The following is a 46266-nucleotide window of genomic DNA, read 5'->3' on the forward strand; positions in this document are numbered from 1 at the left end:
GCGTAGGCTACGATGTTGTATATTTAATTGAGAAGATACGTCAAATTTTGAAGGTTGATCAGACGATAAAGGTTGCGTTGGTTGGAGCGGGCAATCTAGGTCATGCCTTATGCAATTACAATAAATATTCCAAGGATAATATGCAGATTACGGCCGTGTTCGATGTACATCCGAGCAAAATCGGAACGAGCATTAATAATTTGATTGTAATGCCGATGAGTGAGCTTGCTGCAACGGTTGCAGAGCAAAATATTCGAATCGGCATCATTACCGTTCCAGCATTTGAAGCACAAAATGTAGCTAATCAATTTGTCGAAGCAGGCATAGAAGGAATATTGAATTTTGCCCCTGCTATTCTACGAGTACCGGATGAAATGCGAATACATAATGCTGATTTCACAAGGGAATTGCTTAGCTTAGCTTATTATTTAGCCAAAGAGGGAGAGACGCAGGATGAGTCAGATTTGGATTGAAAATGGTTTGTTTATAACGATGGATGACGAAAATCCATCATTTAGAGGACATATGGTTGTATCCGATGATCGGATTAGTTATATAGGTACGGCTGTTCCTGAGCAGCTTTCTGACACGATGCAAAAAATAGACGGCAGCAAGCTGGCTTTTATGCCAGGACTTATTAATACTCACGGACATGCAGCGATGAGCTTGCTTCGCGGATATTCAGATGATCAAAATTTGCAGGTTTGGCTGGAACAGAAAATGTGGCCAATGGAAGGCAAATATGTTGATCAAGATACACGTGCAGGAAGTGCTCTAGCGATCGTTGAAATGCTGAAATCAGGTACAACAGCTTTTGTTGATATGTATGATCGTATGGATCAAGTTGCTCAAATGGTTGAGCAAAGCGGTATCCGAGGTGTTTTGACCAGAGGAGTTATCGGACTATGCCCTCCCGATGTACAAGAAGCAAAGCTTGCTGAAGCAATTGCTTTTGCTCGTGATTGGAACGGGAAAGCCGATGGACGCATAACTACAATGATTTCTCCACACGCGCCTTATACATGTCCACCAGCGTATATTGAACGTTTTGTACAAGCAGCTCATGATTTTGATTTGCCTTTGCACACGCATATGTCGGAAACGATAGCTGAAGTTGAGCAAAACGTGCGTGATTATGGACTTCGTCCGGTCGAACATTTGGATCGTTTAGGCTTCTTCTCACGTCCTGCTCTTGTAGCGCATGCCGTACATCTGAATGATGCTGAGATCGAGCTGCTTGCTGCTAAAGGAGTTGCGGTTTCACATAATCCTGTAAGTAATCTTAAGCTTGCTAGCGGCATTGCACGCGTTCCTGATTTGATTCGCGCAGGTGTTACGGTATCGCTTGGAACAGATAGTGTGGCAAGCAACAACAATCTTGATTTATTTGAGGAAATTCGATTTGCAGCTTTGCTTCATAAAGGTGTTTCTGGAGATCCTACTGCTATCCCTGCTTTGGAAGCATTGAAGCTTGGTACAGTGAATGGGGCAAAATCTATTTGGCAAGAGAAGAGCCTTGGTAGTCTAAAAGCAGGCATGAAGGCAGATTTCATCGCAATTGATATTGAACAGCCGCATTTCTACCCTCAGACGGATATCGTATCACATCTGGTCTACTCAGGTTCAGGCCGCGATGTGCGGCATGTATGGATTGATGGAAGACAAGTATTGAAAAACGGCGAATGCACTTGGCTCGATGAGGAGAAAATTCGTTACGAGGCACAAGCGAGCTTTGATCGCTTGCTGCAAGCTTAATGCGAGCAACAGCAAGGAAACGAAAGCCGTTTATGACACTTAAGCGATGGTTGTTGTTAATTACAGCATTCCTCTTGCTGCTTCTAACCGTTTCTTTTATCTATTTCCGTGAAGTTCAGTCGCCTGAGTGGACAGCAATTAATGCGGCGAAGGAACAAGCGACTAAAGCAGCTGATCTTATGGAGATAGAAAAGGTACATCATCATATATGGCAAAAAAACAGTTGGGTCGTTGAAGGCATTAATCAACAAGATGAACATGTATACGTATGGCTGACTGAGGAGCAACAACCAGTTATCATGAAAGCGACGGAAGGCATTTCTGAGAAGTCACTCAAAGATAATTTCATCAGCAAGAGGCCATTGGCAGAAATAAAGAGAATTCAGCCGGGTCTGCTTGATGACAAAACGGTGTGGGAGATCTATTATAATGACGGTGAAAAGCCTGATCATTACCGATATGATTTCTACCGTTTTGATGACGGTGCATTCATTGATTCCCAATCGTGATTACTGCTGCAATTTCCGCTTCCGTTTTGTTCGGAGGCTGGGCTGTATATAATCAAGTGGCTGTAGCAGCTCCATTAGAGAAAGTTACAAAAGGAATTCAAGGTATTGTTTCTTCAGAAAAACCAGTTATGGATCGCAATAAAGTAGCTATTTCTCTTGAATTAACGCCGGATGCGAATCTCCGGGACATCTATGAAACTATTGCAGCTAACGGAAAAGATGTAGTTGGCGACCGTAAGCTTGAGCTTAATATAGAAGAAAAATCGAATAAGCAGCTTGAAGATCTGTGGTATGCTTCCATGTTTGAAGTTGCAGAGGCGATGGAGCGCAAAACCTATTCTCATATTCCAGATGCGATGAATGAAGCTGCAAAATCCATGAAAGATGTCACCGTGACGACTGAAATGGATGATACGAATGTGTATATTACGATTAAAAATAATGAAGCGGTGAAATATATCGTCCTGCCACGCACGCCAAACCAATTGGAGGCATGGTAATATGATGAAATATGGCAAAGAAATTGCGATAGGCTTACTTCCTGTACTTGTTGCTTTTTTTATATATATTGGACAAAATGTTGTTCCCATCGTATTGCTGGGCGTATTAGGCTTTGCCGTAGTTTATGCAGCACGAGGCAGAGGCAAGCTGACCGCGTTGTCTAGCCAGAAGCGGCGATCTGAAGAGAAAATGACACCACTTACCTTTGAGGAAATTGGAGGTCAGGAGCGTGCCAAGCAGGAGCTTGTAGAGGCGCTTGATTTTCTCGTTCATCAAGAACAGATTGCTAAGCTTGGCATTCGGCCATTAAAAGGCATCTTGCTGTCAGGCCCTCCAGGAACAGGAAAGACGCTGCTTGCTAAAGCAGCTGCTCAGTATACAGATTCGATTTATTTGGCTGCATCCGGCAGTGAGTTTGTTGAAATGTATGTCGGTGTAGGCGCAGGGCGTATTCGCGACCTGTTTAAAGAGGCGCGTACAAAAGCGAATAAAGCGAAAAAAAGCAGCGCTGTTATTTTTATTGATGAGATTGAAGTCATTGGCGGCAAACGAGATGGCGGTCAGCAGCGCGAATACGATCAAACCTTGAATCAGCTATTAACCGAGATGGACGGTATTTATGCAAATGAATCACCGCGCATTTTGTTAATTGCGGCTACTAACCGTAAGGAAATGCTCGATAGCGCATTGCTCCGTCCAGGCCGTTTTGACAGGCACATCGGTGTTGAACTTCCTGATAAAAAGGGCAGATTGCATATTTTGAACATCCATGCGAAAAATAAGCCTATCCGCTCAGGCGTGAACTTAGAACGCATTGCGAGTGAATCCTTTGGTTTCTCCGGTGCACAGCTAGAGAGCGTCATGAATGAAGCGGCGATTTATGCGATGCGTGAGAGCAGTGAAACCATCGCTGAACAGCATTTATCGATGGCTATTGATAAAGTTATGATGGGTGAAAAAACGGATCGTGAGGCATCAAAAGAAGAGCGTGAACGGATTGCGCTTCATGAGCTCGGACATGCAATTATGGCAGAACTAATGCGTCCAGGCAGCGTGTCACAGGTTGCTTTGTCTCCGCGCGGTCAAGCGTTAGGCTATGTTCGTCACAATCCGCAGCAGGATCAATATTTGTACACAAAACAGTTCCTTAACGGTCAAATTATGATTGCGTTAGGCGGAGCAGCTGCTGAGGAAATGTTCTATGGTGATCGGAGCACTGGATCAAGAGGTGACTTCGAACAATCGATGAATATCGTCAAAACGTTAGTGGAATCGGGATTGACTGATCTTGGCATTATTGATTCTTCGATGATGACAAAAGATGGATGGGCAAGCATCAATCGAACCATTTTGGATGAGCTGATGCTGCAAACAAAAGGTCTGCTTGAGTCGAATAGAGAAGTGTTTATCAAGTCTCTTCAGACGCTTCTGCGTGAGGAAACTTTGAGCGGAGACGAGTTTAGAAAGCTCTTTTCTTCCAATACAGCAGCATGAAGCGTTTACAATATTACAATTTGAAGGCGGAGTTGTCGTCCGCCTTCTTTTTTTGATGAAATTCGTTATAATAAGATTGAACTATCTTTGCAGAGAAAACTTCTATTATGTTTTAAGAAGAATTCTCCCCACACTAAAGGAGCTAATACATTGCATATCAAAACAGTTGGAGTTGTAGGAGTAGGCACGATGGGTCAAGGGATCGCGGAAATGCTGGCCTCCAAAGGATTGGATGTTATCATTATCGAGCGTTCGGATGATCGCCTAGATTATGGTAAACAAATGATTGAAGTAAGCTTGGATAAACAAATCGAGAAGTGGGCGCTCACGAATTCCGAGAAGAAGCTGATTATGAATAGAATAGAGGCGACAACAAGCTACGAGAAGTTAGCGGATTGTGAGCTTGTTATTGAAACGATAACTGAAGATTTGGAATTGAAAAAAGCTGTATTTGAAAAGATTGATCAAATTTGCGGTCCAAATGTTATTTTAGCGAGCAATACATCTACTCTAAGCTTAACTGAGCTAGCCAGCTTTACGAAGCAGCCGAGCCGCGTAATCGGCATGCACTTTATTTATCCAGTATTCAAAATTGATCTGGTGGAAATTGTTCGAGGCCTTAAGACATCAGAGGAAACATTTCTGCGTACGAAACATTTTGTGGAAGAGGTTATTCACAAAAAAGGAGTTATGGTATTTGAATCTCCTGGTTTTGTAACTACACGACTCATTTGCTTATTTATAAACGAAGCCTTACATGTACTCGAGGAAGGGGTCGCGTCGGCTGAGGATATTGACAGCGCAATGCGTATCGGCTATTCCTTCCAGCATGGACCTTTCGAGATGTGTGATCGTTTCGGTCTTGATTCCGTGTTGGCAGCCCTTGAGAGAATGTTCCGCGAGTATGGCGAGCTGAAATACCGTCCTTCGATCGTACTGAAAAAAATGGTGCGCGCTGGACATCTCGGAGCCAAATCAGGAATCGGCTTCTTCAAATATGATACGGATGGGGATCGGATTTAAATGAAAGTACTCGTAATTAATGCAGGAAGCTCCTCTTTAAAATATCAGCTATACAACATGCGTGACGAATCAGTTCTGGCAAGTGGACGCGTGGAACGGATCGGAATGGATTCTTCGATTGTTACTCATGAACCAGTTGACAAGCCCGAGGTTCGTAAAGTTAGTGAAATATTGGATCATGTTGCTGCTGTTAAGCAGGTTATCAATATGCTTACCAACCCGGAGTTCGGAGCGATCGCTAATCTGAACGAAATCGAAGCTGTTGGCCATCGTATCGTTCATGGCGGCGAGGCATTTAGCAGCTCAGTGCTTGTAACACAAGAGGTTAAGCTCGAGATTCGTCGATTGTTTGATTTGGCGCCGCTTCATAACCCAGCTCATATGATGGGTATTTTGGCGGTAGAAACAAATTTGCCTGATGTACCTCAAGCGGTAGTATTCGATACGGCATTCCATCAAAGCATGCCGAATACATCGTATTTATATCCAATTCCTACTGTGCTTTACCGTCGTCACAAGGTTCGCAGATATGGTTTTCATGGAACGTCTCATTCCTATGTGAGCGCACATGCAGCCGAGTATTTGCAAAAACCATTGGAGTCAATCAAAATGATTACTTGCCACATCGGAAACGGTGCAAGCTGTACAGCCATTTTGAACGGCAAGTCCTTTGATACAAGTATGGGAATGACTCCACTTGAAGGTCTTATGATGGGTACCCGGAGCGGAGATATTGATCCAGCGATCGTGCCATTTGTTATGAACAAAGAGGAATTGACTTTAAATGAAGTAAATTCTATGCTGAACAAACATAGCGGTATGCTGGCTATTTCCGGTATTAGCAGCGATATGCGCGAGGTAACAGAGGCGATGCTGGAAGGCGACAAAAACGCAAAGCTTGCTTTTGACATGTATGCTTACCGAGTTAGAAAATATATTGGCGCATATGCCGCGGCGATGAACGGTGTAGATACGATTGTGTTTACTGCTGGAGTAGGAGAAAATTCTGTCGCTCTACGCAAAGCGATATGCGAAGGCATTTCATTCTTGGGTATTGAGCTAGATGAAGAGCGCAACTCAGAGCGTCGCAAAGATATTCGTGAGATTACGACGGACAGCTCACGCATTAAAGTTTTAGTTGTTCCTACGAATGAGGAGCTTCTCATCGCAAGAGACACGTATAACTTAGTTAAGCAAAAGGATACGTCTGCACAGGCGTAGTCGTATAGGAGGCAGCTGGCAGTGAACAACGAGATATGGAAAGCTTACTCGCATGGTATGGCTGCTGCGTTGCAGGAAGGCGGCGTTTACGTATCGGCGATGCTGCTGCGAACATACCGCCAGCTGGAATTGTCGGATACAGAAGCGATGCTGCTTCTGCAAATCATGGTCTATATGGAAGCGGACATGAATGATTTCCCAACGCCAGAGCAATTGGCTGAGCGGATGGGCCTGAGTGTTAGAGAAGTTGGACAATCCCTTGGCCGGCTGATGAAAGAAGATTTTCTTACGATTGACGAGTACGTTGACAGTTCTACGGGGATGCAGTCAGAGCGTTATAACTGGACAGGCTGGCTGCTTAAGGCAGCTGCGTTAACCGCGGAGCAGAAGCGTGAATCGCGGAAGGCAGAGCGTCAGCCAGTCAAGCAGCAAGCGGCGCCATCATCAGACTTATTCAGTGTATTCGAGCAAGAGTTTGGACGCTTATTATCTCCGATAGAATGCGAGACGATTACAGGCTGGCTTGATCATGATCGATATACAGACGAAATTATTCGTTTTGCACTAAAAGAAGCCGTCTTTGCGGGCAAGCTTAGCTTGCGTTATATTGATCGGATACTTATCGAGTGGAGCCGCAATCGTGTAACGAATGCAGACGAGGCTCGCGCACATGCGCAAAAATTTCGTGGAGGAAGAGGCTAAGCCATGCGGCTTAGCTCTTTTTTTATGTAAAAGGGTCACATTATTGTACATAGCTAAGGTTTGATCGCGTAGAGTAATCCAACATATGGGGTAAGCTGGTTGATGACAGTGGAATATCCACGTTTGTTGAACCAGTTCAGATGTTCGGATACAGAGGAAAAATGCCAGTTAGGCGGTATGGAAAGCTTTGTTTCTATCTCTTCAGAATGTATTTTATCATCGGCAACCACGTCCTCATCCATTAACCCCGTAATCACAAGCCGTCCCCCATTTATTAAAACGCGGTCCATTTCTTCTAGTGCCAGAAGCTGTTGTGACCGATTCAAGTGATGCATTGCAAAGCTGCAGCCTATAAAAGAATAACTGTATGGCGCGAGAGGCAGTGCGAGCAAATTGCCTTGTTTTGCATCAATGGCAGCGAGCCTTTCTCTTATGATCGAGAGCATTTCAGTCGATTGCTCAACAACGGTAAGCTTCGTACCGGCCGCAGCTAGCATGCTGGAGAGATTGCCGCTGCCTGCACCTATTTCTAAGCCAAGCTCATCAAACCGCGGATCAAGCCATTCAACGGTTCTCAGCAGTGCCATATTGTATTGCTCCTCCGAAAGAATACCGCTAAGTGTAATGATAGGTGCTTTATTTCCGTGCTGAATCGCTATCCCATCGTAATTCCATTGATCGCTCCAAGAGGCTCGCGATAGCCGATTTTGTTTAATTTCTTCAGCGGCCAGCTCTGCTTGTGTCAGTTCAGCTGCTCCTTTTCTGTGCCATGCCGAAATCGTTTCATCAAGCGCTTGCAGCGCTTTTGTTGCTGTGATCCATTGCTCATACAGCAATGCACGAGCGCCATCCACACTTCGAATAAAAGCGTCCGGCTCATTGATCACATTAAGAGCATCTTGTATTGCAGATACGGATAAGCCCAATTCTCTTAGCGATATAATCCAGCGGAGCCGAATGAAGTCCTCAATGGAATAGTCGCGATATTTATTCTCTATTGCTTTATATGGATGAATTAGACCTTTTTCTTCATAAAAACGCAGTGTACGCGGCGTGACACCGAGTTGTTTTGCTGCTTCATGCACCTTCAATAGAGCCACCTCCTCTTACCATTATGAACGTTCACGTTACGTTAAAGTCAATATAGTTGATTCCGTTTTTTATGTTAAATGAGGAATTTAACATGATGGTTATAGACAACAAATTGTTCCGAGTTTACTCATATAAGCAGATAAATATGGTAAAACATTTAAAAAATAGTTTATAGTTAGGTTACGATAAAAGTGATTCGACTAAATCTCGCTAAAGAATTAACTACAAGGAGGATATTTATGTCAGATAAACATTTATTTTTGTTTGGCGGTGGAGCGCCATTCAATGAAAGCTTAGCAAAAAAATTTGGAGCTCTGGCATCAAAAGGGTTAAGCAAAGTTGTTATCTTATTTATTGAGCAAGAGGGTTGGCAAGAATACATGACGAAATATACCGATCAAATAGGATTTCATGATGTTGATCAGTTTGTGTATTTCGCCTTGGATGCATCACCATCAAGCGATTTATTGGAACAGCTTCAATCAGCTACAGGAGTGATTATAAGCGGCGGCGATACCGAGCGTTATCGAGATTATATCGTGGAAACAAAGCTCGGCACAACAATAAAAGCATTATACACAGAAGGCGTGCCAGTTGCAGGTTTTTCGGCTGGCGCCTTAATCAGTCCTAATGTATGTGTAATTCCGCCCATCGACAACAGTGCGAATGAGCACCTTTTCCTCAAAGGTCTAGGATTAATAAATCATTGCGTCATTAGTGCGCATTTCTCAAAATGGGATGAAGAAAAGAACTTATTGGCTGCACTTTCCAAAACCAACTTGTCAACGGGTTATGGGATAGATGATGCTTCTGGCATTTATTTTAAAAATGAACGGATATCAGAGACGGCGGGGCAAGTTTATTTTTATTATGGAAAAGAGTGAGTGTGTTTACAACGAAGGAGGAAGATTGTTATTTCAAACGGTAAATCAATGATAGCAGCAAGCTTTATTCTCGGAGTATCTTTTATACTGGGCTGTATGTTTTTGGAGAAATACGAAGTGCCTAATAAAGAGCAGTCCGACATTACGATAAGCGCTGAAAAACCTTTGCTAACGATAGAAGAAGCAGCAGATTATATGCAATTATCGGTAAACGAAATTAAGCAAATTATACATTCAGAGCAAATTCAGCTGACTACTGCAGGATCCTTTTCTGGCGTTATGTTCCCCTACATAAAAATTAGTGAAAAATTTTATATTAGCAAAAATGAGTTAATGGTTTGGATTAATGAAACGTCGAGAGAAAGACGGGAGTATGCTGCTGGAACAGTTATCCAATAACAGTTATCCAATAACAGTTAATTGGTAAGGGAAGAGCGAGGAATGCCTATCGTTCAGGAGGAGTTATCATTTTGAAATCATGTTTTTAGGGGGGAATAAGTTAGCTGGAAAACCTCCCGCTAATCAGCGCTTTGAAACATAAAAAGTGCTGATTAACGGGAGAAAGTCCTTCTAAACAATGTAACGATCAAGCTGGAAAATGCTTAAGCTTTACCACGCTGCAGCATTTCCAAACGATATACGTATTCAAAAATAAATTCAAATGCTTCAAGATGGCGTTTTGCCTCAAATGCGTTTGCTCCCCAAGCATAAATGCCATGCTTCCGCAGCACGATGCCAGGTATGTTTTTCACGATACGCTCCGTTATTTCTGGTACGATAGAAGGGATATGTGCAAAGTTGGAAACGATTGGAATATCGATGTGTGCTTCCTCGTCCCAAATGTTAAAGCCCTTGATCAGCTCAACGCCATCTACCGGCACAGACTTGCGATCCCAGAAATACTCTGAGATTACGCTGTTAAATACGGTATGCACGTGGAAAATAGCGCCAGCCCCAGTTAATTTGTAAATTTCACAATGGATCAGTGTTTCAGCGGATGGTTTTAAGCGTGTTGTTTCACATGGCTTCCCATCTTGATCAACAAACAAATAATCCTCTGGTGTATGAATCGTTTTGTCCTTACCGCTTGCCGTAATAGCGAATTGAAATTCATCGGGGTTATAATCGCCTACACGGATCGATAAATTGCCGCTGGTGCCAGGGAACCAGCCGCGTGAAGCGAACAGCTCCTTAACGTCGCGAAGTTCAGATAAAGCGCGCTGTTTGTCTTCTAAAGCAATTTGCTCAAAACTCATTTTGTTGACTTCCTTTCAGCATTCATAGTGTTGATAATATCGTGGAATGTTTCGTATTCGTGATGCGGCAGTCCGAGCTCCTTGCATTTCACCGTTAGGTGGGAGCGGGAATAGACAATATCAGCCAGCTTAGCACCTTCAAAGTCGGTTACGCTGTCGCCAATAATGATGCGCTCGAATTGCTCTTCAGGGAAACGACGCATAATGGTTGTTTTACACATGCCGCAGTTGTTGGTGCAATGAGCATCACACGGATTTGGCCACAAAATCTCAATTTGCTCTCCGCTGAAATCACTGCCATTGCAATAAATATGATCTTTTGGTATGTCGAAAGCTTCAAGAATAGGATAAACAAAAAAATCAATGCCGCCGCTAGTTACGTAAAAATCAAGCTGCTGCTCTTTGCAATAGTTTAGAAATTCAGCGAAGCCTTCGCGAATGCGTACATTGGAAATACTGAAATCGATAACTTCTTTCTGCATAGAAGCAGGAAGGAGGCGGAACATTTGTCCAACGCCATCCATAATTGAAATCTCTTGCGCAATCGTTCGCTCTGCAATGTTTTCCCAGCCTGCTGGGTTAAAATGTTTAATAATTGCGATAATGTTGTCATTAACGGTAATCGTTCCATCAAAATCACAAAACACGATGCGTTTCTTAGTTGTATTCATTTCAGTCATTATTCTTTGATCCCCCATGCTTCAATTGCTGCCAACAGCGCTTCATTGCCCGGTTGCTCAGCGGCATTGCGAAGAGGTACTCCATTTAATGTTGCTGTAATCGCTTGACGGAATGCTTGTCCGCCAGCTGCAGTTCCCATGGCATGACCATGAATACCCCCGCCAGCATTTACAACCACGTCGGTACCGAAATCTTTTAGAATGAGAGGCACCAGTCCAGGATGAATGCCAGCCGATGGTACAGGGAAGCTCGTTTTCAGCCCGTGAAGCGGCGCTAGCAAAGCTTCCTTAACCGCTAAATTCTCTTCCTTTGGCATAACAACCGAGCCGTAAGGTGAAGGGAAGAGCACAAGATCGGCACCTGCAAGACGCATTAACTTCCCAAGAAGAAGAGAAGCGCTAATGCCATAATGAGGCGATGGGTACATCGCTCCAGCCATTGCAGGGTGAGCTGCTATAGGGATATTAATGGATTTGTCACTGCTAAGCTCATGAAGCACATCATAGCCGTAAGCTAGAACGTTAAATAAAAGCGCGTTGGCGCCGGCGTCAATCGCTTTTCGAGCATTCGCAGCAAGAGCTGAGGTAGGCCCTGTCAAGTTAACGGCGTAAAGCAGCTTTTGGCCGGTCTCTGCTTCAGCGCGACGCGCTGCATCCATACAAGCTTCGACACGTTTCTCAAGAGGGGTAAGCGGGTTTTCAAATAGGATTTCATCATCCTTGATTAAGTCCACACCGCCAAGCGCTTGCTTATAGAACTGATCTTGAAGATTGGCTAGATCGTATCCGACAACGGATTTGAAAATACTCATTAGCAGCGGGCGATCATGTACGCCAAGCAAATCGCGAACACCGTTTAGTCCAAACTTAGGTCCTGGGAAAGCAGATGCAAAATCTTCAGAAACGTCGAGATCCATAAGCTTGATTTTGCCGTCCATGGACAGCTTGCCGAATACAGTTACTAGCAAAGCAGGGAGGTCTCGGCTAAAGTTGATGTCTGGGTAAGCAATTCGAATGTCGGCATAGCGCTCACCGGGAACTGCATTTTCTGGCTCATGGACAGTAACGGACAATACTTTTCCAAGATGCTTTTCCATATTCGCCTTTTGCGCTTCAGGAAGCTCAGTCCAGCTGCCGACGGTTAAGCCAACAGCGATCGAAAGCGCCTTTTTATTGAAATCCGCTCGATCATCATAAGAACGATACGTTGCGATACAAACTCCAGTCATTCGTTAATGCTCCTCTCGATAGCTTCTCCAAGCTCGCCTGCACGTTCTGCTGAGCGGTGGATAGCTTTCTTGATTGTTTCTGAAAAATGATTTTCGGCCATCAGCTCAAGAGCTGCCTGCGTTGTCCCATTTGGTGATGTGACCTTGCGCCGCAGCTCTGCTGGCTCTTCGCCGGTATGACGAACCATTTCCGCTGCGCCAAGAACCGTCTGAACGACAAGCTCCTTTGCTGATGTCTCGGAAAAGCCTAGTTTGATTGCAGTATCGATCATCGACTCCATAAAGTAATAGACATAAGCTGGGCCGCTGCCAGATACGCCTGTGACGGCCTGCTGAAGTGATTCGTCTACAATTGCATTTATTCCAACAGAGCTGAAAATCGCTTCTGTAAGAGCTTTTTGCGAAGTGGTCACAATATCTGAATAACTAATTCCAGTTGCTCCAAGCCCAATTGTGCTAGATGTGTTCGGCATCGCGCGTACGACAGACGCTTGCCCACCAAGCAGCTGCTCGATTGCTTTGATCGATAACCCGGCAATGACCGATATAATAAGCTGTTTAGAAGAAATGAACGGCTTAATGGATGCGATCGCTTCAGCAGCATCCTTAGGTTTCATGGCTAGAAAAATAATGTCTGCCTCTTTTAAATAAGCTTCATTAGAGGAGCCTTGCACGATGGTTTGTATACCGTATAGCTCATTTAGCTCAGAGAGCCGATCTTTATTTTGTCGATTGAGCATTGAAATTTGATTAGGTGCAATGAGGTTTTTATTAATTAGACCTCGTGCAATGGCTTCCGCCATCGAACCGGCACCATAGAAGCAAATTTGCTGACTGGCAATTGCAGTTTGTGTAAGCTGTGTCATGAAGTATTCCTCCGTTGTTCCATTGATATTGGACTGAATTCGTCCTGCTAGCCTAGCCCCGTATTTGTCCAGTTCCATAAACTAGATATTTAGTAGAAGTCAATGCAGGCAAACCCATTGGACCGCGTGCGTGAAGCTTTTGTGTACTAATGCCGATTTCAGCTCCGAACCCGAATTCAAATCCGTCGGTAAAGCGAGTAGAGGCGTTATGATAAACGGCAGCCGCATCAACATCTTGAATAAATCGCTCAGCGTTTTCGGAGTTTTCGGTCACAATACATTCGGAATGTTTTGTACTGAAACGGCGAATATGTGCAAGCGCGGCGTCAAGATCTGAAACGACGCGGATATTCATAATGTAATCATTGTATTCTGTACTATAGTCCTCATCCGTTGCTGGATTGATGCCTGTGAGAAGGGAAGCCGTTCTTTCGCAGCCGCGGAGCTCAACACCTGCTTGAACAAAACGATCAGCAAGCGCGGATAAATGCTGATCTGCAAAAGCTTCGTGAACGAGCAATGTTTCCATGGAATTGCAAACCGATGGCCGTTGTACTTTGGCGTTAAAGGCAATCTCGACTGCCATCGTATAGTCAGCGCTAGCATCTATGAAGGTATGGCAAATACCAGCTCCTGTTTCGATGACCGGTACAGTGGCATTATCAACGACATTTCGAATAAGCGATGCGCCTCCACGAGGAATGACAACATCAAGCAAGCCATTAAGCTTCAGCATTTCGTTAACCGAGGCACGATCTGAATCCTCTATTAACTGAATGGCATCAGCTGGCATTGCCGTATTTGAAAGAGCATTTTTTAATACCTCTACGATTTTACGATTTGACTCGATAGCAGCTGATCCGCCGCGAAGCACGACGCAGTTGCCCGTTTTTAAACATAAGCCAGCCGCATCGACTGTAACATTCGGACGAGCTTCATAGATCATGCCAATGACGCCGATTGGAACTCTGATCTTATTTACTTTTAGTCCGTTTGGACGATCGAAATGCTCAAGCAGCTCACCAATAGGGTCCGGAAGCTCAACAATTTGTCTAAGTCCCTCAGCAATGGATGCTACACGATCTTTATTTAAAGCAAGTCGATCGAGCATGGAAGGGCTTGTGCCTTGCTCGCGGCCTCGTTGCAGGTCAAGCTCATTTGCAGTAATAATTGCGTTAGTCTCGGCGATTAATGCATCAGCCATACGAGTAAGAGCTGTATTTTTTTGTTCTGTAGACAAACGATTCATAATGGCAGTTGCATCTTGAGCTAAAGTTGCTTTTGTTCTCACTTCACTGATCATAGCGGAATCCCCCTTATTATTTTAATGTAATCCATTCGTCTCGATGAATAAATTCGATACGGGATACATCGACTCTACGTTTAACTTCTTCAGTAGTAAGGCCGGCCACAGCTTGAATTTGCTCTGCTGCATAATTGACAACGCCTCTGCCAATGGTTTGGCCTTGTGGATTAATGACTTCGACGACATCTCCGGAATGGAAATCGCCTTGAATTTCTTTTACGCCGGCAGGGAGGAGGCTTTTGCCGCCTTCAAGCAAGGCTTGAACAGCGCCTTCATCTACAAAAACCTTGCCTAGCGGCATAGAGTGAAAGCCAAGCCATTGCTTCTTCATCGGAAGGCTGTTCAGCTTCGTATCGAAATATGTACCGCGGCCATTGCCTTCCACAGCTAGCTTCAGATCGCCTTCTTGCTGCACCTTACCGATAAAAGCATGTACGCCGCCACGCATGGCGATGCGTGCTGCTTCGATTTTGGAACGCATGCCGCCTGTTCCGACGGAAGAGCCAGCTCCGCCTGCGAGCTTCATAATATCTTCGGATATTTGATCGACGCGCTCGATCTTGACCGCTTGCGGATTTTTACGAGGGTCCTCTGTGTATAAGCCATCCATATCGGTAATGATGATCAGCTGTGAAGCTTTCGTCATCGCTGCGACAAGCGCTGATAAGCTGTCGTTATCTCCGAATTTAGGAACAAGCTCGTCGGTTGCCACCGTATCGTTTTCGTTAATAATCGGTATGATGCCAAGCCGCAGAAGCTCTTCGATTGTCATAAGTGCATTTTGAATGCGGCGGCGATTGGAGAAATCCGCACGCGTAAGCAAAATTTGTGCAGCTACTATGCCATAACCGTTGAAGGCTTCTTGATAGGCTTGCATAAGCAGCGCTTGCCCTACAGCAGCGGCTGCTTGTTTTTCATGAACGATTTTTGGCTTTGCGGCATAACCGATTTGACGAAAGCCAGCTGCAACAGCACCTGAAGTTACGAGCATCACGCCATTTCCTTTTTTATGCAAGGAAGCGAGCTCTGATGCGAAATATTGAATACGCTCGCGGTTTAGACCGCCTTCTTCCGAGGTAAGCGAGCTGCTGCCAATCTTTACGACAATACGTTCCGTCATCATTAATCCCATCCTATGCTTGTTTGGTGACAACAAAAAAGACTTTCGTCCATAAAGGACGAAAGTCTTTGCTTCCGCGGTACCACCTTTGTTGATAATCCTTAGATAGAATTATCCAGCTTAAGCCTATAACAGAAGGCGCTGTCCGGTTCATAGCCGGCCGCTCGGAGGTAGGTTCAGCAAGCGGCCTTCGGTAAATTCTTGCAGCCCATGGAATTTACTCTCTGATCGCGACCCATCTTGCTTAATTGTCCCGTCATCACGTTTCATGTTCAATTCCTACAAGCATATCACGATCCCATGCTGCTGTAAAGCAAGGCATATGGCGGATATATTCTAAAATAAATTTAGTTTTCCAATCCGTTCAACCGCTTCTTGCAGGCGTTCTTCACTTGTAAGAAGACCAAGCCGAACAAAGCCTTCACCATGGGTACCAAACCCTACGCCGGGAGCGACAACAACATCAGCCTCAAAAAGCAGAAGGTCCGCAAACGATTCTGATGTATAGCCTTCTGGTACAGGCAGCCAGCAGAAAAAAGATCCTCCTGGTCGAGCGGCTTTCCAACCAATTCGGTCAAGGGCAGTAAACAGGGCATTGCGGCGGCTTTCGTACATTGCTGTAAGTTCAGCGACACATTGCTGCGGCCCTGTCAGTGCAAGTGCTGCTGCTTCCTGAATGCCGCCGAATAGGCTGCAATAATAATGATCTTGGATTAAATTGATCAGCTTGACAATTTGAGCATTTCCGATCGCAAAGCCAACACGCCAGCCAGCCATGTTATAGGTTTTGGACAGCGTATAAAACTCAACGCCTACTTCTTTGGCGCCTGGCGTCTGCAAGAAGCTGATCGGTTGATTATCATCAAAGCCAATTGCTCCATAGGCGAAATCACTTGCAACAACGATGCCATGCTTTTTTGCGTATTCCACTGTTTGTGCATAAAATTCGGCATTAGCAACAGCACCTGTTGGATTGTTCGGATAATTCATAAACATTAGCTTTGCGCGCTCGGCTATTTCAGGACTAATGGCGTTATAGTCTGGCAAATAGCTGTTTTGTTCTGTTAACGGCATAAATGACATCTCGGCACCTGCAAGCGCCACTCCAGACCAATAGTCAGGATAACCCGGGTCCGGCACGAGACAGACATCGCCGGGATTAAGCAGGCATTGGCTAATTTCGACAAGGCCAGTTTTTCCTCCGAAGAGGATAGCGACTTCAGTAGTGGGATCTATATCTACGTTATAATCCTCTTTGTATCGCTTCACCACGGCTTCCTTTAGAAAAGGGTAGCCGCTAAAGGGTGGATATTTGTGGTACAACGGATTAGCTGCAGCTTCCTGTAGCTTCGCAACAATATGGGGAGGAGTCGGTTGATCCGGATTGCCTTGTCCCAAATTGATGACATCGCGTCCTTTGGCCGTTTGAGCATTTGCTTTGGCGACCAGCTTGGCAAAAAATTGCGTCGGAAGTACATTCATCCGTTCCGCAGGTTGAATAAGGTGTTGACCGATTTGTGTTTCCATACCTCACACTCCACATGACAAAATCGCTATCTATTTAGGCAATAGCTTTAATGTAGCATGAATAGCGGGAGATGAGAAGCGGCTGGTTATGCAGCCGGAATGCCTACTCTGTCAATAAAGGGTTTTATATCGGCTTTGAACAGGAATAAAAAAGGTCTGCGCTTCTCATCAAACACGAGCAAGAGAGGAGGCTTTTCCTTACAATAAAATAGAAAAAGATCATCGGATGAAACGGAAACGTCATTTGCTTTGATGGTAACGGCCTTCTCAAGAGGAACACGATACACATAGCTGCAGCTTGAATCATTTGTCATTTGTGGAGCAAGACCAGTGATGGAACCAACCCATGAAGAAGCCATCTCTTGATATTTGGCGTCATTGGGGATTGTCTTTGTTACTTTGCCGGCGGCTACATCGAATACTTGAACTGGCTTAAGCCCTGTTTCTGGGTTGGGAGCGCCGCTAAATGCTTGATGAGCAGAAGCGAAGTTGGCAAACAGGAAAATCGAGCAGCAAGCAAGAAGCATTGCAGCTATTCGTTTTGGAAGCATAACAGACATTCTCCTTTATGTTCGTAAAGTTGTAAATCCCTCGTTGTTACGTTTCCCATCTTGACACAGAACCATGACAGGGTATCATTAGGTGAAAAAAGGATCAACAGGAGGAACGGCATATGAGTAAACCACTGCGGCTTGCATTGCTGCAAATGCATATAGAAGCAGGTAATCCAGAAGCTAACTTCACGAAGCTGGGGAGCATGCTTGAAGAAGCGGTGAGCCAAACGAATAAACCGGATGTCATTATGTTTCCGGAAATGTGGAACACAGGTTACGCTTTAACTGAAATAAAAACGATTGCAGATCGTGAAGGTGAACGCACTCGTGCTTTTTTATCTGATTTCAGCAAGAAGCACAGCGTTCATATTATTGGAGGTTCAATCGCGGAACTTAAGGAAGACAAAGTGCTGAATACAATGTATGCATTTGATCGTTCAGGCCATATTGTATCCGATTATTCAAAAATTCATTTATTCCGTCTTATGGATGAAGAAAAATATTTGGCGGCGGGAGATAAGCTTGGCAAGCTTGAGATAGAAGGGACAAAAGCAGGTATGATGATTTGTTATGACATCCGCTTCCCTGAGCTAGCTCGCAAGCTTGCGCTGGATGGAGCCAAATTGCTATTTGTTCCAGCAGAATGGCCGCATCCAAGACTTCATCATTGGCGTACTTTGCTTACGGCACGTGCAATTGAAAACCAAATGTTCGTGATCGCGTGCAACCGGATGGGCTCGAGCGGTGACACTAATTTCTTTGGTCACTCACTCGTGCTTGATCCTTGGGGAGAGACGATAGCGGAAGCGGGCGAAGAGGAAACGATTATATACGCAGACATAGATTTGGATTTAGTTGATGCTGTACGCACAAAAATTCCTGTTTTTGAAGATCGCAGACCTTCTATTTATGAAGCTTAATTACCGATAACTGCTTATAGTCATATTGAGTGTACGGATAAATGCTTCAGCAGCTTTGGATAAATATCTACCTTTGCGGCTCGCTACGACTAACGTTCTTGTAGGCTTGGACGACAAGGGAAGGTAAACAGGCATAAAATCAGAGCCTTTGACTCGCGTAAGCATTTGCGGGACAAAGGCTATTCCCATTCCGCCTGCCACTAAGGATTGAATGGTTTCCATATTGCTGCTCTCGAATACGATTTGCGGAGTGAAACCTGATTGCTCACACAGTTCGACTGTAATTTGCCGAAAGCCTTGTCCGCGCTTAAGTCCAATAAATGGCTCATTATCAAGTTCAGAAATCGAGATTGAGCCTTCTCTTAATGCAAGAGGGTGCTGTGGAGGGACGGCTAAGCAGATTTCTTCCTCCAAGAATGGTTCCCATGCGAGAGAGTTGTCAATGAGCGGCAGCGAGAGCAGACTTAAATCGGTACCGCCGCTCGCAGTAAGCTGCTCAAGCTTTGCAGTAGTTTCTTCGACAAGAACGACTTCAATCTGCGGATATTGTTCACCGAATACTGGCAAAACAAGCGGCAGTATATGTGAGCCTGTTAGCGGCAATGTACCGACAACAAGTCGTCCGCGCCGCATTTGCGCCATATCGTCCATTTCCTGCTTTAACTGCTCAACAGCGTCAAGAATCGCTTGCGATTTATGAACGAATACTTGTCCAGCTTGCGTTAGTTCTACAGAATTTGTTGTTCGCCGGAATAGAAGTACGCCGATTTCTTGCTCAAGCTTGGAGAGCTGCTGACTTAGCGAAGGCTGAGCGATGTGAAGCTTTTCCGCTGCTCTTGAAAAGTTTTTCTCTGAGGCGATTTGAATAACATAATTTAATTGTCTCAATTCCATATAAATTTTCCTTTCAACTGTTTATTATGTAAGGGATCTACTATTATAGTTATTACCTATAGACGTTATAGATATTATATCTTGGATCAATGAAGAAAGAAATGTTATAGTAGTTTCAGTTAAGAAAAGCAGAAGATTCAATGAAACGGTGGGGTGAACATAATGACGAAAAAGACAATGTTTGAAAAGATCTGGGATAATCACGTCATTAATCAAGAAGAAGGCAAGCTGCAGCAATCGAAAGCAAAAACGCTTGAGGTTCGCTTTAACGGCACTCGCAAGCCAGGCGTAACAGCAAAGGATTTGATTCTTGGCGTTATTGCTCAATACGGCACAGATTTCGCAACAGGTTATGTTATTGAGTTTACTGGCGAAGCCATCACAAGCTTGACTATGGAAGAGCGGATGACAGTTTGTAATATGTCAATCGAAGCAGGCGCACGCGCTGGCCTCATCGCGCCAGATGAAACAACATTCAACTATCTTCGCGGCCGTCAATATGCGCCAGCCAACTACGAAGAAGCAGTTGAAGCTTGGAAACAGCTTACTACGGATGAAGGTGCAGAGTATGACACAGTCGTTCACTTCGACGTTGACGCTCTAATCCCGCAAGTGACTTGGGGAACTAGCCCAGGCATGGGTACTAACATCACAGCTAAAGTTCCTTTCCCTGCTGATCTTCCAACGGAGAACGAGCGTAAAGCTGCTGAAGCAGCACTTGAATATATGGATCTTAAGCCTGGAACACCAATGAACGAAATCCCAATTGATTATGTATTCATCGGTTCATGTACAAATGGCCGTATCGAAGATTTGCGTGCAGCAGCTGAAATCGCTAGAGGCTACAAAGTTAGCGATCGTGTAACGGCTATCGTCGTACCAGGTTCAGGCCGCGTAAAAATTCAAGCCGAAAAAGAAGGCTTGGACAAAATCTTCACTGAAGCGGGCTTTGAATGGCGTGATGCTGGCTGCTCGATGTGTCTTGCAATGAACCCTGACGTATTGAAACCGGGCGAGCGATGTGCATCAACGTCTAACCGTAACTTCGAGGGACGTCAAGGCCGCGGCGGACGCACGCATCTTGTATCGCCTGCGATGGCAGTTGCAGCAGCAGTAAAAGGTCATTTCACAGATGTACGCGATTGGGAAATTAAATCCGTAGTGTAGAACGAATTGAACGCGAGAGGGGTATATAAGATATGGAACCGTTTAAACAACTTACAGGCATCGTAGCCCCGGTCGACCGGGTCAATGTCGACACTGATGCAATTATACCGAAACAATTTTTGAAGCGTATTGAGCGCAGCGGCTTTGGCCAATTTCTATTCTTCGAATGGCGTTTTCACGAAAATGGTGAAGTGAACGTTGATTTCGAACCAAACAAGCCGCGTTACGAGGGCGCATCTGTACTCGTTTCCCGTGCTAACTTTGGCTGCGGCTCATCACGTGAGCATGCTCCTTGGGCTATTCTTGATTATGGATACAAAGTTATTATCGCTCCGTCTTATGCGGATATTTTCTATAACAACTGTTTCAAAAACGGTATTTTGCCTATCAAGCTTAGCGAAGAGCAAGTGGAAGAGCTATTTAAGCGTACAGCGAAGCATGACGGCTACAAGCTTACTGTTGATTTGGAAAACAAACAGCTTTCGGATGAGTATGGTCTAACGATCGCATTTGATCTTGATGAGCACCGTCGTCAATTTTTGCTGCAAGGCCTTGACGATATCGGTTTGACTCTTCAACATGAAGACAAAATTACAGCTTATGAGCAAAAACATATTGCTCGTCTTGTGTAATTAAAACGAAATGAAGAGGACGAATCAGCCACTCCGGATGATTCGTCCTCTTTTTTCCTTTAAACGCAACTTTTTCTGACAAGCTGCGTCTATATTTGCGTCTGTTAAAGTCGAATGCACTCATTCGATGCGGGCAATTTCAGTCATCGAGGTGGGAAATGAAAAGATTTGTATCCGTATTAATGTTTATGTCGATTTTTTTCACGATGTTCTCCGCAGTAGGACAAGCTGCAGAGGTCGTACCCAAGCTTTTCTTGAATGGTCAGCAATTGAAATCTGATGTTAATCCGCAAATCATTAATAATGCAACCGTTGTACCTGTGCGGACGGTATCAGAAGGATTAGGCTACCTGATTGATTGGGATAACACGACCAAAACAGCGACAGTAACACATGCCAATAATGTCATAAAGCTAAAGCTGAATGACAATATGGCAGTAGTCAATGACAAAAAGGTTAAAATGGACACGTCAGTTTCTATCATTAAAGGCTACACTTTAGTTCCACTTCGCTTTATTGGTGAACAGTTTGGATTGGATTTTGAATGGAAAGCTGTTGAGAAAGAAGTACATATGTACGAGCAGAACAAAGAACCAACAGATCCGACAGAACCTATTGATCCAGACCCGAATCTTCCTGTGGAAACAACAGGCCAGATAACAGACATTTATTACTCTGGCGGAAGCAGCATGACCCTTAATTATGAAGGAACAGTTAAGGCCAACAAGCCAATGCTGCTCGAGAACCCAAAGCGCATTGTGTTCGATTTTCCGAATGCTAACTATTCATCAAACTTATCTTCACAGTTTTTGAATGGACAAGTTGAGGTTAATGTAACAGACAGCACTTATTTGCAAGGTTATCGTTATTCCTTATTTTCGAACACGCCAGCTACCGCTCGCTTAGTCATTCTTATTGGCGATAATACCGGCTATGTGATGACTGAGGAAGCAGGAAAAATTCAGTTTAGCTTAATGTCTGCTGCAGAAGTTCCTGGTACTCCGCCAATTACAGATCCAGTAACTCCTCCATCATCCAAAGTCTACAACGTTGTTCTTGATGCGGGACATGGCGGCTCAGATCCGGGTGCAGCGAGTGTATTGAAGAAACCGGAGAAAGAATTTACGCTTAGTATCGCACTTAAGATGAAGGCGTTGCTTGACAAAGAAAGCAAAATTAAAGTTCATTTAACTAGAACGGGGGATACATACCCGACTCTAGATGATCGCGTCAAGTTTGCAGAAAGCATAAAAGCCGATTTATTTATGTCTATTCATGCCAATAGTGGTGTAAGCTCCGCAACAGGAACTGAAACCTACTATTATCGCGATAACAGCAAAGCGTTTGCTAGTGTTATTCACAAACATCTAATTGCGGCAACCGGTCTTAAAGACCGCGGTGTCAAGAAAGAAGCTTATAAAGTGATCAAGCAAACGACGATGCCAGCCGTACTAATCGAAGCAGGTTTCCTATCCAACGCAAACGATGCAAAAATGTTATTTGATGATGCGGCACAAAACAAAATAGCTGCTGAACTGGTTGCAGGCATCAAAGAGTATCTAAATGTAAAATAGAAAGCAGGTGTTCAGTGTTATGAAAACTTTCAAAGCACGCGGGCTGCTTGCTGTCATTATATTATCCGCTGCGCTTGCAGGATGCGGAGTTCAGGATAAGCAGGGAAATCAACCAGGCAGTACGGTATCGCCTACAATTTCACCTTCGCCTTCTCCTGAGCCAACTCCCGTATTAAACGAACTAGATGCTATTATTTATTTAACCGATGCTGAGCTAACTGAAACAGTAGAGCATCCAGTCAAGCTAACCTATGAAACGGATCTTGATCTGGTCAAAGCAGCAATTGCTGAACTGCAAAAAGATGCTGACGAGAATAAATTATCTTTATGGAAACGAATTGAGGTTAAATCCGTACAACTATCAGACGGGCTTGTTACACTGGATATTCATTTGCCTGATGAAGCGCGGCTTGGCGCGCCAGGCGAGACGTTTGTCATTCAGACGCTTCAAAAAACATTGTTTCAATTCGATGCTGTAAAATCAATCGATCTGCTTGTCGATGGACAAAAGGTTGAAACGCTCATGGGTCATGTCGAGCTCGAATATCCAATGAACAAGCAATAAGCAAAAATTATGAATGGCTTCGTTCCATCCTAGCAATAGGTTGGCGAAGCCGTTCTGCATGAGTTATTACATACTAATCAGGGGGAATATCTACTTATGACAATGCAATTTGCGAGCAAAAAGATTTTGATTGGAGCTCTAGCGTTTTCTCTAGTTGCAGGAAGCGGGGTAATCATACCTGCTTCATATGCCTCAGCAGCCTCCGGATATACAACACCATTTACCGATGTAAGCAGTGGTCATTGGGCAGAGAAGCATATAGCTAAGCTTGCATTGCAAGGAATTATTGAAGGAAATAAGACATCAAGCGGAGCTGCTATATTCCGTCCGAAAGAAAATGTGAGTCAGCAAGAGGCTGTGCTTATGGCTCTTCGATTCGCAGGATTGGATAAAAAGGCAGATAAAGATGCAATTATCGGTTTTCCTAATTCTTTTTCCGTAAGTACTTATTTTAAACCTTATGTAACGTTGGCTTTCCAAGAAGGCTTGCTTGATCAGGTGGAAGAGTTCGGACTCGCAGCTAAAGATCCTAAAATCGCTTGGGGGACTAAGCCTGCTACCCGTGAATGGGTAACGAAGCTTATGGTTCGTGCAATCCAGCAAGAGGAAGAAGCGGTACGTTTGCAAAATACAGCCTCGACTTTCGCGGATGCAGCGCAAATCACTTCTATTTATAAGGGTTATGTGAATGCCGCTTCCAAGCTTGAGCTCGTAAAGGGTGTAACGGCAGACAAATTTGTTCCTAAAGCGAATGTGGATCGTGCGAGTCTGGCTACGATGTTCAGCCGTGCTGAGAAGCTGTTCCCGGTTGCATATGAAGGTCAAGTAAACGGCATTGCAACTAAAATAACAGATACTCAAATTACTGTTTACAGCGACAAGAAGGAAATCAACTATACCATTAATTCAGATACTTTATTTTATCACTACAATACAGAAACACCGATTACGAGACAGCAGCTTCTTGAATACGGAGATGTAACGGTCATTGCGAAGGATGGCAAGGCGCTTTACGTTGAAGTGAAAGGCGATAAGACTTACACAAAAACGACGTCTGGAACGTTGGATCGCGTTATCGCAGATGAGAAGAAATTATATGTATGGATTAATAATAAGCCTGTTGAATTTTTCTATAATGATTCAGTAGCAGTAGTTGATACGGACGGCAAACCGCTAGCATTAACCTCAATTAAGAGAGACAGCCAAATAAGCATCGTACAAGACAGCTTCCGTGATGCTCCGGCAACACTAAAAATTATTGCATCGACGCAGGCGTCGGCAACGAGTGTTAAAGGTACATTCTACGGCTCGACAGGCGATTTGATCACTGTTATGGAGGGTACAACACTTGTATCTAAATTGATGGCAGATACGGTTTCCGTTGAAATTGAAGGCATTAATGGAGCAACAATCGGCGATTTAATTAAAGAAGCAGATCAAGTAGAGCTTACGCTTAATGATGCAGATAAAGTAACAAAGGTGAAAGTAGTTAACCGCAATGTGAAAGTCGTTGCTGGTGCGCAGGTTGCCGCTTTTGTTTACGATAAAAAGTTGTTGACCATTCTTGATGCAAATGGCAATAACGCCCAAGCACTTTATTTTACGGATAAAACTCGAATTGAATACAGCGGCAACGTTATTTCATTAGCTTCTGCTAACAGCTTACTAACGGTGAACAGAAAAATTGTTATCAGCTATACAGGAAATTCGATCGTATCCCTGCAATTTTTAACTAAATATTCAGGTACTTTATTATCAATGAATTCGCAAAGCAACTTGATGAACATTAAATTGGAGAACGGCGCTACATTGTCGCTTCCATATAATACTGCATACGTTGAGCATGCTGCCATAGCAAATGCAGCTTACAGCGATCTGAAGGCAGGCGATCAACTTACGCTTGATTTGAGCAGCAACCAAGATCGTGTTGCAACAATTAGAGTCCACACAAATGCTCAATATGATGTAATGTCAGTAGACGTAATCAACAAAAAAATTCGTGTTAAAAATGCAATGACATCCGCTTTTGATCTAAATGTGCTAGGTACAGAATTGGTTAATGAAGCAGGAGCGAAGCTTGCGATTGAACAGATTACTCCGGGCTCTATTATTACTGTTAACTACTTAGGAAAAGAAGCCGTTCGTGCACGCACTATTTCTGTTACTTATGGCAAAGTACAATCCATATCAGCAAACAGTGTCACTATTGTAGACCTTGTAGGTCAAACTGTTGCTTATAATGGCGATGCTGGGTTCGTAATCATAAAAGGAGCCACGCAAGGAACAGCAACGAGCCTGCTTACTGTGGGGGACTATGTTGAGGTTCAGAAGCTTGAAGGCAACAAAACACAACTGACAGTAGCTGTTGGCGAGAGCCGCGTATTTACGAACTTCAATGCGACTGCATCACAAGTGTGGACGGAAAAAACAACAGATGCGGACAACCGGAATTATTTTAATGTAAACAGCCAGACCAAATACATTTTAAATGGAAATTCGGTTTCAGTTACAGCCTTCAAGTCAGGCGACACGATTACAATCTATGGCTTTAGAAACTATGCAATTGCAATCGTCAAGTAGCTTTTTAACGAAATTTTCATCAATTATAGGCTGAGATATTCATTTTTTGTGAAAAAACTGCCCTTAGGGGCAGTTTTTTTATAGAATATGCTTGTTTACGGTTGCGAAGCGTGACAAATTTCGCTACACTTTGAACGATAGTGTTTGATTAGGGGAGAGGACGATGGTTGCGAAACAAAAAATGCGTCATGTGCTAGACATTATTGCGGACATGTTTCCAGATGCACACTGTGAGCTTAATCACAGCAATCCGTTTGAGCTTACAATAGCAGTACTGCTGTCTGCGCAATGTACGGATGAGACGGTCAATAAGGTGACGGTGAACTTATTTCAAAAGTATAAGTGCCCCGAGGATTATTTGAGCGTTCCGCTGGAAGAACTAGAGCAGGACATTCGCCGCATCGGCTTGTTTCGAAGTAAAGCATCAAATATACAAAAGCTTTGCCGTATTGTCATCGATAAATATGACGGGAAAGTGCCTGAAAGTCATGAAGGTCTGACCGAGCTGCCAGGTGTAGGGCGGAAGACGGCTAACGTCGTGATGTCTAATGCATTTGGTGTGCCTGCCATCGCTGTCGATACGCATGTGGATCGTGTAACGAAGCGACTGGGATTCGCGAAGTCCGAAGACAGTGTATTAGAGGTTGAGAAGAAGCTGATGAAACTCGTTCCGCGCGAGGAGTGGACATTAACCCACCACAGACTCATCTTTTTCGGCCGCTATCACTGTAAAGCGCAAAGCCCGCAGTGTCCAATTTGTCCGCTGCTTGATTTGTGCAAAGAAGGTAAACAACGTATGAAGCCAGGTTTTAAAACCAAAAATAAGAGTATAAAACCTAAAATAGCCAGTGAAGGATGATGAACATGAACTGTATTTCCGTGTACACAAACAATTTTGAGCTTTTTTCTGATATTTATGAGCAAGTGCTTGAGTCTCCGCCAGAGGAGCACGAGGATATCCTTGTAGAAGGCATTACAGTTAGCGGCTCAGGCGACGTGCCTGATCAATACATCGAGCGTATGCGCATTAAACCTGAGGTTGTTGTGATGAGAGATAAAGAGCGCAACATTATGATCTTGCAACATGGCAACGTATTTGAAATTTGTTTGCCGTCTGAAGAAGAGCAAGCCGTTTAAGGAGAAGCAAATGACAGAAACAACCGTGCAAAGCATAGCAGGAGCTATATCCGAAGCAGCTGGTTTAATGTCAGCTGCAGGAGATACATTACATGCCAAGCAAGCACAGGAGCTAAACAGTAAGCTGACCGATGGTCGGCTTACTGTCGCTTTTTGTGGACATTTTTCAGCTGGCAAATCAACTCTCATTAATCGTTTATGCGGGACTAAGCTGCTCCCTTCAAGTCCAATTCCAACAAGCGCGAACGTTGTGTCTATTCGCGGCGGGGATCGGGCTTATGCAGCTGTTGAAACCGTAAAGAATGGTGTTGCTTCCAAAGCGGAAGTTCCAATCGACCAGCTTGACCGTTATTGTGTCGATGGCGAGCAATTTACTTCTGTATCGATCGTGTATCCGTCTGAGCTTTTAGGAGATCATACCGTACTCCTCGATACGCCTGGCATTGATTCTACTGATGATGCGCACCGGATGGCAACCGAATCTGCATTGCATCTTGCAGACGTCGTTTTTTATGTAATGGATTATAACCATGTGCAGTCTGAAATCAATTTTTCTTTTGCGAAGCAATTGAAGGATTGGGGAAAGCCCTTATATTTTATTGTGAATCAGATTGATAAGCATCGTGATCGCGAGCTTTCTTTCGCAAGCTATCGTCAAAGCGTTGAGGATGCGTTTCACGCTTGGCACTTGGAGCCGGCGGGGATCGTTTATTTGTCGTTGCGCGAGCCAGAGCACCCTCATCAAGAGTGGGAGCAGCTGCTTGAGCTGCTGGATAAACTGCAAACGATCCGCAAACCGCTTTGTGTATACAGTGTGGATGCGTCATTGCGCCATGTAGCTGGTGGACATTTGAAATGGAGTGAGCAGCAAGCGGAGCCTGAGCGTGAACGGCTTCTTGCTGAGGCAGGCGGCGTTGAGGCTGTTGCCCTTGTCACAACACAAATGGATCAGCTGAAACAGAAGATCAGGTTTGTTTCGGATCAGAAAGAAGTTTACCGGGCGCAGCTTCGCAAAGAGCTGCAAACGCTTCTGGATAATGCGAATATTACGCCAGCGGGGCTGCGTGATTTGGCTCAAACGTTTCTGGAGAGCCGTAAGCCTGGTTTTAAAGCGGGGCTGCTTTTTGCGGCAGCTAAGACTGCTGCTGAGCAGGAACGGCGCTTGCTGGCGTTCAGCGAGGAATTAAACAGTTTAATCAGCGCTTCGATCGACTGGCATGTGAAGCATCTGCTGCGTACGGAAGCAGAGCGTATATCATACGATCGCGAGTTGCTGGAATCGGAGCTCGCGCGGAACTTGGCTTGGCTGCCGGATTCGGAGTGGCTTATCGGGAGGGTGAAACCCGGCGCCGTCATCAGCAACGAATATACGATGACGTTTAGCCGCGATCTAGCCGCGGATGTGAAGACCGTTTATCGCCAGCGCGCGCTTGAGATTATCGATGCGCTGGCAGATCATGCAGCGGCGGTAGGCGAAACTGCCGCCGCTGAGGCAGAGTCACAGCTTGCTGCGCTTCGCGCGCAGGCTGGTGCACTTCATGCTCTCACGGCGCTGGCGAAGCGCGCCGAGGAGCATAAGGCGCGGCTAACTGCCGCGCTGCCTGAGGCGCCGGCAAGGCCGGCATTGCCAGCACCGCGCGCAGCTGTGGCTGGCGGAGGCACTTCCGCGCAAGCTGGCGGCGACGCTGCTGAAGCGCGGGGTGTGCTTGCGAGCGAGAGCGGGCGAAGCGCGCAAGCGGGGCAGCATCATGCGGCAGCGGGGCGAAGCGCCCTAGCTGGCGGAGCAGCTTTGGCGCAGCAGCACAGCGCTGCAGCGCGCTTAGCCAGCGCCGCGGAGCTGCTGGCGCCGCATGCATCGCTTGCGGCTGCTGCGCAAGCGATGAGCGATAAGGCGAAGCGGCTGCAGGACAGCCGCTTCACCATCGCATTATTCGGCGCCTTCAGCGCCGGCAAATCATCGCTTGCGAACGCGCTGATCGGAGAACCGGTGCTGCCGGTTTCTCCTAATCCGACGACGGCAGCGATCAACCGACTCGTGCCCCCTACGGCGGAGCACGGTCATGGTACAGCGCGGATTGTCATGAAGACGCGCGCTGCCATTATCGACGATGTGCGCTATTCCCTAGCGCTCCTCGGTGAAAAAGAGCAGCAGTCTGATGACGCTGCTCTCATGCGGGCGATCGATCGCCTATCTCCGGATTCCATCGGAGCTGGCGGTCGCCCGCATTTCAGCTTCCTGCGCGCAGCCCGCGCAGGCTGGGCAGAGCATGAACCGCTGCTCGGTCAGCAGCTGTCGGTCGATCAAGCGGAATACGAAAAGTACGTCGCTGAGGAATCTCGTTCCTGCTTCGTGAGTGAAATTGAGCTGCATTATGACTGCGCATTGACGGCGCAGGGTATCGTGCTCGTTGACACGCCAGGAGCGGATTCTGTAAATGCTAGACATACGGGCGTAGCCTTCAATTATATTAAAAACGCCGATGCAGTTTTGTTTGTCACGTATTACAATCACGCCTTCTCGCAAGCTGATCGTCAGTTTCTAATGCAGCTTGGCAGGGTGAAGGATCAGTTTGAGCTTGATAAAATGTTTTTCCTTGTTAACGCAGCCGATTTGGCGGCAGATCAGGAGGAGCTTACAGGAGTGCTAAAGCATGTAGAGACGAATTTGCTGCAGCATGCGATTCGCTCGCCTCGCTTATTCCCTGTATCGAGCTTGCAGGCGCTGGACGGTAAACTAGATGGAAATGCAGAGCTGCTGCAACGCTCCGGCATTGAAGCTTTCGAGCAATCATTCCTTTCTTTTATTCAGAACGATCTCGGACGGCTAGCTATTGATGCCGCAGAGCAGGACCTGAAACGCGCGGCAGCGACAGTTGCAGGCTGGCTTCAAAGTGCAGAGGGCGATGCAGCTGGGCGTGAAGCTGAGCTTGTTGCGCTGCTGCAAGCGGTGAATGAAGCGAAGATCGATATATCAGCGCTTCAAACCGGAACGATCCCTGAGCAGCTAAAGCAGGAGCTTAGTGAGCTATTGTATTATGTCGTTCAGCGTATCCAATACCGTTTCGGTGAGTTTTATAATCTAGCATTTAATCCGGCCTCCTTGCAGGATGATGGACGTGATTTGCGCAAAGCCATTTGGACATCTTGGCTGGAGCTGCAGCGGCTCGTCCAGCTGGAGCTGTCACAGGAGATGCTGGCAACCTCGCTTCGAATGGAACGAGGCATTCATACGCAGCTGCAAAAGCAATATATTCATACTGCGCAGCGATTAGAAAATTCAATTTCCGCATATAGTGCTGTTCCTTATGCGCCAGCTGCTTTGCCAACGCCAGATGAGCCGGCCGCTTGGGAAGCGGATAACGTTGATGCGAAGCTGCTTTGGAGCCGTTTCAAATCACCGCGTCAATTTTTTGAAGGCGAGGGCAAATCGATTCTTCGCAAAGAGCTTGAAGCGCTGCTTGCTCCTTCATTAAATGGATGGATGTCCGAGCAAACGCTCTTGTGGACATCGCTTTACAAGCAAATTTGGCAGAAAGCAGCTGATCAAGCGGGTAAACAGCTGCAAGACGATATGCTTGCCTATGAAAGCGGCAAACGAATCTCGTTGTCCGGCAGTGCGGACACGGCTGAGCTGAAGCAGCTGTATAATCAATTGATTCATATCTAAATGTCAATGAATACGGATTGTTCTATCGCATTAACAGCTGAATGCTTTTGCGAGCGTGTAAAACGCTTGCAAAAGCTTTTTTTTATTTAGTGTGTTTTTGTGCAAAAATTGAGCAATAGGCACATATTTGTCATGATTTGCGACCAATTGGGAGTATTAACCGTTTCCAATTTAGATAACGAGTCAATAAGCGGTTTACAACAGGTATATGCATATTTATACTGTTTGCTCGCATTTGATGATGCTGATAATATTCATTCATGCTTACAAAATAGATACGGGGAGATGGATTTACTTGGACGTACTAAGGCAGTTGAAAGCATTTTATTGGGCGGAACGAAAGTTTATGTTCACCTCGATATTTTGCTTAATGTGCGCTACGGCGCTCGGACTTGTCTATCCGAATTTACTGCGATACTTGATTGATGATGTCATTACGCCAAAAAAATTCGAGTTAGTGCCGACGCTTGCTTTTACAGTAGTGGGAGTCATTATCATTAAAGGATGCATGCAGTATTTACATGGTTTTTTTGGTGCACGACTTGGTAACAAAGTGGCGTTCCACATGCGGAATGCTCTGTACGACAAGCTGCAGACGCTGTCGTTTCAATATTATGACAAAGCAAAAACAGGCGATTTGATGTCACGTTTAACGGCTGATTTAGAGGCGATTCGCAACTTTATCGGTTTCGGCTTTGCACAAATCTTGAACATGGTGTTGATGATCTTGTTCGGCGGCGCAATGATGCTCTCAATTCATTGGCAGCTAACTTTGATTACATTAGTAACGATACCGCTGCTAGGCTTCGCAGCCATTCGTTTTGAACGCAATATTCATCCAGCGTTCCGCGAGATGCGTCAAGCGATGAGTAATTTAACGACAGCGGTTCAAGAGAATATTACGGGCGTACGCACGGTTAAATCTTTTGCACGTGAATCGCATGAGGTTTCGAAATTTTCCATACGCAGTGAAGCCTATCAAACGAATCAGGTTGGCGCAGCAAAGATTTGGGCGAAATTTTTCCCTGTAATGGAGCTTGTAGCGAACTTAAGCGCAGTAATCCTGCTTGTAACAGGCGGTATTCTTGTCATTAACGGATCACTGCAGCTCGGTGAATTTGTCGCATTTTTCAGCTTGATTTGGTACATTATCGGTCCGATGTGGGGCTTAGGGTTCCATATTAACAACTACACGCAGTTCAAAGCTTCAGGAGAGCGTGTACTAGGACTGCTGAATGAACATGTTCATGTAAAAAATATTGAGCACGCGATTGAGGTTAGCAGCGATACCGTAAAAGGACATGTACGCTTCGATCATGTTACGTTCAGTTATCCTGACAAAACGCCGGCGGTAACCGATTTGGTCATTGATGCGCCAGCAGGCTCTGTCATTGGGTTTCTTGGCGCGACAGGCTCAGGGAAATCAACGATTATTCAATTGTTAATGAGAGCCTATAATGTAAAAACAGGTTCAATTATGCTAGACGGGATCGATATTAAAAATTTGGATGTCGCAAGCCTTCGTTCATTAATAGCTCCCGTGTTTCAAGAAACGTTCTTATTCTCGGCATCGATTCGCGATAATATCGCTTATGGCGTGCGGGATGTAACACCAGAGCAAATCGAGCACGCGGCTAAGCTGGCTAAAGCGCATGACTTCATTTTGGAGCTGCCGCTAGGCTACGATACGATTGTCGGCGAAAGAGGAATGGGCTTGTCCGGTGGACAAAAACAACGGATTGCCATTGCTAGAGCACTTATAAAAAATCCTAGAATTTTAATTTTGGATGACGCAACAAGCGCGGTAGATATGGAAACCGAGCATGAAATTCAAGCGGGCTTCAAGGAGCTGATGGCTGGCCGCACGACCTTTATTATTGCACATCGGATTTCTTCGCTTAGACATGCCGATGAAATCATCGTGTTAGACAAGGGCCATGTCGTTCAGCGTGGTAAACACGCAGAGCTGATTAAGCAGCAAGGACCATACCGCGACACCTACAACATTCAATATGCTGACTATCCGCTTGATGATGCTGCTATAGCTGCGCAAGCGAATGATCGGAAAGGGAGTACCGTATAATGAGTACGAGTGCCAAAGCAAAAGCTAGCAATAAAAATGAACGTTTCATATACCAAGACGATGAGCTGATTGAAAAGCCCTTTAACTGGGGCCAATTGCGCCGCCTATTCGGATATATGAGGCCTTACACAAAACAATTAATGCCTGTCATCGTTATGATGATTCTTGGTACGTTGACACGCCTAGGCGTGCCGGCGCTCGTCATTCTGGCAATTGACGAAGCGATTGCTCCTGAGCAAGGTGAAACAAGTGTACCGAAGTTGATTACTATCGCAAGCATCATGCTGGTCTTATATGTTATTCAATGGGCATCCAATACGTACCGGATCAAATATACGAATATCATTGGGCAAAAAGTTATTTATGATCTGAGAAATCATTTATTTCAGCATATTCAAAAGCTAAGCTTCCGTTTTTACGACAAGCGCCCAGCAGGCTCTGTACTCGTTCGTGTCACGAATGACGTAAATGCACTGCAGGATTTGTTTACAAACGGTGTCGTCAACTTATTGATGGACTGTGTGCAATTGTTCGGTATCGTCATTATTTTGCTCGTATGGAACTTTAAGCTTGGCCTTGCGGTAATGATAACCGTACCGTTAATGTTCATTGTATCGACGACTCTGCGCAAAAAGATTCGTTTTGCATGGCAGGATGTGCGCATTAAGCAATCCCGTATTAACTCACATTTAAATGAGAGTATTCAAGGGATGAAGGTAACGCAAGCGTACGTGCAAGAGAAAGACAATATGAGCTTCTTCGATCATATGAATACGATCAACAATAAATCATGGAACCGAGCGTCATCGCTTAACCAAACGTTCGGCCCTGTAATCGAGATCACTTCAGCAATCGGTACTTTTATTCTATTCTGGTATGGTTCCCACCTCATTCAAGTAGGTGCGATTACCGTTGGATTGCTTGTTGGTTATGCCAACTATATCGGCAACTTCTGGGACCCGATCAACCGACTAGGACAAATGTACTCCCAGCTGCTTATTGCGATGGCTTCATCAGAACGGATTTTTGAATTTATTGATGAAGAACCGACTGTAGCTGAACTAAAGGTTGCAAAGCCGCTTCCGAAAATTGTTGGCGCTGTAAAGTTCGACCATATCGTGTTCGAATACGAGCAGGGAAGGCCGGCACTCAAGGGCATCACCATCGATGTAAAAGCAGGCCAATCGATAGCGCTCGTCGGGCATACGGGTTCAGGAAAAAGTACAATCATCAACCTATTATGTCGCTTCTATGATCCGGTTGAAGGCCGTGTCCTCATTGACGGCATCGATATTCGTGATGTGACGATCGAAAGCCTGCGCTCACAGGTTGGCATCGTGCTCCAGGATACGTTTATTTTTGCAGGCACGATTCGTGACAATATCCGTTATGGCCGCTTGGATGCAACCGATGCGGAGATCGTAACAGCAGCTCAAGCCGTTAACGCGCATGATTTCATCATGGGGCTGCCAGATGGCTATGATACGCAGGTTGAGGAGCGAGGCAATGTGCTTTCCATGGGTCAGCGTCAGCTGCTATCGTTCGCTAGAGCATTGCTAGCTGATCCGCAAATTCTAATATTGGATGAAGCAACAGCCAGCATTGACACTGAAACGGAGCTGAAAATTCAAGAAGCTCTTAAAATTCTTCTAGCAGGCCGCACATCCTTTATGATTGCACATCGATTGTCGACGATTCGTCACGCGGATGAAATTATCGTGCTTGACCACGGTGAAATCGTTGAACAAGGCAATCACGAAGCGTTGCTTGCAAAGCGCGGCGTGTACAACGGCTTGATTGAAGCACAGTACCGTTTTCTTTAAAACGTGAGCACAATTCATTTCAGCAAATGCTTATAAAATAGTTGATTTTTAAGCTTAGAACCTCCACAATGGAAGAAAAAACGAACCGAAACGCTAGTCTCTGCCTTTAGGACAGAGCTGACGATTCGATTTGCTTCCAGGAGGTTCTTTTTCTTTATGTATGGATCACCCTTAACAACGAATGCTCGCAAGTTGCTCCTGCTAGGCTCTGGTGAGCTTGGTAAAGAGGTCGTGCTGGAGGCTCAGCGGCTTGGCATCGAGACCATTGCTGTGGATCGCTATGATCAAGCACCAGCTATGCAGGTTGCGCATCGCAGTTATACAACGGATATGCTGGATGGGGCTGAGCTTCGCCGAATTATTGAGAAGGAACAGCCTGACTATATTGTTCCGGAAATTGAAGCAATAGCTACAGAAACGCTGCTTGAACTTGAAATGGAAGGACATCGCGTTATTCCTACAGCACGCGCGGCTTGGCTGACGATGGACCGCGAAGGCATTCGCCGCTTAGCTGCTGAGACATTGGAGCTGCCTACCGCGCCATATCGATTTGCAGACACGTTTGAAGAGCTTTCTCTTGCGGCCGAAACGCTTGGTTTCCCATGCGTCATCAAACCAATTATGAGCTCCTCAGGCAAAGGACAAAGCGTTTGCCGATCTGAAGCGGAGCTTGAAGCATGCTGGAGCTATGCGATGGAAGGTGGACGTGCCAAGAAGCAGCGTGTTATCGTGGAGGGCTTTGTAACATTTGAATCTGAAATTACATTGCTTACCGTACGATCGGTTTCGGGTACAAGCTATTGTCCGCCAATTGGACATGTGCAGAAGGATGGCGATTACATCGAGTCCTGGCAGCCGCATCATATGACTGAGGCTCAAATTGCTCAAGCGGAGTCCATTGCGCAACGCATCACCGATGAGCTGGGCGGTTTTGGTATTTACGGAGTGGAGCTATTCATTACAAAGGATGGCGTCTTGTTTAGTGAAGTATCGCCGCGTCCACATGATACAGGCATGGTAACGATGGCGACTCAGGATCTTTCAGAGTTTGCCCTGCATGTTAGAGCTATTCTAGGATTTCCAATTCCAACTATTCGTTTGCTGTCGCATGGTGCATCACATACGTTGAAAGCAGACCGTGAATCTTACGATTTCCGCATTGGCGGTATTGAAGAGGCTTTGTCGGTTCCTAATACACAGGTTCGCGTTTTTGGAAAACCTGAAACGAAGGTTGGACGAAGAATGGCCGTTGCGCTGAGCACTGCTCCTGATGTAGAACAAGCACGAGATTTAGCTCGTAAAGCTGCAGAAGCTCTTTACGTATCGTATAATAACGAATAGATAGTTTATTTTAAGGCAGGTGCAGCAGCTATGGGTAAAAAACAGAAGAAAATAACGTCTTCAGCTCCTAGATCATCATCAAAAAATGCTCCAAAAAATGAGTCGGAAAACGGCTTGACGCTCAAGGATTTATTAAGCAATGAGGTGCTTGGCAAGCTAAAAGCACAAGCGGATGATATGAAGCAGGCTGAGGCATCACGCAAGGAAGAGCTTCGCAAACAGGAAGAAGAAAAGAAGAAGCAGGAGCAAAAGCGTTTGGAAAACGATTTTTCTTATTTGCTTGAGAATAGCGACCCTAACTGGTCGAAGCATAAGTAGTAGGAAGAAAGTCGCAGTTCGCATTGTTCTCAAAAAAGCACCTTAGGGTGCTTTTTTTGTTCGGAATATCCCTAATACACTAATTTCAAAACTTTTGATATAATCTTATTTTTTATGATTTTCTTTTGTTTCAAAATGCATGCAGGGTTTGCCAGATGAGCGAAAAACCATTATGCTCGGCAGTACGCTTGTTTTAAATCCAAAGGCTCTGCAGCCTTTTGGTGCACTTGGCTCCCATGTAATAAAATAATGTTTGCATTTCAAACAATCAATGCGTTCATTCGTATTCATTCAGCTACCTCGAATATGATTTTGGGTGTGGATTTGAATCGTAAACCATATTACGAAGGTTGAGCATTAAAGTCAATCCTAATCGATTAATTTGGCAAGGCTGTGCCTCACAATCGTCTTTTTTAATACAAATTGTTATCATGCATACATAAATCTAATGATTCTGCAAAACATGCTAACAACAGTTATTAAAGCGGTGTGTGTGCATTCCATTTTATTTTCGAAGGATTTAGCTAATGTCATTGCAGTAAATTCTCCATGTACGGCAAGCGTATAACGCAATGTTTCGTGGTCGAAGCTGGTAGGAACGCCCAAACCGTGGATATACACGAATAAATTAAGCGTTTTATTGAAAATGAGTTGTAGAAATTGTGGAACAAAAAAAGTTTTTTTGTTATTGTGTTAATTATGCTTGCGCTTATTCCGATTATTACATACGCTGAGCTGTAGGTTATGAATAAGTAGTGCTGCTGTTGAAACAAGACAGGAAACTATAGAACCACTCCCAACTAATCGTTGGAAGGTTCTGTTAAGCAAGGATAGTGTGTTATCCTTATATGTATCTCTTATGACCATCAGCAAAATAAGGCTTGAAGATCGTGCAATTGCACTAATCGTTTTTTTTGGAGACTTTACGAAACATGACAAATTGAATTAAAATAGCTTGAAGATACGGAAACGTGATTAAAGATAGGGGGACGCTCATGTCTGAGCAAACAGATCTCTTCGCTAATACAGCGGCCGCAGACCGAAATTATGAGGCCGATGATATACAGGTGCTTGAAGGGTTAACAGCAGTTCGTAAAAGACCGGGCATGTACATAGGAAGTACAAGCAGTTCGGGTTTGCATCATCTCGTTTGGGAAATTGTCGATAATGCAGTCGATGAGCATTTGGCTAAATTTTGTTCGGCCATTGAAGTGACGCTGCACAAGAACGGAGCAGTAACGGTACACGACAACGGGCGTGGTATTCCTACCGGCATGCATAAGACCGGTATTCCTACTCCGCAGGTCGTATTTACGATTTTGCATGCGGGCGGTAAATTTGGCGGCGGCGGATATAAGAAATCCGGCGGTCTGCACGGCGTTGGCGCATCCGTTACAAATGCTTTGTCAGAATGGCTCGAGGTTGATATTTACCGAGACGGCAAAATTCACAGACAACGCTTTGAATATTGGATCGATGAAGCGGGACGTGAGCATGTTGGTGAGCCCGTACGCGGACTTGAGATTATTGGCACTACGAATCGGACAGGCACTAAGGTTACTTTTAAGCCGGATGGACGTGTGTTCCAGAATGGCACAACATTAAGTTATGATACGCTGGCTGAGCGTTTGCAAGAGATTGCTTTTCTAAACTCTGGATTAAAGGTAACAATTAAAGACGACCGCAGCGGCAAGCAGGATGTGTTTCATTATGAAGGCGGAGCTCGTCAATTCGTTCAGTTTTTGAATGAAGAGAAGACTGTGCTGCACGATGTTATTCACTTTGCTAGTGAGCGCGATGATATTGAGGTGGAGGTAGCCCTCCAATATAATGACGGATACACGGAGACGATCGCTTCCTTCGTCAATTCCATTCCGACACGCGGCGGCGGTACGCATGAAACCGGTTTTAAAACCGCATATACTCGCGTCATGAACGACTATGCCCGTAAAGCAGCGATGCTTAAGGAGAAAGACAAAAACCTTGAAGGCAACGATTTGCGCGAAGGCATGATGGTCGTTATTAATATCAAAATGTCTGAGGTTGAGTTTGTCGGACAAACAAAAGACCAGCTCGGAAGCTCATCTGCGCGAAGCGCTGTTGACGCAATCGTCTCGGAGAAGATGCAGGTGTTTCTTGAGGAAAATCCTCAAATCGCACAAATGCTGTTAAAGAAATCACTTCAAGCCTCGAAAGCGAGAGAAGCAGCACGCAAAGCGCGTGAGGAAATCCGCAGCGGCAAGAAGCGGAGCGAGAGCTCAAATCTAAATGGCAAACTAACTCCTGCGCAGTCAAAAGATATTACTCGCACGGAATTGTTTATTGTGGAAGGGGATTCAGCTGGCGGTTCAGCTAAGCAGGGCCGTGACTCGAAATATCAAGCGCTGCTGCCGCTTAAGGGAAAACCGATGAATCCGGAGAAAGCCAAGCTCATCGATATTTTGAAAAACGACGAGTACAAGGCTATCATTTCTGCAATAGGGGCAGGTGTGGGTTCTGAGTTTGTCGCTGAGGAATGCAACTATAATAAAATTATTATTATGACCGATGCGGATACAGACGGTGCTCATATCCAAGTGCTGCTTCTTACTTTTTTCTACCGTTATATGAAGCCGTTAATCGATTTGGGACGCGTTTATATTGCTCAGCCGCCGCTTTACAAAATTACACGTAAATCAGGCAAGCTGGAAACGATTCGATATGCGTGGACAGATGAGCAGCTTCAAAACTATTTGAAGGAATACGGTAAAAATTATGAGCTTCAGCGTTATAAAGGGCTTGGTGAGATGAATCCTGACCAATTGTGGGAAACGACGATGGATCCAGAGAAAAGAACGCTTCTTCAGGTGCAAATCGAGGATGCAGCCAAAGCAGAACGCAGAGTATCGACGCTTATGGGAGATAAGGTAGATCCGCGTAAACGTTGGATTGTTGAGAATGTCGATTTTATGGAATATGAGGAATAGGGGGATTTCTGCATGAGTATGCTGGAACAGTTTTTACCGGCGTTTTTGGAGGAAGTGGTAGGCGACCGCTTCGGACGCTATTCAAAGTATATAATTCAGGACCGTGCCATTCCTGACGTTCGCGATGGTTTGAAGCCCGTGCAGCGTCGTATTCTATATGCGATGTATGATTCAGGAAATACACCGGACAAGCAATACCGCAAATCAGCTAAAACAGTCGGTGACGTTATGGGTAACTACCATCCGCATGGTGACTCATCGATTTATGAGGGCATGGTACGGATGGCACAGCCTTGGAAAATGGGACATCCGCTCGTTGATGGACACGGAAACTGGGGTTCTCAGGATGATGATCCAGCAGCAGCTATGCGTTATACGGAAGCGCGTCTTTCGCCAATTGCGATGGAGCTGCTTCGTGACATAGAGAAAAGAACGGTGCAATTCAAGGATAATTTCGATAATACAACGAAGGAGCCGGTTGTGCTGCCGTCGCGGTACCCTAACTTGCTCGTAAACGGGACCAGCGGCATCTCTGCCGGCTTTGCCACGGAAATCCCGCCTCATAACCTGCGTGAGGTTATTGATGCGTGTATCGCCCTTATGGGAAGCCCAGAGCTGACGCAAGAAGAACTTATGACCTATGTGAAAGGTCCGGATTTCCCTACTGGCGGCATTATTATGGGCGAAGAAGGCATTCGAGACGCTTATGCTACAGGTAAAGGTCGCATATACATTCGTGCCAAGACGGCTATCGAGGATGTGCGCGGAGGCAAGCAGCAGCTTGTCATTACTGAAATTCCATATCAGGTCGTTAAATCACGTTTGGTTACCGCAATGGAAAACATTCGGCTAGAGAAGAAGGTCGAAGGCATTGCGGAGGTGCGTGATGAGAGCGGACGCAATGGTCTGCGCATCGTCATTGAGTTTAAGAAGGATGCCGATGCACAAGGTATTCTGGCTTATTTGTTCAAGAAAACGGATCTGCAGGTAGCTTACAGCTTCAATATGGTCGCAATCGTGAACAAAACACCGATGCAGCTTGGTCTTAAACAAATATTATCGGCGTATATCGATCACCAGAAGGAAGTAGTAACTTTCCGCACGAAATATGATCTTGAGAAGGCGGAAGATCGCGCTCATGTTGTAGAAGGACTTGTCAAAGCGCTCAACATATTAGACGAAGTTATAGCGACAATCAAAGCATCCAAAAATCGCGGGGATGCACAAGACAACTTGGTTGCGAAGTTCGATTTCTCCGCTCGTCAAGCAGATGCCATTCTTACTTTGCAGCTTTATCGCTTAACGAACTTGGAAATTACGACACTTGAGAAAGAGCTTAAGGAAGCGATGAAGAAGATTGCTTACTTGAAATCGATCTTGGCTAGCGAGAAGAAGCTGATTGGTGTTATTAGGGATGAACTGCTTGAGATTCAAACCAAATATGGCATTGATCGCCGTTCTGTTCTGCGCGGTGAGATCGAAGAGCTGAAAGTTAACCTCGAAGTTCTTGTTACACCAGAGGATGTTCTAGTTACATTAAGCCAGGATGGTTATGTAAAACGGACAAGCATGCTATCGTTTACGAGATCCGGAGGCGAGCTGCAAAACGCAGGCGTCAAGGAAGGCGACTTCGTACGAGAGTTGCTTGAAGTCAATACGATTGACAATTTGCTGCTCTTTACGCGCAAAGGTCAATATTATTTGCTGCCGGTCCATCAGATTCCAGAATTCAAATGGAAAGATACCGGAACAGCGATAGTGAATGTTGTACCTATTCCGAAGGATGATTCGATCGTAAGCGTCATTCCAATTAAAGATATTTTGGCATCTACAGCATCACTTGTTTTCGTAACGAAACGTGGCCAAGTCAAGCGTACGGAGCTTAAGGAATACGCAACTACAAGATCCACTGCGGTTGCAGCTTGCAAGGTTTCCGAGGGTGACGAAGTCATTCGGGTTGTTTTGAGTGATGGTTCGAAGCAAATCATGCTTATTACTAAGCACGGAATGAGCATTCGGTTTACAGAGTCCGAAGTCAATTCGATGGGTAGAGTTGCAACAGGCGTAAGAGGCATTCAGCTTAAGGATGGAGACGAGCTTGTCACCGCGGAATGGGTTGCTGAGGATGAAGGCGAATTACTCGTCATTACCGATATCGGTTACGCCAAACGTACTTTGCTGCTGGATTATCCAATTCAGGGCAGAGGCGGCAAGGGTGTTCAAACGTTCGAATTTAAAGAAGGCAAACGAGTGCGTCCAAACGGTTCGTCACTGATTGGGGCTTATTATTGCAAGGCAGCCAAAGAGATCGTAGCGATTACCTCATCAGGAGCGAAGCTTTCTTCTACATCGGAGAAAGCACCAATTGAAGATCGCAAATCGATAGGCAAGCTCATATTCCCAGTAGAGAAAACCGACGTTATTACGAGCACGCTTGCCCGTTCAATAACAGACACTAATCAAAAGGCCGATTAGGCGGATCAAACCGTTCAATGACTTCCAAAATAGCTTCAAGCATGACCCACAATGGTACCAGCTCATCCGGGCGGTCCAGCCATTGTGGGTCTTTTATAATGCCATAATTTTTAATTTTTTGAATGATTACAGCTTTTCTTTCTTCCACTGGGTGCACGCTCCTTACTGTTTAAGCATGAATAGACATAGCGCTGGGCTTTCGCCTTATTGTATGTCTAACGCTGTCATAATGTTCAACAATATATCGATTAATAGCGCAAATTATTAATTGGGTTAATCTTTTATTCGACAATAAAGACTGCTATAATAAATAGCAAATAGATGGAAATTGACAGAGAGCGAGTGTGGGAGTATGGTGTCTGGAGAATTTACTCGATTATGGACGAAGCTTTCGCGTGAATGGAAAAACAACTTGGAACAATCGCTTGCTCCTTTGACAGAAGGGCAGCTGAATGTATTAGAGCTGATGCTTCAGCACCAACCGATGAAGCCATCTGATCTGCTCCAATATTTAGCGACCACGCCTGCTGCAATTACAACACTGTTGGATCGAATGGAAAGAAATGAGCTCATTGAACGTACTAGAGATGATCATGATCGAAGAATTGTGTGGGTTTCTGTTTCGGAGAAGGGCAAAGCTGAGGCGGAGCGCGGTACAACGATTCGGACTCAAATGATCGAACAATCGCTGGACCGCATTTCCTCTCATAACCAGCAGCTGCTGGTTTACTTGTTAGGCAAAGTTGCAAATCTGTAATCTGATTTCGCCATTCAACGCTTATTTCATAGAATCGAGCCGATTGCGCAGCATATCGTAATTTTTTTGGAGCACCTCGTAGTCGGCTTGCGTTAGCAAGGTATCATTTGAAGCAGCTAATGTTTCTTCGATTGGCAAGATGCGATATCGAAAGGAACGATCAGGCTTGTAGCGATGCACCCATGTCGGAATGGATTCAACATCTGTTATAGTAACTGTGCCTTCTGTCATATTTTTACGAACATTAACTTTAAAAATAACTCCGTATTCCTTCGATTCGCCCCGCTGATTAGAAATAAAATTTCCCATAGAATAAATAATAAGTCCTTTTTTTACATGACCATTCTCATCGGTTGTTTCAAGTACTTCATAGGGCTGGACAACATGGGGATGCGAACCGGCAATAATATCTGCACCCGCAGCGACAAGCGAACGAGCGAGACGTTTTTGTTCTTCGTTAGGTATAATCTGATATTCAGTTCCGAAATGCAGAGAAACGGTAATAAAGTCAGCACCTGCTTCACGCAGCCGAATGATGTCTGCTTTAATTTTCTCTTCATCAATAAGCGAAACGAGGTAAGGTTTGCCTTCAGGAATTGGAATGCCATTTGTTCCATAGGTGTAAGCTAACAATCCCATCACGATGCCATTTTTCTCGGATAGGACAGCTTGGTCTGCTTCTTCTTGCGATGCGGCTGTTCCCTTGCTTGGAAGACCAAGCTTCTTTAAATTCTCGAGAGTGCGAAGCACACCTGACTCGCCTTTATCAAGTGAATGATTGTTGGCATTTGTTATTAAGTTAAATCCAGCATCCTTGATCGCTTCTCCAAGTTCGGTTGGCGCATTAAACGTTGGGTATCCAGTATAGCCATATTCCACACCAGCAATTGGTGTTTCTAGGTTGGCAATAACCCAATCACCTTGCTCCAAAATCGGTTTAACCTCTGCAAAAAACGGCTTGAAGTTATATCGATTCGTCTTCTTGTCAAAAGCTCCGGGCAGCTGGGGCGTATGCATCATGATGTCGCCTACGGCCATCCATACGGCATCGGCAAAAACAGGCTCTGGTGGTGCTGTCGGTTCAGGAGATGGTGAAGGGGTTACGACTGCTTGCTCAGTAGGAGTGGGGTCAATTGAAGCTGTAGGAAGCGAGCTGGCAGGTGCAGAAGCCCTCTCGTAAATGGAGGGCATTAAAAATATAACCAGTAAGCCAAGTAAACTTAGTAATAATAGTATAGAATTTGTTTTTCGGTGCCTTTTACGGCGCATTAGTATTTCGTCCTTCCTTGTTACGTATTGCTTAGCATACTGGAGGCGTCGTCTAGCTGCGAACTAGTCCACCAATTCCAAACATCAGAGCCGGTTGGAACAGAACGAAAACTCATCCATTCCTTTGTTATAGGATGAGGGACTGAAACCGAGGTTGACCATAACGCAATTTCGGATATGCCGCTTGTTGGTTTCGCGCCGTATTTCAGGTCACCTACGAGCGGACAACCGATATGAGCAAGCTGTGCACGGATTTGATGAGGCCTTCCGGTATGCAGCTTCACCGCAATCAATGAATAACGGCCAGATACAGCTGCTACCTCGTAATCCAAAATCGCTTCTTTTGCCTCATACGTGGGTTTGTTATAGACGGTTACTTGATTTTGTTTGCTGTTCTTAACAATATAATGAGTTAAACGCGCTTGAGCTTGTTTTGGCGTACCTTGTACAACACAAACATAAGTTTTGCCAAAATGTCTGCTGCGAACCGATTCGGATAATCTGGATGCAGCTTTTGAGGTTTTGGCAAAAATCATAACGCCGCCAACCATACGGTCAAGACGGTGAACGAGGCCGAGAAAGACGTTTCCCGGCTTGTTGTATCGTTCCTTTATATCCTGCTTAAGCAGGGTAAGCATATCTGCATCGCCGGTGTCATCCTCTTGTGAGAGGACGCCAGGCGGTTTAACGACAGCTATTACATGATTGTCCTCGAACAGAACCTTGATCGTCATTACTTAGACTCCCAACGTCCCAGTATTCCGCACGGCAAATTAAGGCCGGACTTCGTAATCGGCAATCCGATTTCTCCACAGTTGATCTCGCCACCATACTTGGCATTCATTGTCATATGCAGCAGGTTGTGCAGAACAGATTGCGATAATCCTGTTGTATAGGAGTTGATGAGTAGGAACAATGGATTGTCAGACAAAATCGATGTACAGGATTGTAAGAATGGAAACAAATTTTCTTCGAGCTTCCATGTTTCACCATTCGTGCCACGTCCATAAGAAGGTGGATCCATTATAATCGCATCATACTGCTTGCCACGGCGTTGTTCGCGTTGAACGAATTTGAACACGTCATCCGTAATATAGCGAATTGGAGCGGACTCAAGTCCAGACAGCTGGGCGTTATCTTTTGCCCATTGGACCATACCCTTAGCTGCGTCAACGTGGCATACCTCAGCGCCTGCTGCTGCGGCTGCAACAGTGGCACCGCCCGAATAGGCAAAGAGATTCAAGACACGAATAGGACGTCCTGCGTTACGGATTTTGTCCATCATCCAGCTCCAGTTAACGGCTTGCTCAGGAAATAATCCTGTATGCTTGAAGTTTGTCGGCTTGATATGGAAGTTTAGTTCGCCATAAGAAATTGTCCAGCGCTCAGGCAATGATTCGCTCATGGACCATTGACCGCCACCGGAATTGCTTCTATGGTAATGGCCATCGGCTTTTTTCCAAAGACCTGTTTCATTTGTGATCGGCCAAATAATTTGTGGATCTGGACGGCGGAGTGTATAATTGCCCCAACGTTCGAGCTTATCTCCGTCTCCTGTATCTATAACCTCGTAGTCTACCCATTTATCTGCTATGTACATGTTATTCGTAACCCTTCCTTGACCTTGTTTTTGTAATATAATAATGTCAACGATAATTATATCGAAGCTAACACAATGAAGCAATGAAACCGACGCATTTAGAGGCTGGTATTTATTCGTAAGTTATGAAAATGGCTGTTTATTACAGCAAATAAGTAAATGCCGTTGCTGACAGAGCAAAAATCAGTGTAAAAAAGAGCATAATTTAGTAAATCTACAATAATAGAGGAGCAACAATATCATGATGAGTTTTGAGTGCGAGTGCGGGAATAAAACAGTAATGTTTGCTACGGGAGATCGGGACGAGCAGGGCAGAGAGTATATTGAAATCGAAGACGATGAGAGGCTTACTATTAAAGTTGGCGATAAAAGCGTATTATTTCGTTGCTCATTTTGCGGCTATACATACCGACTGGAACAAATTTGATTTTCTTTAGAAAAATTATAGGGGCTGCATATTGAAAACATTTATGGTTCGGAGTATGATAAATGTGAGTCAAGTTGTATGTACAAGTGCATCGTCATACCGGTGATAACTAGCACTAATGTCCGTACAAGTTGAGAAGAGGCGTTATCTCTAAAATTACGTTTATTACTCGGTGGATGCTTACATAGCTGTTTTGCATTCGCAAAACTTAAAGCGGATGCTTACGAAGCTGTTTTGCATTCGCAAAACTTAAAGCGAATGCTTACGAAGCTGTTTTGCATTCGCAAAACTTAAAGCGGATGCTTACGAAGCTGTTTTGCATTCGCAAAACTTAAAGCGGATGCTTACGAAG

General features: G+C 45.0%; 41 protein-coding genes and 1 pseudogene. 28 read left to right on the top strand and 14 right to left on the bottom strand.

Features of this window, described 5'->3' with window-relative positions:
- From AB4Z17_RS18275 to AB4Z17_RS18310, 8 genes are all read left to right on the top strand, one after another.
- Positions 1-473 (top strand): redox-sensing transcriptional repressor Rex (locus AB4Z17_RS18275; protein WP_441961251.1); only part of this gene is annotated, 473 nt, incomplete at its 5' end.
- The gene (locus AB4Z17_RS18280; RefSeq protein WP_441961253.1) at positions 454-1755 is read left to right on the top strand and encodes an amidohydrolase; all 1302 of its coding nucleotides are present in this window, start codon (positions 454-456) and stop codon (positions 1753-1755) included. The genes AB4Z17_RS18275 and AB4Z17_RS18280, both read left to right, overlap by 20 nt.
- 32 nt (positions 1756-1787) lie before the next feature.
- Entirely contained in the window at positions 1788-2264 is a 477-nt protein-coding gene (locus AB4Z17_RS18285) for a cell wall elongation regulator TseB-like domain-containing protein (protein ID WP_441961255.1), read from the top strand.
- The gene (locus AB4Z17_RS18290) at positions 2261-2764 is read left to right on the top strand and encodes a hypothetical protein (RefSeq protein WP_441961257.1); all 504 of its coding nucleotides are present in this window, start codon (positions 2261-2263) and stop codon (positions 2762-2764) included. The genes AB4Z17_RS18285 and AB4Z17_RS18290 overlap by 4 nt, the downstream gene beginning before the upstream one ends.
- A 1-nt stretch (position 2765) precedes the next feature.
- The gene (locus AB4Z17_RS18295; protein WP_441907434.1) at positions 2766-4259 is read left to right on the top strand and encodes an AAA family ATPase; all 1494 of its coding nucleotides are present in this window, start codon (positions 2766-2768) and stop codon (positions 4257-4259) included.
- 87 nt (positions 4260-4346) lie between these two features.
- Complete coding sequence (locus AB4Z17_RS18300; RefSeq protein ID WP_339202848.1) at positions 4347-5282, top strand: 3-hydroxyacyl-CoA dehydrogenase family protein; 936 nt, start codon at positions 4347-4349, stop codon at positions 5280-5282.
- The gene (locus tag AB4Z17_RS18305; protein ID WP_339202846.1) at positions 5283-6503 is read left to right on the top strand and encodes an acetate kinase; all 1221 of its coding nucleotides are present in this window, start codon (positions 5283-5285) and stop codon (positions 6501-6503) included.
- Positions 6504-6524: 21 nt separating this feature from the next.
- Complete coding sequence (locus AB4Z17_RS18310; RefSeq protein WP_441907436.1) at positions 6525-7205, top strand: DnaD domain protein; 681 nt, start codon at positions 6525-6527, stop codon at positions 7203-7205.
- A 53-nt stretch (positions 7206-7258) separates the two neighbouring features.
- On the opposite strand, the gene AB4Z17_RS18315 is transcribed toward AB4Z17_RS18310, so the two are convergent.
- A complete protein-coding gene (locus AB4Z17_RS18315; RefSeq protein WP_441961289.1) occupies positions 7259-8290 on the bottom strand; it encodes a MerR family transcriptional regulator in 1032 nt (343 codons plus the stop codon).
- A gap of 246 nt (positions 8291-8536) precedes the next feature.
- On the opposite strand from AB4Z17_RS18315, the gene AB4Z17_RS18320 reads away from it, so the two are divergent.
- Positions 8537-9181 (top strand): Type 1 glutamine amidotransferase-like domain-containing protein, encoded by a 645-nt coding sequence (locus tag AB4Z17_RS18320; protein ID WP_441961258.1) that lies wholly within the window; start codon positions 8537-8539, stop codon positions 9179-9181.
- 48 nt (positions 9182-9229) lie between these two features.
- Positions 9230-9580, top strand: coding sequence for a helix-turn-helix domain-containing protein (locus tag AB4Z17_RS18325; RefSeq protein ID WP_441961260.1), 351 nt, complete (start codon positions 9230-9232; stop codon positions 9578-9580).
- Between the two features lie 203 nt (positions 9581-9783).
- Here AB4Z17_RS18325 and mtnB read toward each other — a convergent pair whose 3' ends face one another.
- The 8 genes from mtnB to AB4Z17_RS18365 form a co-directional block, all read right to left on the bottom strand.
- Positions 9784-10437, bottom strand: a complete 654-nt coding sequence (gene mtnB, locus AB4Z17_RS18330; protein ID WP_441907439.1) for a methylthioribulose 1-phosphate dehydratase — start codon at positions 10435-10437, stop codon at positions 9784-9786.
- The gene (locus tag AB4Z17_RS18335; protein WP_441907836.1) at positions 10434-11108 is read right to left on the bottom strand and encodes a 2-hydroxy-3-keto-5-methylthiopentenyl-1-phosphate phosphatase; all 675 of its coding nucleotides are present in this window, start codon (positions 11106-11108) and stop codon (positions 10434-10436) included. Before AB4Z17_RS18335 ends, mtnB begins: the two co-directional genes overlap by 4 nt.
- An 8-nt stretch (positions 11109-11116) precedes the next feature.
- Complete coding sequence (locus tag AB4Z17_RS18340; RefSeq protein ID WP_441961262.1) at positions 11117-12346, bottom strand: 2,3-diketo-5-methylthiopentyl-1-phosphate enolase; 1230 nt, start codon at positions 12344-12346, stop codon at positions 11117-11119.
- The gene (gene proC, locus AB4Z17_RS18345) at positions 12343-13212 is read right to left on the bottom strand and encodes a pyrroline-5-carboxylate reductase (protein WP_441907441.1); all 870 of its coding nucleotides are present in this window, start codon (positions 13210-13212) and stop codon (positions 12343-12345) included. Before proC ends, AB4Z17_RS18340 begins: the two co-directional genes overlap by 4 nt.
- 52 nt (positions 13213-13264) lie before the next feature.
- Entirely contained in the window at positions 13265-14515 is a 1251-nt protein-coding gene (locus tag AB4Z17_RS18350; RefSeq protein WP_441961264.1) for a glutamate-5-semialdehyde dehydrogenase, read from the bottom strand.
- A 16-nt stretch (positions 14516-14531) separates the two neighbouring features.
- Positions 14532-15638 (bottom strand): glutamate 5-kinase, encoded by a 1107-nt coding sequence (gene proB, locus AB4Z17_RS18355; RefSeq protein ID WP_441907837.1) that lies wholly within the window; start codon positions 15636-15638, stop codon positions 14532-14534.
- 336 nt (positions 15639-15974) lie between these two features.
- Positions 15975-17165, bottom strand: coding sequence for a pyridoxal phosphate-dependent aminotransferase (locus tag AB4Z17_RS18360; RefSeq protein WP_441961266.1), 1191 nt, complete (start codon positions 17163-17165; stop codon positions 15975-15977).
- Between the two features lie 86 nt (positions 17166-17251).
- Positions 17252-17716, bottom strand: coding sequence for a hypothetical protein (locus AB4Z17_RS18365; protein ID WP_441961268.1), 465 nt, complete (start codon positions 17714-17716; stop codon positions 17252-17254).
- A gap of 122 nt (positions 17717-17838) precedes the next feature.
- Between AB4Z17_RS18365 and AB4Z17_RS18370 the strand changes: the two genes are divergently transcribed.
- The gene (locus AB4Z17_RS18370; RefSeq protein ID WP_441907445.1) at positions 17839-18639 is read left to right on the top strand and encodes a carbon-nitrogen family hydrolase; all 801 of its coding nucleotides are present in this window, start codon (positions 17839-17841) and stop codon (positions 18637-18639) included.
- Here AB4Z17_RS18370 and AB4Z17_RS18375 read toward each other — a convergent pair whose 3' ends face one another.
- Positions 18640-19533, bottom strand: coding sequence for a LysR family transcriptional regulator (locus tag AB4Z17_RS18375; RefSeq protein WP_441907446.1), 894 nt, complete (start codon positions 19531-19533; stop codon positions 18640-18642).
- A 228-nt stretch (positions 19534-19761) separates the two neighbouring features.
- Here AB4Z17_RS18375 and AB4Z17_RS18380 point away from each other — a divergent pair.
- The 14 genes and pseudogenes from AB4Z17_RS18380 to gyrA all read left to right on the top strand — a co-directional run.
- Positions 19762-20700, top strand: a pseudogene (locus tag AB4Z17_RS18380) (aconitase family protein); the annotation flags it as partial.
- A gap of 32 nt (positions 20701-20732) precedes the next feature.
- Positions 20733-21332 carry a 3-isopropylmalate dehydratase small subunit gene (leuD, locus tag AB4Z17_RS18385; RefSeq protein WP_441961270.1) on the top strand — a complete coding sequence of 200 codons (600 nt, stop codon included), beginning with the start codon at positions 20733-20735 and terminating at the stop codon, positions 21330-21332.
- 188 nt (positions 21333-21520) lie between these two features.
- Positions 21521-22906: an N-acetylmuramoyl-L-alanine amidase gene (locus AB4Z17_RS18390; RefSeq protein ID WP_441961272.1), complete on the top strand. Its 1386-nt coding sequence runs from the start codon at positions 21521-21523 to the stop codon at positions 22904-22906.
- Between the two features lie 19 nt (positions 22907-22925).
- Positions 22926-23471 carry a GerMN domain-containing protein gene (locus AB4Z17_RS18395; RefSeq protein ID WP_441907447.1) on the top strand — a complete coding sequence of 182 codons (546 nt, stop codon included), beginning with the start codon at positions 22926-22928 and terminating at the stop codon, positions 23469-23471.
- A gap of 96 nt (positions 23472-23567) precedes the next feature.
- The gene (locus tag AB4Z17_RS18400) at positions 23568-26051 is read left to right on the top strand and encodes an S-layer homology domain-containing protein (protein ID WP_441961274.1); all 2484 of its coding nucleotides are present in this window, start codon (positions 23568-23570) and stop codon (positions 26049-26051) included.
- A 163-nt stretch (positions 26052-26214) separates the two neighbouring features.
- Positions 26215-26910 (top strand): endonuclease III, encoded by a 696-nt coding sequence (gene nth / locus AB4Z17_RS18405; RefSeq protein ID WP_441907449.1) that lies wholly within the window; start codon positions 26215-26217, stop codon positions 26908-26910.
- A 5-nt stretch (positions 26911-26915) separates the two neighbouring features.
- On the top strand, positions 26916-27188 hold the full coding sequence (locus tag AB4Z17_RS18410) for an NAD/NADP transhydrogenase alpha subunit (RefSeq protein ID WP_076265731.1): 273 nt from the start codon (positions 26916-26918) through the stop codon (positions 27186-27188).
- Complete coding sequence (locus AB4Z17_RS18415) at positions 27136-30855, top strand: dynamin family protein (RefSeq protein WP_441961276.1); 3720 nt, start codon at positions 27136-27138, stop codon at positions 30853-30855. The genes AB4Z17_RS18410 and AB4Z17_RS18415 overlap by 53 nt, the downstream gene beginning before the upstream one ends.
- 295 nt (positions 30856-31150) lie before the next feature.
- Positions 31151-32938 carry an ABC transporter ATP-binding protein gene (locus AB4Z17_RS18420; RefSeq protein WP_441961278.1) on the top strand — a complete coding sequence of 596 codons (1788 nt, stop codon included), beginning with the start codon at positions 31151-31153 and terminating at the stop codon, positions 32936-32938.
- Positions 32938-34761: an ABC transporter ATP-binding protein gene (locus tag AB4Z17_RS18425; protein ID WP_441961280.1), complete on the top strand. Its 1824-nt coding sequence runs from the start codon at positions 32938-32940 to the stop codon at positions 34759-34761. Before AB4Z17_RS18420 ends, AB4Z17_RS18425 begins: the two co-directional genes overlap by 1 nt.
- 156 nt (positions 34762-34917) lie before the next feature.
- Positions 34918-36102 carry a formate-dependent phosphoribosylglycinamide formyltransferase gene (gene purT, locus AB4Z17_RS18430; protein ID WP_441961282.1) on the top strand — a complete coding sequence of 395 codons (1185 nt, stop codon included), beginning with the start codon at positions 34918-34920 and terminating at the stop codon, positions 36100-36102.
- A 30-nt stretch (positions 36103-36132) separates the two neighbouring features.
- Positions 36133-36420 (top strand): YqkE family protein, encoded by a 288-nt coding sequence (locus AB4Z17_RS18435; RefSeq protein WP_339202817.1) that lies wholly within the window; start codon positions 36133-36135, stop codon positions 36418-36420.
- A 995-nt stretch (positions 36421-37415) separates the two neighbouring features.
- Positions 37416-39386, top strand: a complete 1971-nt coding sequence (gene parE, locus AB4Z17_RS18440; RefSeq protein WP_076265738.1) for a DNA topoisomerase IV subunit B — start codon at positions 37416-37418, stop codon at positions 39384-39386.
- Positions 39387-39398: 12 nt separating this feature from the next.
- Complete coding sequence (gyrA, locus tag AB4Z17_RS18445; RefSeq protein WP_441961284.1) at positions 39399-41861, top strand: DNA gyrase subunit A; 2463 nt, start codon at positions 39399-39401, stop codon at positions 41859-41861.
- On the opposite strand, the gene AB4Z17_RS18450 is transcribed toward gyrA, so the two are convergent.
- Positions 41842-42009: a hypothetical protein gene (locus tag AB4Z17_RS18450; protein ID WP_179089723.1), complete on the bottom strand. Its 168-nt coding sequence runs from the start codon at positions 42007-42009 to the stop codon at positions 41842-41844. The two genes, gyrA and AB4Z17_RS18450, sit on opposite strands and share 20 nt — an antisense overlap.
- Positions 42010-42213: 204 nt before the next feature.
- Between AB4Z17_RS18450 and AB4Z17_RS18455 the strand changes: the two genes are divergently transcribed.
- A complete protein-coding gene (locus tag AB4Z17_RS18455) occupies positions 42214-42618 on the top strand; it encodes a MarR family winged helix-turn-helix transcriptional regulator (protein WP_076265740.1) in 405 nt (134 codons plus the stop codon).
- Positions 42619-42639: 21 nt separating this feature from the next.
- On the opposite strand, the gene AB4Z17_RS18460 is transcribed toward AB4Z17_RS18455, so the two are convergent.
- Positions 42640-43638, bottom strand: coding sequence for a CapA family protein (locus tag AB4Z17_RS18460; protein ID WP_441961286.1), 999 nt, complete (start codon positions 43636-43638; stop codon positions 42640-42642).
- On the opposite strand from AB4Z17_RS18460, the gene AB4Z17_RS18465 reads away from it, so the two are divergent.
- Entirely contained in the window at positions 43637-43798 is a 162-nt protein-coding gene (locus AB4Z17_RS18465) for a hypothetical protein (RefSeq protein WP_256710754.1), read from the top strand. The two genes, AB4Z17_RS18460 and AB4Z17_RS18465, sit on opposite strands and share 2 nt — an antisense overlap.
- 109 nt (positions 43799-43907) lie before the next feature.
- Here the strand turns inward: AB4Z17_RS18465 and AB4Z17_RS18470 are convergent, their stop codons facing one another.
- Together AB4Z17_RS18470 and AB4Z17_RS18475 are read right to left on the bottom strand one after the other, a co-directional pair.
- Positions 43908-44621, bottom strand: a complete 714-nt coding sequence (locus tag AB4Z17_RS18470; RefSeq protein ID WP_441961287.1) for an RluA family pseudouridine synthase — start codon at positions 44619-44621, stop codon at positions 43908-43910.
- The gene (locus AB4Z17_RS18475) at positions 44621-45487 is read right to left on the bottom strand and encodes a class I SAM-dependent methyltransferase (protein ID WP_339202809.1); all 867 of its coding nucleotides are present in this window, start codon (positions 45485-45487) and stop codon (positions 44621-44623) included. The genes AB4Z17_RS18470 and AB4Z17_RS18475 overlap by 1 nt, the downstream gene beginning before the upstream one ends.
- Positions 45488-45728: 241 nt before the next feature.
- On the opposite strand from AB4Z17_RS18475, the gene AB4Z17_RS18480 reads away from it, so the two are divergent.
- Complete coding sequence (locus tag AB4Z17_RS18480; protein ID WP_076265743.1) at positions 45729-45914, top strand: hypothetical protein; 186 nt, start codon at positions 45729-45731, stop codon at positions 45912-45914.
- Positions 45915-46266 lie beyond the last annotated feature (352 nt).

The sequence above is a fragment of the Paenibacillus sp. TAF43_2 genome (assembly GCF_052113545.1).
In the GTDB taxonomy this organism is placed as follows: domain Bacteria; phylum Bacillota; class Bacilli; order Paenibacillales; family Paenibacillaceae; genus Pristimantibacillus.

What these genes read in the sequence shown, in the direction of transcription:
- AB4Z17_RS18410 (WP_076265731.1), top strand. Translation starts at nt 26,916, where the DNA reads ATGAACTGTATTTCCGTGTACACAAACAATTTTGAGCTTTTTTCTGAT.
- AB4Z17_RS18295 (WP_441907434.1), top strand. Translation starts at nt 2,766, where the DNA reads ATGATGAAATATGGCAAAGAAATTGCGATAGGCTTACTTCCTGTACTT.
- AB4Z17_RS18470 (WP_441961287.1), bottom strand. Translation starts at nt 44,621, where the DNA reads ATGACGATCAAGGTTCTGTTCGAGGACAATCATGTAATAGCTGTCGTT.
- AB4Z17_RS18320 (WP_441961258.1), top strand. Translation starts at nt 8,537, where the DNA reads ATGTCAGATAAACATTTATTTTTGTTTGGCGGTGGAGCGCCATTCAAT.
- mtnB (WP_441907439.1), bottom strand. Translation starts at nt 10,437, where the DNA reads ATGAGTTTTGAGCAAATTGCTTTAGAAGACAAACAGCGCGCTTTATCT.
- leuD (WP_441961270.1), top strand. Translation starts at nt 20,733, where the DNA reads ATGGAACCGTTTAAACAACTTACAGGCATCGTAGCCCCGGTCGACCGG.
- gyrA (WP_441961284.1), top strand. Translation starts at nt 39,399, where the DNA reads ATGAGTATGCTGGAACAGTTTTTACCGGCGTTTTTGGAGGAAGTGGTA.
- AB4Z17_RS18305 (WP_339202846.1), top strand. Translation starts at nt 5,283, where the DNA reads ATGAAAGTACTCGTAATTAATGCAGGAAGCTCCTCTTTAAAATATCAG.
- AB4Z17_RS18335 (WP_441907836.1), bottom strand. Translation starts at nt 11,108, where the DNA reads ATGAATACAACTAAGAAACGCATCGTGTTTTGTGATTTTGATGGAACG.
- AB4Z17_RS18375 (WP_441907446.1), bottom strand. Translation starts at nt 19,533, where the DNA reads ATGGAATTGAGACAATTAAATTATGTTATTCAAATCGCCTCAGAGAAA.
- AB4Z17_RS18390 (WP_441961272.1), top strand. Translation starts at nt 21,521, where the DNA reads ATGTCGATTTTTTTCACGATGTTCTCCGCAGTAGGACAAGCTGCAGAG.
- AB4Z17_RS18350 (WP_441961264.1), bottom strand. Translation starts at nt 14,515, where the DNA reads ATGATCAGTGAAGTGAGAACAAAAGCAACTTTAGCTCAAGATGCAACT.
- AB4Z17_RS18425 (WP_441961280.1), top strand. Translation starts at nt 32,938, where the DNA reads ATGAGTACGAGTGCCAAAGCAAAAGCTAGCAATAAAAATGAACGTTTC.
- AB4Z17_RS18460 (WP_441961286.1), bottom strand. Translation starts at nt 43,638, where the DNA reads ATGATGCATACGCCCCAGCTGCCCGGAGCTTTTGACAAGAAGACGAAT.
- AB4Z17_RS18370 (WP_441907445.1), top strand. Translation starts at nt 17,839, where the DNA reads ATGAGTAAACCACTGCGGCTTGCATTGCTGCAAATGCATATAGAAGCA.
- AB4Z17_RS18415 (WP_441961276.1), top strand. Translation starts at nt 27,136, where the DNA reads ATGGCAACGTATTTGAAATTTGTTTGCCGTCTGAAGAAGAGCAAGCCG.
- AB4Z17_RS18325 (WP_441961260.1), top strand. Translation starts at nt 9,230, where the DNA reads ATGATAGCAGCAAGCTTTATTCTCGGAGTATCTTTTATACTGGGCTGT.
- AB4Z17_RS18285 (WP_441961255.1), top strand. Translation starts at nt 1,788, where the DNA reads ATGACACTTAAGCGATGGTTGTTGTTAATTACAGCATTCCTCTTGCTG.
- nth (WP_441907449.1), top strand. Translation starts at nt 26,215, where the DNA reads ATGGTTGCGAAACAAAAAATGCGTCATGTGCTAGACATTATTGCGGAC.
- proC (WP_441907441.1), bottom strand. Translation starts at nt 13,212, where the DNA reads ATGACACAGCTTACACAAACTGCAATTGCCAGTCAGCAAATTTGCTTC.
- AB4Z17_RS18360 (WP_441961266.1), bottom strand. Translation starts at nt 17,165, where the DNA reads ATGGAAACACAAATCGGTCAACACCTTATTCAACCTGCGGAACGGATG.
- purT (WP_441961282.1), top strand. Translation starts at nt 34,918, where the DNA reads ATGTATGGATCACCCTTAACAACGAATGCTCGCAAGTTGCTCCTGCTA.
- parE (WP_076265738.1), top strand. Translation starts at nt 37,416, where the DNA reads ATGTCTGAGCAAACAGATCTCTTCGCTAATACAGCGGCCGCAGACCGA.
- AB4Z17_RS18455 (WP_076265740.1), top strand. Translation starts at nt 42,214, where the DNA reads ATGGTGTCTGGAGAATTTACTCGATTATGGACGAAGCTTTCGCGTGAA.
- AB4Z17_RS18400 (WP_441961274.1), top strand. Translation starts at nt 23,568, where the DNA reads ATGACAATGCAATTTGCGAGCAAAAAGATTTTGATTGGAGCTCTAGCG.
- proB (WP_441907837.1), bottom strand. Translation starts at nt 15,638, where the DNA reads ATGACGGAACGTATTGTCGTAAAGATTGGCAGCAGCTCGCTTACCTCG.
- AB4Z17_RS18465 (WP_256710754.1), top strand. Translation starts at nt 43,637, where the DNA reads ATGATGTCGCCTACGGCCATCCATACGGCATCGGCAAAAACAGGCTCT.
- AB4Z17_RS18365 (WP_441961268.1), bottom strand. Translation starts at nt 17,716, where the DNA reads ATGCTTCCAAAACGAATAGCTGCAATGCTTCTTGCTTGCTGCTCGATT.
- AB4Z17_RS18435 (WP_339202817.1), top strand. Translation starts at nt 36,133, where the DNA reads ATGGGTAAAAAACAGAAGAAAATAACGTCTTCAGCTCCTAGATCATCA.
- AB4Z17_RS18480 (WP_076265743.1), top strand. Translation starts at nt 45,729, where the DNA reads ATGATGAGTTTTGAGTGCGAGTGCGGGAATAAAACAGTAATGTTTGCT.
- AB4Z17_RS18340 (WP_441961262.1), bottom strand. Translation starts at nt 12,346, where the DNA reads ATGACTGGAGTTTGTATCGCAACGTATCGTTCTTATGATGATCGAGCG.
- AB4Z17_RS18395 (WP_441907447.1), top strand. Translation starts at nt 22,926, where the DNA reads ATGAAAACTTTCAAAGCACGCGGGCTGCTTGCTGTCATTATATTATCC.
- AB4Z17_RS18475 (WP_339202809.1), bottom strand. Translation starts at nt 45,487, where the DNA reads ATGTACATAGCAGATAAATGGGTAGACTACGAGGTTATAGATACAGGA.
- AB4Z17_RS18280 (WP_441961253.1), top strand. Translation starts at nt 454, where the DNA reads ATGAGTCAGATTTGGATTGAAAATGGTTTGTTTATAACGATGGATGAC.